The sequence below is a fragment of the Pseudomonas sp. PvP100 genome, assembly GCF_017833055.1.
In the GTDB taxonomy this organism is placed as follows: domain Bacteria; phylum Pseudomonadota; class Gammaproteobacteria; order Pseudomonadales; family Pseudomonadaceae; genus Aquipseudomonas; species Aquipseudomonas syringae.
Genome location: NZ_JAFIBO010000001.1, coordinates 4,270,179 through 4,326,024, shown reverse-complemented (window position 1 = coordinate 4,326,024; position 55,846 = coordinate 4,270,179). Strand labels below are relative to the sequence as shown.

Sequence of the window (55,846 nt, the reverse complement as noted above, 5' to 3'; positions counted from 1 at the left end):
GCGTCGGTATCTGCTGGGATCAGTGGTTCCCGGAGTGCGCGCGCAGCATGGCGTTGCAGGGCGCGGAAATTCTGTTCTACCCGACTGCCATCGGCAGCGAGCCGCACGACAAGACCATCAGCTCGCGCGACCATTGGCAGCGCGTGCAGCAAGGTCACGCCGGTGCGAACCTGATGCCGCTGATCGCCAGCAACCGCATCGGCAACGAAGGGCAGGACGGCTACGACATCACCTTCTACGGCTCGTCGTTCATCGCCAACCAGTTCGGTGAAAAAGTCGCCGAGCTCAACGAAACCGAAGAAGGCGTGCTGGTTCACAGCTTCGACCTGGACGAGCTGGAGCACATCCGCAGTGCCTGGGGCACGTTCCGTGATCGCCGTCCGAACCTGTACGGCGCGGTGAAGACCCTCGACGGTTCGCTGGAGTCCTGATCGCCATGACCACGCTCAATAGCACGCCACGCGCCGACGGTTTTCATATGCCGGCCGAATGGGCACCGCAAACCCAAGTCTGGATGGTCTGGCCCGAGCGCCCGGACAACTGGCGCCTGGGTGGCAAGCCCGCGCAGGCTGCTCACGTCGCCATCGCCAAGGCCATCGCCCGCTTTGAGCCGGTCACGGTGGCGGTGTCCGCTGCACAATACGACAACGCCCGTGCGCGGCTGGACATGCCGAACATCCGCGTTGTGGAAATGAGCAGCAACGACGCCTGGGTGCGCGACAGCGGGCCGACCTTCGTCATCAACGACCGTGGCGAAGTGCGTGGCGTGAACTGGGAATTCAATGCCTGGGGCGGCTTCGATGGCGGCCTTTATGCGCCGTGGAACCTCGATTCCCAGCTGGGCAGCAAGGTACTCGAAATCGAGCGCTGCCCGCGTTATGTCACCGAAGGCTTCGTGCTCGAAGGCGGCTCGATCCATGTGGATGGCGAGGGCACGCTGATCACCACCGAAGAGTGCCTGCTCAATCGCAACCGCAATCCGCATCTGACCCGCGAACAGATCGAAACGATCCTCGGCGATTACCTGGCTGTGGATAAAGTCATCTGGTTGCCGGACGGCCTGTTCAACGACGAAACCGACGGGCATGTGGATAACTTCTGCTGCTACATCCGTCCGGGCGAGGTGTTACTGGCCTGGACCGATGATCCCGAAGACCCCAACTACTCACGCTGCCACGCGGCATTGAGTATTTTGGAAAACACCCTGGATGCCAAGGGTCGTGCGTTTATCGTGCATAAAATGCCGATTCCGGGCCCATTGTTCGCAACAGAAGAAGAATGCGCAGGCGTAGATCAGGTGCATGGCAGCCAGGAGCGCAATCCTTCGGTGCGTCTGGCCGGGTCGTATGTGAACTTTCTGATCGTCAACGGCGGCATCATTGCGCCGAGTTTCGACGATCCGATGGACGGAAAGGCCCGCGAGATCCTGCAAAAGCTGTTTCCGGAGCATGAGGTCGTAATGGCACCGGGCCGTGAGTTGCTGCTGGGTGGGGGCAATATCCACTGCCTGACACAGCAACAGCCAGCGCCTCACAACCGCTAGTGCTTAGTAACTAGTTGTATCTAACGACTGGATAGTTGGTCCCGTTTTTGCTGTATTAAGCCCATCATCAGATGGGCTTTTTTATGCGTTACGTTATAACTAAGTTCATCAGATTTATCGGCAGTTTTCCTAAATTCCACTGGCGAAACTCCGTTTCCTTAGCTTGACTGTCACATGGCACCAGTAGATTTAGCCCCTCACGAATCAAGAGGTTTTGGTTATGAATGCAGGTATGAACCAACAGCGAGTTCGTGGTTTTTCTGCTTCGCTCAGTAATGAGGCACGCCAGCGAGTGGCGGATTGGTTGAGGACGACCAGGCCCGTGAAAGCCAGACCGGACGTACGCGCCATGCTGCTGAAGCGCTATCCGGCAGGCCTGTTCAACGATGCCGAATTCGAAGCGTTGGCGCGTGTGCTGACAGATTAAGCAATACACCAGACCTGGCCCCGACCATCCACACGTTTGACACCCCCAGGCACCCGAACTAGGATTCGCGCCCCACTGCCTGTGGCTCCACTCCCTGTACGTGCTTCGTAGTCCGCTGCGATGACCTCGTGCGGCTCTCCACCGCCTGATCAGAGGCGGGAAGCCAGGACGGCCATTGGCCGCCGCCACAGCGCATGTCATTTGCAGAACAAGGAAGACAAGATGCTTAACACACGTATGGGTATGCTCGCTTTGGGCATCATCAGCGCCGGTCAGGCCGTGGCTCAGGGCCAAGCCGATTCGAAGGGCTTCGTTGAAGACAGCAGCCTGAACGTCAACCTGCGTAACGCCTACATCAATCGCGACTACAAAAACGACCGTGAAGACAAATCCGAATGGGGCCAGGCCTTCATGGGTACCTTCGCGTCCGGTTTCACTCAGGGCACGGTTGGCGTGGGCGTCGACGCCTTTGCGCTGTACGGTATTCGCCTCGATGGCGGAAAGGGCCGCAGTGGCAATGGCGGCATCGACTTCTTCAAGCAGGGCGACAGCGGCGCGGCTGCCGATGACCTGTCTCGTGCCGGCGCTGCGGTAAAAGCACGCTTCTCGAATACCGTCATCAAGTACGGCGATCAGATGCCGCAATTGCCGGTGCTGAACTACGACAACTCCCGTCTGTTGCCGGAAAGCTACACCGGCACCCTGATCACCTCCAAAGAGATTGATGGGCTGGAAGTGGTCGCCGGGCGTTTCACCCAGGAAGCGCGCAAGAGCGCCGAAGGTCGCGACAGTGGTGACTTGAAAAGCATCAACGTCTACGGCGCCAGCTACAAATTCACCGATGAGTTCAGCGCCGCTTTCTACGCCTCCGACAACGAAGACGTGTTCAAGAAGCAGTACCTGCACCTGAACTACGTCTTCGCCCTGCCGCAAGACCAGTCGCTGACCTTCGACTTCAACGGCTACAAGACCCGACTGGATAAAGACTTCACTGCCAGCGACGCACGTGACAACAAAATCTGGAGCCTGGCCGCGACCTGGGCTGTGGGCATCCACTCCTTCACCCTGGCGCATCAGCGCAGCACCGGTGACATGGGTTACGCCTACGGAGGCTATCGCAACGACGGTGGTTTTGGTGATGGCGGTAACACCATCTACCTCGCCAACTCCTATTGGTCCGACTTCAACGGCAAGGACGAACGCTCGTGGCAGGCGGCTTATGGCGTGGACCTGTCCGGGCTGGTCCTGCCTGGCCTGAGCTACAAGGCTGCCTACGTACGCGGCGACAACATCGACGATGGCACCGCAGGCAGTGGCGACGGTACTGAGCGCGAGATATTCAGCCAGCTGACCTACGTGGTCCAGAGCGGGCCGGCCAAAGACCTATCGATCCGCCTGCGAAACTCGTTCCTGCGGGTCTCAGACGACGCACAGGCCTACAACAGCGAAGGCAACGAGACACGTATCTTCGTGGACTACCCGATCAACGTTTTCTGATCTGAGTGCGGCGGCCTGGCAAAGGCCGTCGCCCGACTCAGTCCGCGACCAACTGAACAAACACTGCGAACCCGCCGAGGAATACCCAGAAAAAGCTGAACAGCCAAGGACTGCGCTTGGAGAACAGCAAGGACTTTTTCGGCCCGGTTTCGCTGGATTCCCAATCGCTGAACAATGGCGAATCGTCATAGGTCAGCCCGATGACCGGCTCGCTGAGCAGCAGTTGCGCCTGTTTGTGATGCCAGTGCTGGATGATGTCGCACGCCGCCCGAATACCCGGCCAGGCGAACAGCGTACTGAGCAGCCCCAGCAAAGCCAGCATCGGCGGCACCACCAGCGTGAACATCGCGCCCCAGGCCGTGTTCATGTTGGCCATCGACGACGCGTAAGCGATCACCAGAAATGACTGCGCCGACAAATAGGCGTTGGTGCGGTTGGAAAGATTGGTGGTTTCGTAATGGATTTCGCGTCGATAAAAGTCCAGCCGTTCCTTGGGCGAGCCAAACAATTTGACCTGCTGCTCATCCACGACTTTCGCGGGTGTTTCATCCGTTATGATTCTGGGCACTGGTGTTACCGATGTATAAAAGGTGCTGGATAGACCCACACCTGCCTTCAGCAGTTCGACTTAAATCCCCGGCATACGGGACCGTTCATCCAGTGAGCACGTTTCGACGAACAGGGACATCGTCATGACCATTACCCCCACGCTGCACGCCGAACGTCTGCTGCTGACGCCACTGCAGCTCGAGGATGCGCCTGCGGTTCAGCAACGCTTTCCGCTATGGGACATCGTGCGCTACCTGAACAACCGCGTCCCGTGGCCTTATCCACAGGACGGTGCGCTGCGCTACATCCAGGACGTCGCACTGCCCGCCATAGCAAACGGCACCGAATGGCACTGGATGATCCGCCTGCAGAGCTCGCCCCACAACATCATCGGCAGCATCACCCTGATGACCCACCCCGGCAACAACCGCGGCTTCTGGCTGCACCCGGACTGGCAAGGCCGCGGCTACATGAAAGAGGCCTGCCGCGTGATCAATCGACAGTGGTTCGACGTGATGGGCATGCCCCTGATGCAAGTGCCCAAAGCCGCCCCCAATGAAGCCTCGCGGCGCATCTCGATCAGCGAAGGCATGCGCAAAGTGAGCACGCAGGAGGGGGAGTTTGTAGGCGGACGGTTCGAGGTGGAAATTTGGGAGATGACGCGGGAGGAGTGGTTGGCGCGAGCGCTGCAAGCAGGCACTTCGAACGTCTGACGCAGAGGCCGACCGGGCGTTATCTTGTTGCCAAAGATCACCAGCCCAAGTGATATTGCCCGATAAACAGGGAGCGACCCGAATGCCGTTGACCCGCAACACCGAGCCCGACATCACCCTGGTAACGGTCCAGCCCGAAGACTTCGAAACCTTGGTGGCCATACGTATCGAAGCCATGCGCGAAAGCCTCGAGCGCGTTGGCCGGTTCGATCCGGTGCGCGCCCGAGAGCGTTTTCGTGAAGGGTTTTCTGCGTCATGCACACACTACATTCAGGTTGCCGGCAGCAAGGTCGGCTTTGTGGTCGTCAAACCGAGCAGCGACGGCCTGCTGCTGGATCACTTGTATATCAAGCCGGCTGTTCAAGGGCAGGGCATTGGTGCTGCCGTGCTTCGGCAAGTGTTCGCACAAGCGGACGCAACCGCATCCACAGTACGAGTGGGCGCCCTGAAAGAAAGCGACTCCAACCGCTTCTACGCTCGCCACGGGTTTCAGCTCGTTGAGAGCGGCGAGTTCGACAACTACTACCTCCGCCCGCAACGTTTGCCGATGTGCTGACGGGTTGGGATCAACCCGCAGAGGCAGCTTTCTCCGCCGCACGTGCAGCGAGCATGGCCGCCTCCGATTCCTGGGTGTGCAGCTCACCTTTGTACGCCAACTGATTGAAGAACATGCCGTCGATCTGATCTTTCGATGGCGTCGACGTCTTGGGAATAAACAGCGCGCCCAAGTCCAGAGAATTGGCGAAGTTCTCCTTGTTCAGGTTGTAGCGACCCAGATAACTGCCGCTCCAGGGCGAATCGGCGTCGACCAGATCAATGGCCGTCTCCCGATAGGTAGCCGCAGCGGCTTTCAGCCCGCTGGACGCATTCAACAATGTATTGAGTTGCTTGGTATCCGCCTCGCTCAACTCACCGGAACTGTTGATCGCCTTCAGATTACCGTCCGCCTCGATCGTGAAGCCGAACTTCTTGCTCGCCAGGTCCGGATACACCGACGCCAGCGTCGACGTGAACGCTTCATACGACGTCTTCAGCGCCTCCGTCGAGTTACTGTGCTGCGCCGCCATCTTCGGGAAATCAGGCGACTGCGAGCGGCCTATCCAGGTATCAACCGCTTCCATCGGCTCAGTGGTCGCAGGCACTTCGGTACTCGGGTGATAAACGACAGCGGGTGTACTGGCAGCAGCGTTCTTAAACGCTTCTTTCTGCGCATCGGTGAGCGGCTGCGGGGTGAGCGTGATGCCGGAATTGGGCAGGGTGATGGTGGGAGACGTGTTGTTGCCGGGGGTTAGTGAGATAACCATTTCATCGATCCATGATTGCGGGGTTGTATGGAGGGTATCGACGGAGGTGGGGGGAGCTTGAGGCGGATTGGGGGCGCGAAGGTTTTCAGGTTGTTTCGGTGCCTATGCGTTCGTGAGTCTTTTCCATGTAAGAAGCAGCTATCCTTAGCACTCTGCTGTGCTTAACGATTTTGTACGATATACCTGAGCTCGACATATGGATTGATATGGAGTCTGTGGAGCAATCTTGACGGCGGGAATCATTGATCTCACTCACTTCGGGGCGAGTGGAAATACCATGGAAGTCTTTATACGATGGATTTGAGGAAGTGAGATGCGGGTGATTAGAAGTATTTTGAAAGCGCTTGCTGTATTAGCGGTTGCTTGCTTTCTGGCACGAGTTGCGATTGTCAGCGGGCTGGTTAAATTCTTATTAGAAACCTCGGTGGGTGATGCAATGTATATGAAATTGCACCATGTTCTTAATGTTAATGGCCTCGAAGAGGCCGAGGATATGATAGTTGGTGTGGTGCTCATTGTTTCTTTGTTGTTGATTTCTATGCTGGCCTGGTTGCTGTCGAAATTCATGGCGCGGAAGCCTCGGTCAGAGGTTTAGCCGACGCTCGTATGCCTGCTTCAACTTTTTAGGTTGTCTGAGTTAATCAGAGTGGACAATAATCTTTGTAATACACCTCCGATTGTCACCTCAATTGGACTCACTGAGCGCCCACTGTACATCGACGAGGGAAACCCATGCAGTTGACCAATGAAACCATGGCCAAACACACCTTCCTGAAAGGTATGTATCAGGACGAGTATTTCCCTGATGCCGTTGTGAAAATGTGCGAAAACGTGCTGGTCAACCTGTGTCACGAAATCGAGCAGCAAAAGCCTTCTGACCTCGACGCGCTGTATGCCCTGACTCACAAAGCGACAGAGCAAATCAACGAGCTGGAGGAGGTGTTCGAAGAGAACGGCAGTGAGATCGAAACCGTCGCCCGCGAAACCATTGCCGATGATTTCGTACGGATAGCAGACGCTTATGGTTTCACCGACGCGGACATTGAGGAGCTGATTGCGCCGCGTGAGTGGTAATCAACCGCCTGTGTGCCCCCTGATGCTGACGGGTTTTGCCAGATGGGGGCGTACGCTTGAATGGGCCAGCCTCTACCCCTCACGCGAGTCTCTGATTAATGAAGCAGGTCAGACTAATTCGTCACGGACAAAGCGCTGCCAACGCAGGCGAAGCCAGTGTGGATCACGCGACTATTCCTCTCACGTTGAAGGGGGTAGAGCAAGCGCAGTCAGTGGCCCGATCATTCACTCATGCGCCGGATTTGATTGTCGCCTCGCCGTTTTCCCGAGCGCAGGCAACCGCCATGGCGACCGCAGCTACTTTTCCCGCCACCCCGCTTGAAACTTGGCCCATCCAGGAGTTTACCTACCTCGAACCCGCGCGATGTGCCAACACGACCGTTGCTCAGAGGCGGGATTGGGTTGAAGCCTATTGGTCCAGGTCAGACCCGGCGTTTACGGATGGAGCAGGCGCCGAATCTTTTTCAGGATTTATGGCAAGAGCGCAGGCCTTCCTGACCCGACTTGCAGAGCATCCTGCCCAAGACATCGCAGTGTTTTCGCATGGGCAATTCATCAATGCCGTCGCCTGGCTGATCGAGCGCAAGCCTAAAGACATTTGTGGCCAAGCGATGGCGGGCTGGCGTGATTACGAAATCAAGAACCATGTGCCCAATGGTGGTGGCTACATATTGTTCAGGCATGTGGGCGCTGAGTCAGCCGAACAAATATGGTTGTTGGGGGAGCGTACATTCACACAAGCGTGTGGTGGCGAGTGCTAGGCGATGGAATATAGGTTTTGTGCCTGCTGGACGTCAGAAGGCCGGGTTCTGGTCTACCTTGCTAGGTGTGCCTGGCGTCAGGCGCACGCACACCTATTGAAAAGGAACAGCACGCATGAGTAATGGAATGGCATTTTTCGACGAGCACGGCGAGCCGGCGATTACTGTGGCGTTTACTACCCTGCAAGCCCTGGCACCACTGACGTCCGATCCGGCCGCGACTCTGGCGGCTCTGGGCATCACTGATCCGGCCGTCGAGGTGGCCTTAGTCAAGCTTGCGCAGTTGGCAGGTGCGAAACCCTAAGCAGTCTCTCGCTATAACCGCAGAATTCTATGGTGAAACTTTCTCGGACACGAAAGTGAGGAGGTGCTAATAGATGCGGAAATTCTCTGATGCGCGCGGGCATCCATGAAGAAGCACTGCATGTCATGCTTGAGGGCGGTGCGTTGCGTGAGTTTCTGGTCAGTCGTCACGATGAAAAGTGGATCGTGGCCATTCGCCTGCGCACTTGGGCCACCCTTACGGCGGCGCCTTGCCAAAACGTTTCATGTCGAACTCTGACGTCTCGGCTATGTGCGTGAGGCATTGACCAGAGGCACGCTGAGGTCATATATGTCCATTATGGCCCCGTCCCGGTGGCCGCTGGTCTCTTGCTTGTCCGCTCGCTTGCCGGCTGTGTCGGTAATACCCCCGACGCTTGAGGTCATGCAGTCCAAACCACTGCTCTGCGTTAGGGTGTCGTTCTCGATAGCCGAGTTGATGAACCTCTGCCATGCAGCAGTGTACAGGCTGGATTTGCGCAGTGGACCACCGTGGCTGGCCATGATGATGTATCGCCGATCGGGACGCATCTGCACCACCGTTGATTTGCTGGCCCGCACTTTCGCCCGGTAGGCCTTTGCCCTGTCCCAAGCGGCGCGCAGACGTTGCGTCCAGCGGACAATGTTGTCCCGGCTACCTTTGCGCCGGTGGTCACAACCTTTTCAGCCTGTTCAAGAGCATCGGTCAGGGTGATGGTCCCAATGCTCCGCAGACGGCACAGGTACAAGGGCAGCCAGAGCGCAATGGTCACGGCCATACAAGAGCGTATCAATTAACTAGGGCGAGCGGATCACGAACGTGGCGTTGGCCGGCACGCAGATGGCTATCAAATGGACGACGCAGTCAAGTGCAGCGTAGAGCGGCAATTCCCTGAACTCACTGGCGGCTATCACTTGCCGCGCTTCTCGGTCGACCTGCAGGTTATGGGCCCCGATGGCGAGCTCGACACGACGTTGCCGGTACTGGCGGTGTGCCGCTGCCCATGCCAGTGGGTGGCGATGAGATGGGTTTCTTTGTCTTTCCGGAGGAGGGCACCAGCGTGGCGGTGTGCTTCGCTTATGGCCTGCCGCACAAGCCCTACATCCAGACCATCCTGCCGCACGGCCTGACACTGCGGAAGGTTCCAAAAGGCGACCAGATGTGGCAGCACAGCGACGCCGTGCAGCAGCGCGTCGACGCGGACGGTAACTGGCTGCGCAAGACCGACGGCAAAATCCAGGACCAGGCGATCGAGCGCGAGGTCGACGCCATGACGAACACCGAAAGCTTCCAGAGCCACACCAGGACGGTGGACGATCATTCGACCGAGTCAGTGGGTGGCGTGAAGAAGATCGAGGCTCTGGGAGCGCTCAAGCTGCTGTCAGGCGGATCCGCGAGCCTGGCGGCAGTGGACGACTTGCACCAGGCGACCGGGCGCGATCTGAACCTGGCGGTCGGCCAAAAGCACAACGCCACGGTGGGTGGCGACATGCAGGAGAGGATCCAAGGTCTGCGCAAAAGTGTGGCCGTTATCAGTCAAAGCATGGTCGCGCCGAAAATCCATGTCGGATCCGAAGGGGTGAATATTTTCCGGGTGCTATGTGACACGCTCGATCTGGTCCAGCAGTTGGCCACTGAGGTAGCCTCGCATAACCATGCTTCGTCGCCTGTGCCCAACCAGGCAGCAGCCTTCGTCACCGAGGCTGCAAAAGCGGGTCTGTTATCGGCAGAGTTAAGGGCAGTGACTCTGTGAAGGTTAGCACTTTAGTCGTGAGGATTATTATCTCTGACTATTCAGTGGCGATGTAGAGCCTTCTGTTATTAGATAGCCGAAGTGGCTCGATGAATTCGTAATGAGTTAGAACTTATTACGCCTCAATGTCTGAGCTTTTTCTCATTAGTCGATAAAATAAAAAACCCGCATGAAAGCGGGTTTTTTAGAGGGGCGACGGCTAGGCGAGATGACCTCGCCCTTATTTTATGTAGCAGAAGGACTGTGGTGCAGCTCCGCTGGGAACCAGAGACTTCAGGCTCAGCGGCGTTTCATATCGGCGAACTTCACTTACTTTTATGGCGTGGGCCAACTTTCTTCCGTCAAAATATTCGTTAAAGAATTTCTTTGTGATGCCTGAGAATTTTGATGTCAGTGACCAAATTTCTTTAGGGTCATCTGATAGGACTTCATCGAAGTCAAATTCTCCTATGATTTTTCCGATAGGCATGGTCGCGTAGATAACCACTGTCCTTACTTCGGGATTCTTGAAAACCGATTTTCTAAACTCAAATCGTTTTTCACCTTGCAAAATTTTTTCCGCATATTCAGGCTTAATTGATAATAATACTTTCATCCATCTGGCCCGCCTGTGCGATTGAATTAAACTGATTCCGAGTAAGTGGCATGAATCCCCAGTAGGCATTCGCATCCAGACCGTGTTGCTCGATCATCTCGCCACGAGTTACTCGGCGTTTGAAAGCAGCATTATACGTAAAGCGGAAGACGTGAGGAAAGTTTTTACGGATCCAAAAACGATCAAGCTCTTCATCAGTAAAAACACTATACGGCTGGCAATACCTCATGAACTCCTCTCGTGAAGTGAAGGAGCGGATCGACCTGTACTCTTCAACGACACCCACGGATGTCGCCACAGACCGGTAGTGAGCCGGGCCAGCATTATCGGTAGTCCTATAAATTACAAGGATATCACCAGGTCGCAAATTCTCCAGACCGTTCATCGCCGCAAGATAAACTTTGTGAATGCTATTGGCATGCGAAATGTCTTCAATTATGTCAGAGTCTTCATTCTTCAAAATCGAATCTGGAAGCAGTCGCGTGTGCCATTGAGGATTAATAGAAAGTAGGTAGAAGTTCTGGTTTTGCATGTTGGCTAGCGGATATGATTTCAAAAGTGAGTCCTGAAGTTTACTCAAGTCTTTTACTAATACAAGCTCTGTTCCATTTTGAGTGTGCTTTTCCGCAGCCTTGCCGAATCCATATTTGGCAAATAAAGAAATGAGGATTTCATGGTTTGGGAATACCGTAACGTAAATCTCGCTTACTTTGTGGTGGAGCGCATGGTCGAATATCTTCTTTATGAAACGCTCGCCTAGTTTGGTGCCGCGAGCATTAATTTTCATGGTGCCTACTTTCAGGCGTTTCTTATTAGGCAGTTTAGGTGTGACATCATCAATTGTGCCTTCTTCAGCTTTCAGATATAGAAAGCCGTTAACGTTATTGTGTTCGTCTTCGAATACGTAAGCTTTATCGTCCGCTTTTCTTGCAAACCACTCGGAAAACTCTTTGTAGTCGCCGATTAGCGAGGCAAAAAACGGGTCCTGTAGATTTACGTGCTTAAACTTTTTTTGTACGAGTTCCATCGTCGTAGCCCTGGTATTAATATGTTGAAAATATAGTGTTTAGGTGGTTGTCAAATTCTTGCTGTGAAGGTTTGTGTAAGGTTGTAAGTTGTAAGTTCAAAAGTTCGCTTACGAAAATAGCTCTTTCTTTCTCTAAACGCTGAAATTTTTCTATATCGCCAGCTGAAGTATTGGAGTCTCTAGATAGAAGACGTTCCCGTACCGTTTCAGCGTCTGCCTCAATTAAGAGTACTGCTGAAAGGCTTAGGTCCTTAAACGTGTCCTGATGGACTGCAATCAGCCCACCGTCTGAATTTTTCAGAACAAAGTGGCCGTCAAGCAGTAGTTTTTTTGAATCAGCGGTGACTCGCTCGACCGCGGCGGCCAAGGCTATTTGGTTTGAGTCGATGTCGGAAACTAGTTTATTAGATTCCCAATTTGCTGACCGTCGCTCTTCTTTTATCAGAGCACTGGCACTTGAGTGCCTAATGCCAGCGTTTGCGGCGAATCGTTCACACAGGTATGTCTTCCCCACTCCATGTACACCCGCGACAAATACGACCATATTTGATCTCCCCATCCATGTGGTTTCTGCCAGTACGCCAGTCAACTCAGATAATGTCAATTGGGCATCAGTCTAGCTTTGTATCCAAAAGCGTTCGCTACATAAAAAAACTGCTGAAAAAGCACTTATCCCCCTCCCGCCGACGGGCTTCGCGTACGTTTTTTTGCAAATCTTAGAGGTGTGCAAACAAGGCTGTAACCGCCGCAGTCCGGGGGCTTTCGGCGAAGATCGCAAGCTGTACTGAATGCAAGGATTTGACAACCAATGCAGCACTGGACGTGCACGGGAGAACGATGTGGCGAAGTGTCTCTGTTCGCTCAGATCCCTGGCCCCGCTGAGTCAAAAAAATAAAAAGGAAGATTATGGCGTATTTTTAATTCTGAATCGGCGAGATGTGCGACTGTTTCGAGCTAGCGTTTCAAAAGCTGCTAAGGCCGCAGCCCCTTCTAAGCTGGGCTGAGAGGCTGTGTTCCTAGGTGGCGGGTTTTGCACAAAATCACATCGGTGGGTGCACAATTCGAGCATGATCAAATACTGTTTATCCATACAGTAAAAGGTCTGTTTTATGTCTTCACCCATCATCCCTTGGATGGGTGGAAAGCGTCGTCTTGCTGATCGCCTGATTCCGCTGTTCCCGCCGCACGAATGCTACGTCGAGGTCTTCGCGGGAGGTGCCGCACTCTACTTCATGAGGCCGCAAGGTGCGCCTGTGGAGGTCCTCAATGACATCAACGGTGACCTGGTGACTTTGTACCGGGTAGTGCAAAATCACCTCGAAGAGTTTGTGCGCCAATTCAAATGGGCGCTCAGTTCACGCCAGATCTTCGAGTGGCAAAAAATGACCCGGCCTGACACGCTCACGGACATACAGCGAGCAGCGCGTTTTTTCTATCTGCAGCATCACGCATTCGCCGGCAAGGTCTCTGGACAATCGTTCGGCACGACAACTACTGCACCGGCAATCAACCTTCTGCGTATCGAAGAGAATCTATCCGCAGCCTGACAGCGGCTGTCTGGTACGTACGTCGAAAATCTTCCCTGGCTGGACTGTGCTGAGCGATACGACCGCAGCCATACGTTCCACTACATGGATCCGCCTTACTGGCAGACCGCAGGATATGGAGTGGACTTTGCGTTTGAGAACTACGAGCGAATGGCTGAATTTATGCGTCGGTGCAAAGGGAAGGTGATGGTCAGTGTCAATAACCATCCTGATATCCGTGAGGTGTTCAAGGGCTTCCATTTAGAGAGCCTCACTATCCGCTATAGCAATACAAACCAGCGGACCGGGAAAACTGATGTAAGTGACGAGCTAGTCATTACAAACTGGGAACCGTCCCTGCTTGGAAGGTTGTTCTGAAGACTCAATATTATGATTTAGTCTTGGCGTCTCAGACGCCAAGCTTCGAGAAAGAGTTACTTTGATTAGCGCCTAACTTGTTACGCACATAATCGTAGTTCTTTGAATGCTAACCAAAGTTAGTCCCGAGAGGGCTTGCTTTCCGTGACCGCTTTGATAACCAATTCAATCGGAGTGGAGACGGATGTCTCTGGCACACCGTTCGACTGAGTTGCACGAAATAAAGCTTCTAGAACAAGTTTTCTGTCGGAATCCGCGTGCATTTTTCCTTCGTGTGATAAAGCTAGGTACGTTTTGGTCATTACAAGTCGTTCGGCAGACTCATGCTTCAGATAAGAATGAGTGTTGAACTGGCGAAGGCTCAACCTGATAAAGATTGACAGGAGTGCTATAAGCAGTGCGGCACCAGTTAAGTCGGCAATGTGGGAAACAATTGGCGAAAACTCGGGATTCTGAGTGTCTTTTTGATTGACAGTTGTATCTACCTTTACTGCTGGGGGGGTAGAGTCATTAGTAGCTTGAGTTTTCGCTACCTTAGCGTCGTCGTTACCTACAGTTTCCGCACTGTTCAAGCGAGATATAGAAGTGATTCCTCCCATGTGGTAGTAAAAAACAGGCGCGCTAAAGGTAAGCGCCGTCGTAAATACAACTGCGCATAGCCATATTACCGCTGTTTTACTGTGTCGGATCATTTCATCGTTCCAGTACTGAACTGATGCTTTTAGGTCGATCTGAGCATGGTAGGTATTTTGGGCAGTTATCAAGTCTTCGCGCGCAATCTGTAATGAGTTCTGGGATTGCTTAACGCTTTCATGCCCTGACTTTGCGGTTTTGTTAAGTAGTGCTCGGTACAGCTGTGCGCGTCGCTTATTTTTAAGTAAAGCAGTGCGAGTTTGCTCTACTTGCTCAGTGCGCGCAGATTCCATCGCTAAAAGCGCAGTTTCTAGTTTTGAGGATGCATTGTTAATCGCTTCTTCATGAGCACGTCTGAATTTAGTGATCTCGTCTTCTCGCGCTTCATTGCGTCGCCGGGTGGTAATTTTACTAGCATTAATTGATTCGAAATAAAGGTGTAGTGCTAGACTCCGTTCATAATGAAAGTCTTCATTTCTAAAGAATATATCCAAAGAGGGGTAGGATTTTAAGTTATCTGCAAGTTCTGGATGGCATACGAGTAAGAACATGAAGCCTACAATTGCTCCGTGTGCCTTTTTTATTTCTAATGCAACCCTCCCAAGCTCCCCGTCGGAGGATATGTAAGAGTTCATAATATAATGGCGAGTAGTTGAACTGTCTGAGTTGAATTCTTGTACAGCCTTCTCTAAAGGGTTGGTTATGAGTCTTAAGAAATACTCTCCGGTCGCGTAAGGAGCAGCCAGGTCTTTAATCCAATCCCAAGAAAGAAATTCGCGATCTATAAATTGGTGAAATTCATCTGATGTTTGAAAATTATAAGCCTGATCGAGCGTCCTAACACTTAGGGTCCTAAGAATGTTTACCATTGTTCAATCCATGTTTTCTAGTGGCTTCCACGTTATAGATGGATAGTGGCATTATGGAACTGAAATTGGAAGCACGTAGACGCACTTGGGAGGCGCAAGCTAGCTAAGGTTGCAGTCCCTTCGATCAGACGATGTCACCGCAGCCAACAGGTAAGCGAAGGTGTTTATGATAATGATCGTTAGGGCAGCCCAGCGAAACGTGACTGGTGTACGGGAATTCGTTCTGATTAATGGGTTGGGGTCAAAAAAATAGCGATATGAGCGATACGCACATGAATTTGGGCTGAAGGCCACGGTTTTACTGGACTCTGCGTATTACATCGGAAGGTAATATGAAGCGATATGAAAGGTAATATTTCCCTGAAACCCCCGGATTCATTGGGTTTTAGGAAATGAAAATATAGCTTTAGTAAAAGGTAATAATATCGCTTTCGTATCGCTTAAATATTACCTTTGCTCGAAAACGCTGGAAGCCACGGTTTACAAGGGCTGCAGCCATTTTTCGCGAGTCATATTACTAATATTATCTTTTTCTGACCCCCCTCGAATTTTGAGAGAGGGACCCCTTACCGAGCGGTTGGCCAGCGTCTCACGCTACTGTTCATGAGCGTGTGTAGCTGCAGTCGGATCTCGACGTGGGAGCACGTAAGGCAGGCTCGACCGGTGGCCTTGTTACGTGGCTTATTACGTCTGGGGGAAAAAACAAGGGCCTGCATCGCTGCAAGCCCTTGATTTATATGGTGCCGGCACCAGGAGTCGAACCCGGGACCTACTGATTACAAGTCAGTTGCTCTACCAACTGAGCTATACCGGCGTAATGGGCTGCGAGTATATAGAGTCTGATGCGCTTGTAAAGCCTAGCTGTCTGATTCAGTTGAAAAAAATCGACCATTGGCGCCTCGGGTCGGATGCGGGCGGGTGGTGGTGCAGGACGTGTCCTTCGGTTTTGACAGATTGGTCTGCGTGGTAGGGCGGATGGCGTTGAATTCGGGGGTTGATTTTGCCTTTGGTGCGCACAGCTAGTGCCTGACAGAACGCTGGATTTTTCACCTGGTCGCGCAAACCAATGGGTCCAGCGTTGATGGCGATTTGGCGTATGAACAGGCACCCATCCGACCCCGCCATTTTTGGGCAGTTGCGGGGCAGGAGGGCTTTGCATAGGCTTGTTCTCAACGGCCCAGGCTACTGAGTCAGCAGCACGGGTCGTTAGCTTTTCAGCCATGCAGATAAAGGACTATCTGATGAGTGATGCGATGGATCGTAACCGGGTTTGGGGTTTTGTTTGCCGCAGGCTGGTCATTCGCTGAAGAGTTGTTGAAGGATATTTGCAGGTGCGCCTGGCCTGTTGGCTTTGCGCAGGGTGGGGCTGAGGATGGCTGTCTGAATCGCATGAATGTGCGTCTGGATGCCGACGAAGGCTTCATCGATGTTTCAAGAAATGCCCGGATCCTCTGGATTCGGGCATTTTCTTGTGGGCTGGTTGCTGTTGCGTCGGATTTGCACTGGAGCTACCGGCTTTTTGGCCGATACAGCTGTATCGAAAATGGCAGTCAGCCATGGACAGCAAGTGCAATGCAGAGAACGCCTACGCATTACGAGCTGCTGAGTGTCGCTCGCGATGCCTCTCCTGAGCAGATCAAGAAGGCTTATCGCAAGCTGGCGCAGAAGCTGCACCCGGACAGGAATCCAGATCCTTACGCCTCGGAGATGATGGGCGTCGTCAACGCGTCTCACGATGTGCTGGCTGACCCTTCGCGGCGTGCGGCTTATGACGCGCAGCTCGCTGCCAATGAGCACAAGGCGCGTATGGACGCTGCGCGCCGCAAGCAGGCGCATGCAGCGCGTGGGCAGGCGGTGCATGTGTATGCGGCCACTTCTGCAGCCACTGCTAATGCGCCATCTCAGGCGGCTCGTTCCGGGCCGGCGCCCAAGTCTTCTTCCTATGCTTCTGGATCCCCTTCCCGTGACAGGCGTCGTCGCAGTGCGTGGCGTTGGGCGCTGTTGTTTGTGGTGTTCTGCGCGGGTGGCGCGTGGATGGGTTACGACCCGGGTGCAGGCAAGTCGTTTGTGCCGTCCGAGCCCGCACCGGTTGCGCAGACGTGGGTCAAGCCCGCGCCTGTCATGCCTGCCGCGCCGGTCGAGGAGCCTGTAGCGAGCCCAGCCAAGCCGGTGGATGCTGCGGCGTCCGAGTGTGGCGTGCCGGCGCTAGATCCGATGGGCGCGCCGTGGCCGGACAAGGCGGGCTATGTGAAGGACATGCCGGTGCTCAAGGACAATGGCTGGTCGCAGATCACTGTGGATAACTCGGCTGGCGAGTCGGCGGTGTATGCCAAGGTCACGGATGCGGTAGGGCGCAGGGCGTTTCGGCATGCGTTTGTGCCGGCCGGGGCGGTGTTTACGTTCGCCAAGATGGACCCGGGGCTGTACCTGCTCAAGTACAAGATGATGAGTACGGGCTGCGCCTTTGCCTCGGGCAGGATTTTGCTGGAGGAGACGCCGATGGGCAGTCAGATCAAGTCCAGTGCCTACAAGCTGACGTTGCGCAAGCTGCAGAACCGCAGTGTGCCGTTTGCGCGGTTGAAGGATGATCAGTTTTAGTAGTGAGTCATGACAGGAATGCGGCGCTGCGTATTCAGTCTTCGCGAACAAGTTCGCTCCTACGGCCTTCGGCCAGAATCAAAGCGTCGTACTGTGAACTCACCTTTTGCAACGCTTTCAGGCGCGTTTTTGCAGGCACCGTCTCTTTCTTTTGAAGGACATTTCCGAGAGAATCCCCGACCGCTTGCGCCCCTCTGTCTGGGCTTCTACTCTCCGCCCCGTCGCTGCCCATCAGCGATCGGGTTTAGTCGCCCGGATTTGAGTTAAGGCGTATCGCGTCGCTGTTTTGTTCAGGTCTTCTTCCTGCACTCTATGGCGGCTGTGCGTGAGGGCACCTTCGGGTGCGCCGGTCTTAGCTCCCGGTCGACTAACCTTCGCACAGCTGCCACCTCACTCGTTTAGTCGCGACCCAGTGGCAGTTCCATTGAGGAGAGAGCTAAGCATGGTCAAAGTAACCCCCGATCCGCCCAACAAACAATCCAGCAGCGCACCGGTCTTCGACAAGGCTGTGGTCAAGCGCGCCATGGAGTGTTACCTGCCAATCTCCCGACCGGCCAAGGAACCCCACGACAGCAAGTTCGACTTCATCAGCCTGGAAGCCACCCTGGTGCACGCGCTGGATTTCCTGCGCTGCGCATCGGCCACCGCTCACGAACTCGGCGATGAACTGACCGGTTCGCAACGCGATCTGGCGTTCGCCTCCATGCACATGCTGGAAATGGCCAAAGTCATGGTCGAGCGCTCGCTGGAGTGTGTCGAAGAGGTCTGAAATCTTTCCGTCGGACAGCTCGTGCACAAGCGCCTGCATGTGCACGATTGAGCCATGCAAAACGCTTGCGCCAGAGCCTTTACCAAATCTTTATGCACAATTTGCTGATAAAGATTTGCGCAGCCGGGTAATTATGTGCAGTCGGGTGCCTTGAGCCGCAAGGCATTGTTTTTGCGGGTTACGGGAAGGATTGCGGAAAAAAATAAGGGGCTTCAGTAACTGGCGCGCCAAGCTTTAACGCACTCATCCACATTTTCATCAACAGACTTATCCACAGGTTGCTCAATCGATTTAGGTCACGATTTTCGAGCCAGAATCAGCAGGTTGCGCGGTGTAATCCGGCTGTCACAGAAAGTGCCAACGCTCACGCTGTAACCCTGCTCACGCACATACATCGCCCTGTCCAGCACCAGCCACATCTCCAGCGGACGCCGAAACAGATCGCGGACCAGTTCCAGGTTGCGCACTTCGGCCAGTCTCTTCCAGCCAGCGGCTTCCAGAGCAGCCCAGTCCTGCTGACCCGGCGCAGGCAGATGCTTGAGTTTTGCCAGATGGTTGCAGTAGTCCGCGTAGGACGCATCCAGCCAGGATGTCGGCAGCGAGGGTGTGGGCAAGTAGTCATCGATGCCGCGCAGGCGGCGCTGCAGCAGGTCGAAGCCCAGGCGGCGGGCCATCGAGATGTCGCGTTGACGGCGTACGCGTGCGCCAGCCGTCACGGTTTCACTGAGCGGCAGACCCAGCTCGTCTCGCGACAGCTTCAAGCCGGACGCCTTGCCATCGCTGGATAGCGCCTGATAAAGGTCGTGCCGGGTGCGGTTATAGCAGCACGGTGCAATCGCCATACGCCGACAGCCCGTCTGGCTGGCCAGCTCCATCAACTGAATGTGCAGGTCGCCGCAGGCATGCAGCGCCACAGGCGTATGTTCGGGTTGCAGGTAACGCCACGTGTCGTCGGCCATGACGTCCTGCTGCACATGTCTGGCGTCGATGCCTTGCCGCGTGCTCAGGGCCAGGCCTGCTTCGATCAGCGCCGGGTCGTGCTCCAGACAGGTCAGACGCTGGCCGGGCCCGGTCAGGCGGCGCCCCAGATGGCCTTTGCCGGCGCACCAGTCCAGCCAGTGAGTTGTGCTGTCACGCATGTCCAGATGGCTGGCGAAGGCTTCGATTTGCTGCCACTTGCGCCCTGGCACATCGACGCTCATGCGCGCCTCGACCGGCTGCAGAGCGTGCACGGGCAGTTCGACGACGTGGCTCAGCGCGACGGCTTCGGCGGCCAGTTGCTTGAACGGGAAGGGCGCGTCGAGGTGTTCCGGGTGGTTGTGCGCGGCCTCGCCCTGTTCCAGCGTGCGTTGCCGCAGCCAGTGCGCGAGGTCCGGGTATTTGTCTTCCCACGGCAGGGCCAGGTGCGTGAACGGCTTGGGCCGCCACAAGGCCTGATGCGCGAACAGGAAGCTGTCCAGCGCACCGAAGTGGCTGTCGAGGTGTTCATCCTGCAAGGGAGGTTCAGAGGGCATGGTGGCGGCCTCGTGGGGCAAGGTGCTGGCTGGATCGACGCCAGCACCTTTCATATCAGCGACCCTGGCTGGCGTCTACACGCAATAGTTTTTCCAGCAGCCGGAAGCCCTGCACCAGCACGAAGGTCATGACCAGGTAGAACATGCCGGCGGCGAAGAAGATTTCCACCGGCAGGTAGGTGCGGGCGATGATCGTGCGCGCCATGCCGGTCAGTTCCAGCAGGGTGACGGTGCTGGCCAGCGCACTGGCCTTGAGCATCAGGATCACTTCGTTGCTGTAGGCCGGCAGGCCGATGCGTGCTGCGCGTGGCAGGACGATGTAGAACAGCGCCTTCCATTTCGACATGCCCAGCGCCCGTGCCGCTTCGACCTCGCCTGGCGGCACCGCCTGCATGGCGCCACGCAGGATCTCGGCGATGTAGGCGGCGGTGTGCAGAGTCATGGTCACCACGGCACACCAGAACGGGTCGCGCAGGTACGGCCACAACGCACTCTGGCGTACCGACTCGAACTGCGCCAGCCCGTAATAGACCAGAAACAGTTGCACCAGCAGCGGTGTGCCGCGAAAGAAAAAGATGTAGGCGTAGGGCAGGGCGCGCACCGGCCAGTGACGCGATGCGCGGGCGATGCCCATCGGGATGGCAAGGATCAGCCCGGCGATGACAGCAATCGCCACCAGCTCCAGGGTCAGGGTCGCGCCCTGCGCCAGGCGGGGCAGCCACTTGATGATGACTTCCCAGTTCATGACGCGCTCCTCAGAAAGCCGCGACTGGCGCGTTTTTCAAGGAAGTACATGCCGGCCATGGCCAGCACGGTCAGGCCCAGATACATGAAGGCCGCGACCATGTAGAAGGTGAACGCTTGCTTGGTGAAGCCCACGGCGATCTGCGCGTGGCGCATGATTTCTTCCAGGCCGATCACCGAGACCAGCGCGGTGTCTTTCATCAGAATCATGAACAGGTTGCCCAGGCCGGGCAGGGCGATGCGCCACATCTGCGGCAGGACCAGTTTGAAGAGGATGCGCGAGCGTGACATGCCCAGCGCCAGCCCGGCTTCACGATGGCCTTTGGGGATGGCCAGAATCGCGCCGCGAAACACTTCGGTCGCGTAGGCACCAAAGCAAATGCCCAGGGCGATGACCCCGGCAGCAAAGGCGCTCAGGGCCAGGTCGGGAATGTCGAACAGTTTGCCCAGGGCACGCATGCCGTTGACGGTGCCGAAGTAAATCAGCAGCACCCAAAGCAGTTCTGGAATGCCGCGCACCAGGGTCGAGTAGGTACTGCCCAGCCATTGCAGCGGCTTGTAGGGCGAGGTCTTGGCCAAGGCGCCGAGCAGTCCGAGTATCAGCCCCAGGCACAGGGCCGAGAGTGCAAGCTGGACCGTCATCAGCGCGCCAGCCGCAAGGGCCGGGCCGAATCCGTGGAGATCAATGTTCATGGGCAGGCTTTGTCAGGGCCGGTCGCCGCGCTTCAACAGGAAGCAGCGGCGACGCGGTCGGTGAATCAGAGGATGCTGAAAGGGAAATACTTGTCGTTGATCTTCTTGTAGGTGCCGTCAGCGATGATTTCTTTCAGGGCAACGTTCAGGCGTTCGCGCAAGGCATCGTCACCCTTGCGCACGGCGATGCCGATCTTGTCGTTTTCCACGACAGGCTCGCCCTTGAACTCGAAGTTCTGACCTGCTTCGCTTTTCAGCCACTCGAAGCTGACGTATTTGTCGGCCAGCATGGCGTCGACGCGACCGGAGGACAGGTCGAGGAAGGCGTTTTCCTGAGTGTCATAGAGTTTGGGGTCCATGATCCCGAGCTTGTCTTCCAGCCAGGTGGCGGCCAGTGTCGAGCGTTGTGCACCCACCGACTTGCCGGCAAGGCTCTCTTTGGCCTTTTCAATGCTCGATACGTCAATCGAGGAGGTTTTCGGCGCGATGAATTGCAGCTTGTTCGAGTAATACGGGTTGGTGAAATCGACCACCTGCTGGCGCTCTTCGGTGATCGACAGCGACGAGATCAGGAAGTCGAACTTGCTGGCCATCAACGCCGGGATGATGCCGTCCCAGTCGGACGTCACCGCTTCGCACTCGACCTTCATCTTGGCGCACAGGGCCTGGCCGATTTCATAGTCGAAGCCCACCACCTGGCCACTCGCGTCCTTGTTGTTGAACGGCGGGTAAGCACCTTCGATGCCCATTTTCATTTTTTCAGCAAAGGCACTGCCGCTGAAGGCAAGAGTGGCCGCTGCGATCAGCAAGATCTTTTTGTACGACTGCATGGGTGTTGCTCCGTTAGCGGTGACTCGACATGAATTGTTTGCACCTTGCCGACAGCGGGTTTTCGAATACTTGCTGCGGTGTGCCCTGTTCTTCGACCATTCCCTGATGCAAAAACACCACTTCACTTGATACCTGACGTGCAAAATTCATTTCGTGGGTCACCAGCAGCATGGTCCGGCCTTCTTCAGCCAGTGCGCGGATGACGCCGAGTACTTCCTGAACCATCTCCGGGTCGAGGGCCGAGGTCGGCTCGTCGAACAGGATAACCTTTGGTTGCATGGCCAGCGTACGCGCAATGGCGGCGCGTTGCTGCTGTCCGCCGGAAAGTTGTGCGGGGTAGGCATGGCGCTTGTCGGCGATACCTACCTTGGCCAGCAACTCTTCAGCCACCGCAATGGCCTCTGCCTTGCTCTGACCCAGGACGCGACGCGGGGCTTCGATGATGTTATCGAGCACGCTCATGTGCGGCCACAGGTTGAAATTCTGGAACACGAAGCCGATCTGGCTGCGCAGGCGATTGATCTGCCGGTTATCGGCGGCAATCAGGTCGCCGTTGCGCGCAGCCTTGAGCTTCAACTCTTCGCCGGCCACCAGGATCTGGCCCTGATGCGGGTTCTCCAGCAGGTTGATGCAGCGCAGCAGAGTGGACTTGCCGGAACCGGAGGAGCCGAGGATCGATATGACGTCGCCGTCACGAGCCGTCAGCGAGATGCCTTTGAGCACCTCCAGCTGATCGTAGCGCTTGTGCAGGTTGCGGATTTCCAGGGCGGGCGTGGCCTCGGCCATGTGGGGTCCTCATTGAAGTGTGCGCGCTGGCTGCCAGCGAACGCCAAGCTAGCACAGCGTTTAAAGGACAACCATCGACGTATTGTGTCCAGCGTGGAGGCGCTCGACGGGTTGTCTCATCCGGGCAGCGGACGGTCGCAAGAAGGCAAGCACGGTGCCCTGTAAAACGGGGACGTGCGCGAAAAAGGCGCGATGTTGCCAGCTTTGGCCGGGTGTTGGAAGTAGCATTTGCTGAGCGGCGGTCTGATTTCTGCACCATGTTCGCGCTTAGAAGAAGGTTTGGGGCATTTTTGGTGCGTGCATAGAGACGAATCTGAGGCGTTTGGTAACAAATCCTACAGACTGCGTATAAAAGCCATCGTCTTGCATGCTTCACGGGTCAAGCCACAGGCCTCGTATTCTCTAAGCGACGTCGTTTTCGAAATATTTTGGCGCAATTCTTGCGTCAAATATAAAGAACGGCACCGTAGGTTTCTTTTTACGTAACGCTCCGGTGTGCCTCGCTCGTCTTGCACAGGTGGTTTTATGAGCAGTACCGCTAACTCTTCCGAGCTCGAACAAGGGCTGAAACCTCGACACATTACGATGCTGTCGATTGCTGGCGTGATTGGCGCCGGGTTGTTCGTCGGCTCCGGCCACGCGATTGCCGAAGCCGGGCCTGCCGTGCTGCTGGCGTATGCCGCTGCGGGTACGCTGGTGGTGCTGGTGATGCGTATGCTGGCCGAAATGGCCGTTGCCTCGCCGGACACTGGTTCGTTTTCAACCTATGCCGATCGCGCTATCGGTCACTGGGCCGGGTTCACCATCGGCTGGCTGTACTGGTGGTTCTGGGTGCTGGTCATCCCGCTGGAGGCCAACGCTGCTGCAACCATCCTCCACGCCTGGTTCCCCGACATCGCGATCTGGATGTTCACGCTGGTCATCACTTTGCTGCTGACCGCGACCAACCTGTTCAGCGTGAAGAACTACGGTGAATTCGAGTTCTGGTTTGCGCTGATCAAGGTCGTGGCGATTATCGCCTTCGTGGTGCTAGGTGTTGCGGCGATCTTCGGTCTGCTACCCACCAGCAACGTCAGCGGTGTCAGCCATCTGTTCGACTCCGGCGGCTTCCTGCCAAACGGTATGGGCGCGGTGCTGGCAGCAATGCTGACCACCATGTTCTCGTTCATGGGCACCGAGATCGTAACCATCGCAGCGGCCGAGTCCAAGAACCCCGGCAAGCAGATCACCAAGGCCACCAACTCGGTGATCTGGCGGATCTTCCTGTTCTATCTGGTTTCGATCTTCATCGTTGTGTCGCTGGTGCCGTGGAACGACCCGCGCCTGGCCGAAGTGGGCTCGTATCAGACCGTGCTCGATGCAATGGGCATTCCGAACGCCAAGCTGATCGTCGACCTGGTGGTCCTGGTCGCTGTGACCAGTTGCCTGAACTCGGCCCTGTACACCGCTTCGCGCATGCTGTTCTCGCTGGGCAAGCGCGGCGATGCTCCGGCGCTGTCCAAACGCACCAGCAAGGGCGGTACGCCTCACTGGGCGGTGATCATGTCGACTGCGGCGGCTTTCCTGACCGTGTTCGCCAACTACATCGCGCCTGCGGCTGTGTTTGATTTCCTGCTCGCCAGCTCCGGTGCCATCGCACTGCTGGTGTACCTGGTAATCGCAGTGTCGCAACTGCGTATGCGCCAGAAGCGCATTGCTGCGCGCGAGGCCATCGACTTCAAGATGTGGTTGTTCCCATGGCTGACCTGGGCCGTGATCGCGTTCATCGTCGCGGTGCTGACCATCATGCTGCTGCAGGAAGAGCATCGCCTCGAAATCATCGCCACCGGCGTGCTCAGCCTGTTGGTGATCAGCGCTGGCCTGATCGTATCGCGTCGCCGCAAGGCCGGTCGCGTAGGCGCTGCTGCGCTGGGTTGATCGCGCCCTTGGGCGGATGACGTTCGTGCCAATGCCACGCATTGGCACGAGCTTCCATCAGCGTGCGGCTCTGGTGTCTCTCTTCATCAGCAGGTCGGACGCCAGCGTGTAATCCTTCTGGAAGGCAGGGCTTTCGATCCACTCGATTGCGCTGTCTTCGTCTTCATCGTGGTACATGGCGCGGTACACGATCAGCAGGCCCATCATGAAGTCCGTGGCCGGGTCTTCGTCCTCTTCGGAAATCACCAGTGCCAGCACCGGGTACTGCAGGAAGACGACGCACAGCGCGAGCTGGCTGATGGCCTCCGCTTGCTTCATGGCCGTGAACAGGTCGTCGTAGTCGGCCGGGTCAAAACCGTTCTCGACAATGTCGCTGAAGTCGAAGGTATTGAGGTCGAGCTCGACGTCGTCGAACGGCTGGTTGACCAGCGCCGAGGCAAACACCGGATGAACCAGGCTGGTTGCAGCCTTGCCCGAGCGGTTCTGCTTGGCCTTGATCTTTGCGCGCTTGGCACGTTTTTGCTGCTTGTCTGGCGAGGCCATGAGCGGTCCTTTGGCTGGCGTGGGGTGCAATGGGCGCTATTGAAGCGCAGACGGGCCCGATAACCAAGGTTTGTGCAGTAATCAGCGGTCGATAAAAAACCCGCAACGTGCGGGTTTTTGATTTGCGGGGTATTACCGGCGCGTCACCGCTTACCCGGCTTTGCGAACGCTTCGGCTTCATCCATGCGGTTGGCGAACATGCTGACGGCTTCGACCGCATCGCTTGCGCCATCGCGGATCTGCACGATGACCTGCCCGGCCTGGTCTGCCAGCGTCACACCGCGAATGGCTCCTTCCTGCGTTGCGTCCATGCTCGCCACGGCTTCGCGTGTTTCGGCGAGGATCTTGCCAATCATTTCGGCAATTTCGGTGGTCGAGCCGCTGGTACGTCCCGCCAGTTGCCTGACTTCGTCGGCCACCACGGCAAACCCGCGGCCCTGATCGCCCGCCCGTGCCGCTTCGATGGCTGCGTTGAGCGCCAGCAGGTTGGTCTGATCGGCAATGCCACGAATTGTGTTGACGATGGCGGTGATCTGCTCGGAGCGATCGCCCAACTGACTCACCAGCTTCGCCGATGCACCGATGTTTTCAGAGATCTGACGCATCTCCCGCGCCGTGTCCTGAATGACCAGGGTTCCCTGTTCGGCCACTTTCTCGGTTTCTGCGGAGATATGGTAAGCGCGCGACGCACCATGCGCGTCCGCTTCCTGTTTTTCGACGCGCTGGGTAATGTCGCTGGCGAACTTGACGATTTTGTAGAGTTTGCCATCGACATCAAAAACCGGGTTATAGGTTGCTTCCAGCCAGACGACCCGGCCATGTTTGCCGATACGTTTGAACTGGTCACCGATGAACTCGCCGTGGTTCAGTTTGCGCCAGAACTCGGCGTATTCCGGGCTGTTGACCAGTGTCGGCTCACAGAACGATCGATGGTGCTTACCCTTGATCTCGGTCAGCGCATAACCCATGACGTTCAGGAAGTTGTTGTTGGCGGTTATCACATTGCCGTTGGGTTCGAATTCGCAGATAGCCATCGCCCGGTCGACAGCGGCGAGCTTGCTGTTGGTTTCGTTCTCCAGCATCACGCGTGCGGTGACGTCCAGAGCGTACTTGACCACCTTGACTACGTTGCCCTGCGCATCGATTACCGGGTTGTAGCTGGCTTCGAGCCAGACGCTGTGGCCATTCTTGCCGACGCGCTTGAAGGTGCCCGAGATAAATTTCCCGGCCTTCAGGGACGCCCATAGGTCTGCGTACTCGCGGCTGCGGAGTATCTCCGGTTCGCAAAAGTCGCGATGCGTCTTGGTTGTCAGTTCTTCGGCCCGATAGCCCATCGCCGCGAGGAAGTTATCGTTGGCCCGCAGGATCTTGCCATCGAGGCTCAGTTCGACCACCGCCATCGATTTTTCCAGCGCGCTTGTCAGTCCGTTGAGTCCATCTACCTGGGCCTTCATGGCCGTCAGCTCAGCTTTGTTCTTATTTCCGAACATAACGTGCCCCTTGGTGTATTTGCGGACTTACTGTGATGAGGCTATCGACACCAGAACCTGTGGCGTTAATGCATGAGTGCAATAATCCTATAAATAAAGCAAGTGATTTTTTGGCGTCAGAAATTTTGCGATTTTTTACCGAGAGCGGCGCGTCGGGAGTGGATATCGAATCTGCTTGAAAGGGCTTTGCCCGCCAAATTCCGGACAAAGAAAAGCCCGCGATGGGGGAGCGGGCTTAAGGATTCACACTTGGGAGCAGCTCTACAATGACGCGGCCGCTGTGAAAACTTTGTGAAGAGTTTTCACTGTTTTACTTTTTTTCAGGCTGAATGGTATTGGTCACTTCGGACGTCGGCACGAAGGTCTTCGACTCTTCGGCAGCCGCTTCCTTGGACTCGGCTTTATCCTTGGCCGCTTCGGTGTTCTCTTTGGCCGCTTCGTTCACTTTGTCCTGAGCAGACTCCATCTTCTCCTGGGATTTCTCCTGATGCGCCTGAGCGTCCTGTGCCTTCTGTTCGGATTTGCTGTCGCAGGCAGCCAGACCCAGAGTGGCGGCGAGGATGAGGGCGGAGGCGGTTAACTTGAGCACGGAATTTTCCTTGTGGAAGCAAATGTATGGCTTCGAGGGTTGACGGGGGGAGTTAGTTCAATGGGATGGGGGTACTCATGGGGCGCTCTTGCCCGCGCTTCTGCGTCAGCTCTATGGTTTGTGGTGGCTATGAATTTTCCAGTCTCAAACGCACGGAGAGGCTAATTTCGCTCGTGCGGCCTTCAACCCATGATCAAGGCTTTTCCAGTGGCTCAGGTATGAACCCCTGATCCCTGAGAGACTTGATTACTCCTCGGATCAGATAGTTGTTTGAAAATCCGATGGTGTACTGCCTGGCACCCGCGCTGAGGGGCAAAAGCATTCCTTGATCCACTAGCTTTCTAATCAGGTAAGTTCTTTGATTGCTTGACTGTCGAGGCAGCACTTTTGCTACATCTGCAGACTTTACGATCTTCAGCTTGATTGCGGCAGACAGCACTGACTCTTCTGTTTCTGTGATCCATTCTCTTTCACGTGCGAACGCCACAGCCGGGACAAGGATGCATTTGGTCAGATACGCATAGTCTGTGAGGCGGTCGACCTTCTCAACCTCATCACGAATACCCTCCAGTACGTATGTGCACCACGCCTCAAGCCCTTCTTTTGTTCCTTTGTCGGCCGTAGCAAGCATGGCGTAATAACGCTCACGATCATTGCAGAACACGGCCGTAGGATTCAGGACGCGGCCACCTGCGGTGGCGTATCGCCTTCAAGCCTAAGGCGACGTAGATGCTCCAGTTCGCTCAGCACATCAACGAGATCTGAGTCGAAGGACGGATTCAAAAGCTCAAGGTCGTGGTGAGTAAACATAGGCATGTGAGAAATATCTCAGTCGATCTGAAAGATTATCTTGAAAAAAGGTCCGCTAGGCGCCGTACTTTAAGTGCTTAGCATGGCATGCAGAAAAAATTATCTTGAATTCAGCTTTGCGCTAAGTGAAAAGAGAAGGCTGGTTAAGTGGAACGTCACCTCGGAGGGTGGAGGCGGGCGCTTTAGCGTGTGGTGAGAATAGGTTTCCAGATCGAACGGGATCTACCCACATGCCTTTGGACTTACAAGGGGGGCGTTTGGAAACCCCGGACAGCAAAAAGCCCGCACGAGGCGGGCTTTTTGTGTGCTTTCAGGTGTGCTTGGCATCACCTGAAAACGGAAGGTGGTGCCCAGAGACGGAATCGAACCGCCGACACGGGGATTTTCAATCCCCTGCTCTACCGACTGAGCTATCTGGGCAACGGGGCGCATTAGACGTGTTTTTCAGGAGGTCGTCAAGCGTGTTTTTTAAAAAATTTGAATTATTACCGACGCTTACGACCTTCACTGCGTGAAACGCTTTATTTTTCGGGGGGAACGTAGCCTTCGGCCTGGGCGTATTCTTCGCCCGAGAGAAACTTGTCCATCTCGGTCTGGAGGAATTTGCGGTCTTCGGCGTTCATCATGTTCAGGCGGCGTTCGTTGATCAGCAGGGTCTGGTGTTTCTGCCAATCGGCCCAGGCTTTCTGCGAGACGTGGTTGAAGATGTCTTCGCCCTTGGCACCCGGATACGGGGCGCGTTCCAGGCCGGGCAGTTTTTCTTTGTATTTGCGGCACATTACGGTGCGGGTCATGACGACTCTCCTGCGTTCAATACGTCGGCTGCGCGTTTGAGCAGCTTTTTCACCGGGGCAGCAAGGCCCAGGCGTGGCGGGGTGGCGAGGTTATACCAGAGCCAGTCGGCCTCGGCCACGTGATCGGCGGACTCGCGGACCTTGACCAGCCAGGGTTCGATGCTCAACTGGAAGTGGCTGAAGGTGTGGATAAGTCCCGGCAGTTCATGGTGCTCGCCCAGTTGCAGCGCGTGTTGCGTGGCCAGGTGCTGAAGGTCATCGAAGTCATCCAGTTCCGGCAGGCTCCACAGGCCGCCCCACAAGCCGCTGGAAGGGCGGCGATAAAGCAGGATCGCGCCGTCTTCGTTGGCGAGCATCGGCATGAGCGTGCGTTTCTGCGGCACGGTCTTGCGCGGCTTGGGGATCGGGTAGCGCGTTTCCAGGCCCAGCATGTGCGCCTCACAACTGCGCTCCAGCGGGCAGAGCAGGCAGCTGGGTTTGCTGCGGGTGCAGAGTGTGGCCCCCAGGTCCATCATCGCCTGGGTGTAGTTGTTGACCCGGCTGTGCGGCGTGAAGCGTTCAGCGGTGGCCCACAGCTGTTTGGCCACCTTCGGTTCGCCAGGGTAGCCCTCTTGCGCGGTGAAGCGCGCCAGCACGCGTTTGACGTTGCCATCGAGGATTGGCGCGCGAATGCCCATGCTCAGGCTGGCAATCGCGCCTGCGGTGGACAGGCCGATGCCGGGCAGCAGGATGAGTTTTTCGACATCGCGGGGAAACTCGCCGCCATGATCGGCGACGACGATTTTTGCCGTTTTCTGCAGGTTGCGGGCGCGGGTGTAGTAACCCAGCCCGGTCCATAGGTGCAGCACTTCGTCCTCGGGCGCTTCGGCCAGCGCCTGCACGCTCGGCAGGGCCTCCATGAAGCGGTCGAAATAGCTCAGAACGGTGCTGACCTGGGTCTGCTGCAGCATGATTTCCGATACCCAGACCCGGTACGGCGTGATGTCTTGTTGCCAGGGCAGGTCATGTCGGCCATGACGGTCGTACCAGTCCAGCACGGCGCTGGAGAATTGTTCGGGTTGCATGGCCTGGAGGGCTCTCGTCGAGATGTGAGTCGGGATATTAAATGGAGCGCCGCGAGGGCGCTCCTGAGCAGTTCACGTTGCCCTAGCGTTTGAACAGTCCCTTGAGGGCGTCCTTGAGCTCGGGGCTGACCTTGTCACCGAGTTTGTCGTTCAGCTTGTCCTCAAGCTTCTCGCTGATCCGGTCGCCCGCCAGTTTCGCAGCGATCTGGCCGACGCCTTCCTTGTCCAGACGGCAGGCCTTGGCGCCCAGTTCCAGCGGGCCACGGCACTGCACCGGCCACTCGATGCCGACAAAGCGCGGGTTGATCTCGCAGGCCGGGTCGGGCATGTCGCTCTTGTCGCCTTCGACGATGATGCCAACGCGGTAGTTCATGCCCAGAACGCGCAGGTCGACGTCGCCGTTACCGTTGACAGCCATGCCCGGCGTACGGACCTTGAGGTCCGGGTTGCTGGCGACGCCATTGCGTATCACCAGATTGCCGTTGAGCTGCTGGAAAGGAGTGTCCTTGGCGCGCGGTTCGCCGCTAAGCGTCTTGCGGTTGAGGATCGAAATACCCTTGCACAGTTGCTGCTCCAGGTTGGCATTGACCAGTACGCCGTTATTGAGCGCAAAGCTGGCGGTGCCGTTCAGGCTGTCGATCAGGGCTTTTTCGCTGTTGCCTGTGCCGGTCAGGTTGCTGTCGAGGTTCAGCAGGCCACGCACCGGAGGTGTCTGGCCCTGGCTTTCCAGAATGCGTTCGACCGGTACCTTGGCAATGCGCGTCTGCACCGTGGCCACTGGCGTGTCCGGACGCGCGTCCAGATTGCCCTTGACCTCGAAGTTGCCGTTGTACAGATCGCCACTCAGCGTATCGACCTTGATAAGACCAGCATTGGCCTGGGTCTTGAGCGCTGCGTTGTCGATAGGCAGTTTGTTCAGGGTCAATTTGCCGAAGCTCAGATCAGCCTCGACATCCAGCGCACGCAAGCGCTCCAGCGGCAGCAGCCTGGCAGTGCTCCAGGCGGCCTTGGTGGGTTGTTCGGGGAGCGGCGAGTCGCCCGCAGCGGCGGCGGCTTCACCGGACTGTACCTCGGATTTGCGCGCGGCCTTGGCACCTTTGCTTTCTTCGCTTTCAGCCGGACGGTAGCGGTCGGCGTCGAAGGTATCGCCCTTGAGCTGGACACGCAGCGCCTGTTTGGCGAAGTCGTCCACCGCGATGCGACCCGTGAAGGTGCTGTCGTCGACTTTCAGGTTGAGGTTTTCCAGCGCAAGGCTGGTAGGCGTACCCGCCAGGCGCGTGACCATTTCAACCTTGCTCAGCGCGCCCTCTGACATGGCCGGCAACGGCTGGCCGATGTTCTCGAAGAACGCGCGCAGATCAAGCTGGGCAATGGACAGGCCGCCGCTGATCTGCGGCGTTTTGTCCAGATCGCGGGCACGCAGTTCGCCGAGTGCACGCAACTGGTTGGCCGAGACTTTGAGGCTGTTCCATTCAGCGATGTTGGCGGCCAGGTCGACCAGCAACTGGCCCTGCGCCGAGAAGGTCACGGTCTTGCCTTGCAGCGGCTCGCCGGCGACTTCACCGGACAGGCGCATGTCTTCGAACTGATAACGCTTGAGCACGCGATCCATGCGCAATGCGCCGACCAGCTCGGTCTTGGCGCGCACAACGGGCTGGTTGGTGCTCAGGAACGCCGTCAGTTTGATCGGGATATCGGACGCCTCACGAATCGGCCCGGTACTCAGCTGAATGCTCTCGGCCATGAAGGTCCGGCCTTTTCGGGCATCGCTGTAATCCACGCGGGCGTTGTTGACGGTCAGGCTGTCGATATCCAGGCGAATTGGCTGGGATGGGCGATCCGCTTTGGGTGCGTCCGCAGCCGGGGCTGGCGTTGTCTCGCCAGGTGCTTCAGTGCTTGCCACGACAGGCTTGCCGATGTCTTCCCAGTTGCCATGACCGTTTTCATCGCGGTGCAGGGTCAGGTTCAGGCCTTCGACGCGAATGTCGCTCATCTGTACCTGGCGACGAAGCAGTGGCAGGACGCGAACGGACAGGCCAAGCATCTGCACATCGGCGAACGGCTGATCGGGAGCGGTCAGGGTGGCGACATGGGCGTCGTGCAATTCCAGGCCGAGCCAGGGAAACAGGCTCCAGCCGATATCGCCATTGAGCGTCAGCTCGACGTTGGCCTTGTCGCGTGCCAGCTGGCGAATCTCGTCTTTGTAGTCGTTGGGATCAAACAGGTGGGTCAGGGCAAAGCCGAGAGCCACGATGATCAGCAACAACCCGAGAATAAACAGCCCCAGGATTTTGCCGAACGCTTTCATGGGCGAGTCCTTGTGTCGATGTTCAAAAATAGCCCACGAGTATACCGCTCTGACGAGCCGACCGGGCTGCGGATACCGTTATTGCTATCTAGCCTCCGGTTCGGGACGCTGGCACCGTGCGCCACTACGTTTGGGAACCGATGAAAAGTGCGAGTGGTCTTGTCGCGATATATCTTCCGAATCTTCGCAAGCCGGCCGAACACCACGCAGGTGCCGGTCCAACTAAGCTCAAGACAGGTTTTCGTGAGTGCTTAATTGGTTGTATCTATGGCTCGATAGAGCACGTGGATTAACTTGCGAAAATAGACAATAAAAAGCATATGACGAGATGCTTATTTGCCATCAGAGAGTGATAGTCTCCGTTTTTGCTGGGTCGGGTGCGTCTTTTTGTCACGTATCTGAATAACCTGCCGATAAAACAGACATGGCCGCTCGGCACTGAGTCTGTGGCGGACCAGCGGACCATCTGCGAGCTTCACACATTGGGGTAATTATAATGAGCACAAGCACAGCCTTGGGCGGCGATGCCGTTCAGCCTGCGTTCTTGTCCAAAGAGCGCATTATCGCCAAGCCAGGTTTCAACCGTTGGCTTGTTCCACCTGCAGCATTGGCCATCCATCTTTGTATCGGTATGGCTTACGGCTTCTCGGTATTCTGGTTGCCGCTGTCGAAGGCTATCGGTGTTACGGCACCTGTCGCTTGCACACCGGACATGGGTTTTTTCGCGCAGATGTTCGCGTCGACCTGTGACTGGCAGATCTCCATGCTGGGCTGGATCTACACACTGTTTTTCATCTTCCTGGGTTGCTCGGCTGCCATTTGGGGTGGCTGGCTGGAGCACGCAGGTCCACGCAAGGCGGGTGTGGTTTCGGCCCTCTGCTGGTGCGGTGGCTTGCTGATTTCCGCACTGGGCATTTATACGCACCAGATCTGGCTGATGTGGCTGGGCTCGGGCGTAATCGGCGGTATTGGTCTGGGGTTGGGCTATATCTCCCCGGTATCGACCCTGATCAAGTGGTTCCCGGACAAGCGCGGCATGGCGACCGGGATGGCGATCATGGGCTTTGGCGGCGGCGCGATGGTGGGTGCACCGCTGGCTACGGCTCTGATGGGTCACTTCGCTTCGGCTGAAAGCGTGGGCGTATGGCAGAGCTTCGTGGTGATGGCGGTGATTTACTTCATCTTCATGATCGGCGGTGCACTGGGCTATCGCGTTCCGCCAACCGGCTGGAAGCCTGAGGGCTGGACCGCTCCGGCTGCCAAGGCCAAGAACTCGATGATCACCAACCGTCACGTGCACGTCAGCGTGGCCTGGAAGACACCGCAGTTCCGTCTGGTCTGGCTGGTGCTGTGCCTAAACGTATCGGCCGGTATCGGCATCCTGGGCATGGCTTCGCCGCTGCTGCAGGAAGTCTTCGCTGGCAAACTGCTGGGCGTCGACCTGACCTTCAGCCAGCTCAATGCCGACCAGCTGAAAGCCATTGCTGCGATCGCAGCCGGCTTCACGGGTCTGTTGAGTCTGTTCAACATCGGCGGTCGTTTCTTCTGGGCTTCGTGCTCGGACTTCATCGGTCGCAAGGCAACTTACTTCGTATTCTTCGCACTGGGCTTCCTGCTTTATGCGTCGGTTCCGACCCTGAGCCATATGGGTAGCATCGCGTTGTTCGTGGCCGCGTTCTGTATCGTGCTGTCGATGTACGGTGGCGGTTTTGCGACGGTTCCGGCTTATCTGGCTGACCTGTTCGGTACACAGATGGTCGGTGCGATCCACGGTCGTCTGCTGACTGCTTGGGCTGCGGCCGGTGTGCTGGGTCCGGTATTGGTCAACTACCTGCGTGAGTACCAACTCGCCCACGGTGTTGCACGTGCCGACGCCTACGACATCACCCTGTACATCCTGTCGGGTCTGCTGGTGCTGGGCTTTATCTGTAACCTGCTGATTCGCCCGGTTGCCGACAAGTACTTCATGACCGACGCCGAACTGGCGGCTGAACAAGCCATCGGTCACGACAAGGGTGCCAACGCCACGACTTCGCTGGAGTGGAAAGCATCCGCAGGCAGCAAGCCATTGGTCATCGCGGCCTGGCTGGCCGTAGGCATCCCGCTGGCATGGGGCGTCTGGATTACCCTGCAAAAAACCGCAGTGCTGTTCCACTAAAAGCCTGCCGGTAACAGAAAAGCGCTTGCACCTCGGTGCAGGCGCTTTTTTTTGCCTGGGTTTTGGTGCGCTGCGCTTTTGATCATCGCGTCCGGATTTTATTCGTCGCGATAGTCATATTCAGTTGACCCTATGTACTCGATGCACTGCCCGTTCCGGTGCATACGCTGCTACATTAGTCAGCCCTGATTTTATTGCCCGAAGGAGTTGTTTGCATGCTAGCCCACGTGGAGTCATACGCCGGTGATCCGATCCTTTCGCTGATGGAGACCTTTGGCAAGGACTCGCGGGCGGACAAGGTCAATCTGAGCATCGGCCTGTATTACGACGCACAGGGCCGCATCCCGCAGTTGGCATGCGTAGCAACGGCGCAACAGCAACTGGCCGAAGGCGAACAGGCAGCGTCTGTGTACTTGCCGATGGAAGGCCTGGCAGCGTATCGGCAGGCGGTGCAAACCCTGTTGTTCGGTGCCGATCACCCGCTGGTTCAGGCAGGCCGCGTCGCCACCATTCAAACCGTGGGCGGCTCGGGCGCGCTGAAGATAGGTGCCGACTTCCTCAAGTATGCGTTTCCGGACTCACAGGTCTGGGTCAGTGACCCGACCTGGGAAAACCATAACGCGCTGTTCGGCGGGGCGGGCTTCAAGGTCAACGCGTACCCGTACTTCGATGCCCAGACCGGCGGCGTCAGGTTCGAGGCCATGCTCGACACGGTACAGGGGCTGCCGGCGCAGAGCATTCTCCTGCTGCACCCGTGCTGCCATAACCCGACCGGTGCCGATCTGACGGTGGCGCAATGGGACCGCCTGATCGACGTGATCAAGGATCGTCAGCTCATCGCCTTCCTGGATATCGCCTATCAGGGCTTCGGCAAAGGCATCGACGAAGACGTCTATGCAATCCGGGCGATGGCCAACGCAGGTATCACAACGCTGGTCAGCAACTCATTCTCGAAAATCTTCTCGCTGTATGGCGAGCGGGTAGGCGGGCTGTCGGTGGTCTGTGAAGACGCGGCGTCCGCGGCCAACGTGTTCGGCCAGCTCAAGGCGACCGTGCGCCGCAACTACTCCAGCCCGCCTGCGCATGGTGCCTTCCTGGTCTCGAAAGTGCTCAACACGCCGCACTTGCGCGAGCAGTGGCTGGGTGAAGTCGAGGCCATGCGCCTGCGTATCATCGACATGCGCACGCGTCTGGTCGAGGTGCTGGCGCAGAAGGTCTCCGGCCACGATTTCAGCTTTATCCTCAGGCAGAACGGGATGTTCAGCTACACCGGTCTGACCCCGCAGCAGGTCGACGAACTGAAAGATGTTCACGGCATTTACATGCTGCGCAGTGGCCGGGTGTGCATGGCAGGTTTGAATGAAGGGAATATCGACAAGGTATGTGACGCAATCGCGAGCCTCTTCGCCCGTTAAATACCCTGCTGGTCGTCTGTTTGCTTCATGGCGGGCGCTTCTGGGCCTATAATGCTCGCCTTTTTTTCGCCCAATGATTTTGCGGAGCTGGTGATGGCCGAACGTAAGGCGTACGTCGAGCGCAATACTCTGGAAACCCAGATCAAAGCCTCGATCAACCTGGATGGTACCGGAAAGGCCCGATTCGATATCGGCGTGCCTTTCCTTGAGCACATGCTCGACCAGATCGCCCGGCACGGGCTGATCGATCTGGACATCGAATGCAAGGGCGACCTGGCAATCGACGATCACCACACGGTGGAAGACGTCGGTATCACCGTGGGCCAGGCGTTAAGCCAGGCGATCGGCGACAAGAAGGGCATTCGACGTTACGGCCACGCCTACGTGCCGCTCGACGAAGCGCTGTCGCGCGTGGTCATCGACTTCTCCGGGCGTCCGGGCCTGCAGATGCATGTGCCGTATACCCGCGCCACCGTAGGCGGCTTCGATGTGGACCTGTTTCAGGAGTTCTTCCAGGGCTTCGTCAACCACGCGAACGTGACGCTGCACATCGACAACCTGCGTGGCACCAACACTCACCACCAGATCGAGACCGTGTTCAAGGCTTTCGGTCGTGCGCTGCGCATGGCGGTCGAGCTGGATGAGCGTATGGCCGGGCAGATGCCATCCACCAAGGGTGTGCTCTGATGCAGACAGTTGCGGTCATCGATTACGGCATGGGCAACCTGCACTCTGTCGCCAAGGCGCTGGAGCATGTGGGCGCAGGCCGTGTGCTGATTACCAGTGACGCCAAGGTGATTCGCGAAGCCGACCGCATCGTCTTTCCGGGTGTGGGCGCGATTCGCGACTGCATGGCCGAGATTCGCCGTCTGGGCTTTGATTCGCTGGTTCAGGAAGTGAGCCAGGATCGCCCGTTTCTGGGGATCTGCGTCGGCATGCAGGCGTTGCTCGACAGCAGCGAAGAGAACGGCGGCGTGGACTGCATCGGCATGTTTCCCGGCCAGGTAAAGTTCTTCGGCAAGGACCTGCATGAGGAAGGCGAGCACCTGAAAGTGCCGCACATGGGCTGGAACCAGGTCGCTCAGGCGGTGGATCATCCGCTGTGGCATGACATTCCGGACCAGGCGCGTTTCTACTTCGTGCACAGTTTCTATATCGATGCTGCCAATCAGCGTCAGGTGGTCGGGCGTGGCCATTACGGCCTCGATTTCGCCGCCGCGCTGGCCGACGGTTCGCGTTTTGCCGTGCAATTTCACCCTGAAAAGAGCCACACCCACGGCCTGCAGTTGCTGCAGAACTTCGCCGCCTGGGATGGTCGCTGGTAAGCACATGAGCAAAGCCAAGGGCAAGCCGCCGATCCTGACCCTCTCGCCCGAGCACGAGCAACAGGCGATAGACAAGCTCAAGCGCCTGTTCGCAGAGCGTTTCGAGCTGGATCTGGGCTCGTTCGAAGTGGCTGAAGTCCTCGAGCTGTTCACGCGCGAGATTGCCCCGCATTACTACAATCGCGCCATTTTCGATGTTCAGCAGCAGCTCAAGGAGCGCTTCGAGAGTATCGAAAGTGACTTGTGGGCACTCGAAAAGAATTAGATAAAGCAGCTTCAAGCGTTGAGCTTCAAGCCGCAAGAATCAGTGAGTACGCATACTTGCAGCTAACCGCTTGCAGCTTGCCGCTCTTTCAGACCAAGGAATAAGCATGCTGATTATCCCCGCTATCGATCTCAAGGACGGTGCTTGCGTCCGTCTGCGTCAGGGCCGGATGGAAGATTCCACGGTGTTCTCCGATGATCCGGTGGCCATGGCCGCCAAGTGGGTCGAGGGTGGCTGCCGTCGTCTGCATCTGGTCGATCTGAACGGTGCGTTCGAAGGTCAGCCGGTCAACGGTGATGTGGTCACGGCCATCGCTCGACGCTACCCGAACCTGCCGATCCAGATCGGCGGCGGCATCCGTTCGCTGGAAACCATCGAGCATTACGTCAAGGCGGGCGTGAGCTACGTCATCATCGGCACCAAGGCCGTCAAGGAGCCCGAGTTCGTGGCCGAAGCCTGCCGTGCGTTCCCCGGGAAGGTGATTGTCGGTCTGGATGCCAAGGACGGTTTTGTCGCCACCGACGGCTGGGCTGAAGTCAGCTCGGTGCAGGTCATCGATCTGGCCAAGCGTTTCGAGGCCGATGGCGTGTCGGCCATTGTCTACACCGACATCGCCAAAGACGGCATGATGCAGGGCTGCAACATCCCGTTCACCGCGGCATTGGCGGCTGCCACGCGGATCCCGGTGATCGCTTCGGGTGGCATCCATAACCTGGGCGACATCCAGGCGCTGCTGAATGCGAAGGCTCCGGGCATCATCGGCGCAATCACCGGCCGTGCGATTTACGAAGGCACACTGGATGTGGCCGAAGCTCAGGCGCTTTGCGACCGCGAACAACGCTGAACAGCTGGAGATTGACCCTGTGGCCCTAGCCAAACGCATTATCCCTTGCCTGGACGTCGACAACGGTCGAGTGGTAAAGGGCGTCAAGTTCGAAAACATCCGCGACGCAGGCGATCCGGTGGAAATCGCTCGTCGTTACGATGAGCAGGGTGCCGACGAAATTACATTCCTCGACATCACCGCCAGTGTCGATGGCCGTGACACCACGCTGCATACCGTCGAGCGCATGGCCAGTCAGGTGTTCATCCCGCTGACCGTTGGCGGCGGCGTGCGTACCGTGCAGGACATCCGCAACCTGCTCAATGCCGGTGCCGACAAAGTCTCGATCAACACGGCCGCGGTGTTCAACCCCGAGTTCGTCGGTGAAGCCGCCGCGCGTTTCGGGTCGCAGTGCATCGTGGTCGCTATCGATGCCAAGAAGGTCTCCGGTCCGGGCGAAACCCCGCGCTGGGAAATCTTCACCCACGGCGGGCGTAAACCCACCGGGCTGGACGCGGTGCTCTGGGCGAAAAAGATGGAAGACCTGGGCGCTGGCGAAATCCTGCTGACCAGCATGGACCAGGACGGCATGAAGAACGGCTTCGACCTGGGCGTCACGCGCGCCATCAGCGATGCGCTGGGTATTCCGGTGATTGCTTCGGGTGGCGTCGGCAACCTCGAGCACTTGGCTGCCGGCGTCATCGAGGGCCATGCCAGCGCTGTGTTGGCGGCGAGTATTTTCCACTTTGGCGAATACACGGTCCCCGAGGCCAAGGCTTACATGGCCAGCCGCGGGATTGTCGTGCGCTAAGTCACTGCGCATAAAGGCGGGCGCCGCTTGTTTCAGGCCAAGGGTTTGAAACAGCCGGCGCTCGCTTTGTTTCAGCCCTGTGGAATTCGACTATTGCCTGTAAGCGACATCGCCGGACAGCGTGCTAGACAGTGCGCCGGGTTCACGGCACTCTGCATGCGTCGTTCACGATCGAGTGCCGGAACATGTTCAAACGCCTATTGCTTGCACTGATCGGGGTCGGTGTCTTGTCGAGTGAGGGTGTCCGGGCCAGCGAGTCGACGCCTTATTCCATGGTGTTGCTGACCGAGAACTTCCCGCCGTTCAACATGGCGGTCGACGGCAAGAATTTCGCCCAGGAAAACAACATCGACGGTAGCGCCGCCGAGGTGGTGCGCGAGATGTTCAAGCGCGCGAATATCGGCTACAGCATGACGCTGCGCTTTCCGTGGGACCGGGTCTACAAACTGGCCCTGGAAAAGCCCGGTTACGGCGTGTTTTCCACGACCCGCCTGCCCGAACGTGAAAACCTCTTCAAATGGGTCGGCCCGATAGGTTCCTACGACTGGATCATGTTGGCGCGCGGCGACAGCCCGATCACCTTGACGTCGCTGGGACAGGCCAGGGATTACCGGATCGGCGCCTACAAGGGCGATGCCATTGGCGAGCGTCTGAAAGCCATGGGCTTGAACCCGATTCTGATGTTGCGTGACCGCGATAACGTGAAAAAACTCGCCAACGGCCAGATCGACCTGTGGGCAGTAGGCGATCCAGTGGGCCGCTATCTGGCGAAACTGGAAGGCGTGACGGGCCTCAAGACGGCGCTGCGGTTCAACAGCGCCGAACTTTACCTGGCAGTCAACAAGAGCACGCCTGACGAGATCGTCAGACGCCTGCAAAAAGCCCTCGATCAGATGCGCGCCGAAGGCTGGGTCGATGCCGCCAAGGCGCACTATCAGTAGCCGCTCAACCTGCTGTGGGCGACGGGATGATGTCTTCGCGCAAGGCGGATGGCTGGCCGTTGATGTCGTGGGCGTAGGTGCAGATCTTCAACGGCAACGACTTCGCGCGTAATAACAGATTGCGAAACTGCGGCTTGAAACCGTCAGAGGCTGAGCAGTCGGTGGTGTCCGGCTTGCCCATTTTGGCCGTGTAGTAGTCGATCAGCCGGTGCTCGTGCGACCAGATGACCGATGTCGCGCCAGATCGGTTCTTGCCGATCTCCATTTGCGGTGCCGGGGTGGGGCCTGCCGGTTGCAGCTCTATCGCAAGCGTCAGTGCGTTGCGCATCAGGCCGATACTGGGGAGTTGTTCCGCCGATGACACACCGATCATGCACAGCCAGTTGATGCCGATCTGTTTGTCCACAGGGGCATCGATGGCCGCGTCCTGCGAGCTGATGGTATGGCTGTAACCCACCGGGTCTTCGCACTGCAGGGCCGAATAGACCTTCTTGTAGCGATACAAGGGCGTGTCGACCATGAAGCGCAAGTCCCAGGATGGATAGACATTCCTGCCCTCGGCATCCAGTTGCACCCGGGCATGCTGTGCGGGCTGCCTGCCCAGCGTTTCGAAATCGACCGAGAAGGCTGGAAACAGATCGCAGACTGCCGGGTCCGTACTCAGCGTGCCGCTGACAAAACACTTCTTCAACAGCGTGACCGGGTTGCCATAGTTGCTGTCGGCGACCATGGGCGGAAAGCCGGGTATTTCATCACTGAGGTCTTCGATCGGGGTATCTGAAGATGCCTGGTTGGTGAGGTGCATGACCGCATAGAGCTCGCCGTTGTCACGGGTCAGCAGCGGACTGCCGGACGCGCCCGTACCGACATCCCGGCACTGATTGCGTACGGTGTGACGCCAGACCCAAGGCTGCTCCATGATCACTTCCGACGTCTGGTGAACACAGGCCGCCATGCGCAGATGCCCGGTATCCTTGTCGAGCGGTGCGCCCACCCACAAAATGTCGCGACCCTGTTCGGGCATCTCCCTGGCGAGCCTGATCGGCTGAATACCGTCGTTGACGAGCGTTTCAAGCGTGGGCTGCAGCTCTACGATCGCCAGGTCTACGCCCTGCATGCTGCTCCAGCTGACGCGCTTCAATGGATAGCTGCGCGCTTTGCTGTCGGTAAAGAAATTGAACTGCACGCTGCCTTCGACTTCGCCATCGGTGATGATCACGCCATTCTGACGATTGATACAGTGGCCGCTGGTGAGTACGTAGGCGGGCGCGTCAGACGGGCTGTCGACGCTTCGGCTATCGATCAGCGTCGCCGTACAGTTTGACCCTGACCTGCTGTCGATACGGCCTATGCCGTTCCAGTGGTCGCGTGAGCCGTCGGCGTTGAGCAGGGCTGTCGAAGGTGCGAGAGCCATTAGCCCTTCGCCCAGGTCTTCAGGTGTGGCGTGGATGGAAAAAGGCAGCAGTGCGGCAATGCAGCACGCAACCGTCATCATGGTCGGTTTCATCATCAATCCCTGATAAATGTGTCTGGGCCCCCGTCATTGGGGGCACCTTCCTTTAAGCCGGAATTGACACGTTTATCAAGGCAGAAGCGGTGGTGGACACGGAAAGTAGATTTGTCGGACTTAGCGTATGGAAAGTGCTGACGCGCAAGAGGCGCGATCAGCGATATACCCCATTCTTGCCATGCGCCGCACTCGCCTGATTGCCGCGTTCGCTGATCATGCTGCGCAGGTCGATCCATTCGACGCCTTGCGCTTTGAGGTTGGGCAGTTCGCGTTCCAGGACGTCCAGCGTGACAGGGTAGGGGTGGCCGATAACCACGGCCGAGCCATATTTGCGGGCGATTTTTATCGCGGTCTGCAATTGGCGGGTGATGGCTTCTGCAGTGCGTTCGTCGTCCAGGAACACGTCACGCGAGACGCTGGCCAGCCCGATACGCTGTGCCTCGGCGGCTGCCACGGTTTTCGCACTGGTGCGGCTGTCGACGAAAAACAGGTGACGGCGCTGTAGCTCGGCCATCAGCCAGGTCATGGCGACCGGCTCGGCGGTCATCCGGCTGCCCATGTGGTTGTTGATACCGGCTGCATACGGCACTTTCAGCAGGGCAGCATTGAGACGGCTTTCCAGCTCGGGCAGTGGCAGTTCGGGGTGCCAGGCGTAAGGACCAGTCGCGGGGTCCATGGGCATGTGCAGCATGACCGTTTTGCCTGCGCGATGAGCTTGGCGGGCAAACTCGGTGGCATGCGGGGTGTCGGGCATGATCGCCAGGGTGACCGGGCCGGGAAGCGCCAGTGTGCGGCTGTCGCGATCCTGGTTCTGGCCCAGGTCGTCGATGATCAGGCTCAGGTAAGCCTTGGGCGGTTTGCCGCTGTTCTCGGCTGGCGCTGCATGAGCAACGTCAGTGATCGAGAGGGTCAGCAGTAGCAGAGCCAGAAAGCGCATCCGTCAGTTGCCGCGGGTGATGCTCAGCCCTTTGAGCAGGCTGAGTGCCTGGCTGAGCTGGAAGTCGTCATCCTGCGGACGCGCCTTGGCGGCTGCGCCACTCTTGACGGTCGGTTTGTCTGCGCCGCCGTTGCCATTGCCCAGGTGACCCATCAGGTCGGCTTCCTTGTAGTTCTCGCCGTCCGCTTCGTTGGTGACCTTGGCCCGGCGTACCACGATGTCCGGGTTGATGCCTTGGGCCTGGATCGAGCGGCCGTTCGGCGTGTAATACAACGCGGTGGTGATCTTCAGGGCGCGATCGTTGTTCAGCGGCAGGACAGTCTGCACCGAGCCTTTGCCGAAGGTGTCAGTGCCCATCAGGATGCCGCGCTTCTGGTCTTGCAGGGCGCCGGCAACGATTTCCGATGCCGAGGCGCTGCCGCCGTTGATCAGCACTACCAGTGGCACGCCTTCGCTAGCGTCCGCCGGGTCTGCCGAGAAACGCAGTTCGGAGTTGGCGATGCGGCCTTTGGTGTAGACGATCAGACCCTTGGTGAGGAAGTGATCCGCCACCTGCACCGCCGATTGCAGCACGCCGCCCGGGTTGTTGCGCAGGTCGAGAATCAGGCCACTCATCTTCTTGCCGTTGTCCTTGCGGAATTTGGCCAGCGCCTTGCCGACTTCGTCACCGGTCTTGACCTGGAACTGGGTGATGCGGATATAGCCGTAGCCATTTTCCAGCATCTGCGCCTTGACGCTCTTGACCTGAATGGTTGCCCGCGCCAGGATCACGTCAAACGGGGTGCCGCCATCGCGAACCAGCGTCAGGGTGATCTTTTCGCCGATCTTGCCGCGCATCTTGTCGACCGCTTCCTGCATGTTCTGGCCCTGAGTCGGCGTGCCGTTGATCTTTACGATCAGGTCGCCTGCCTCGATGCCAGCCTTGGACGCCGGTGTGTCGTCGATGGGCGAGACCACCTTGACCAAACCGTCCTCGACGCCGACTTCGATGCCCAGCCCACCGAACTCGCCGCTGGTGCTTTCCTGCAGCTCCTGGAAATCTTCCGGGCCGAGGTAGGCAGAGTGCGGATCAAGGTTGCTGAGCATGCCTTTGATGGCGTTCTCCAGCAGGGTCTTGTCGTCGACCGGCTCCACGTAGGCCGCCTTGACCCGGTCCATGACCTCGGCAAAGGTGCGCAACTCGTCGAGCGGCAGCGGTGGCTTTGCGGTGGCATTGGTTTTGGCGGGCGAGACTGCTGCAGGCGTGGCTGGCGCGGTCTTTTCGGCAGCTTGCGCCAGAGGCGCGCCGATAACGATGGCAATTGCCAGGGCCAGCGAGGTGAGGCGGGACAAATGCAGCATGTCTAACGAACTCCTACAAATATTGACGCCGACTTATCCTTGAGTGCGGCACCATTGGGCCGGATCGCTGGGGCGACCCTGCTGACGAATAGCAAAGTACAACGCTGCCGTGTCCTGACCGCCACTATTGCCGACCGTGGAAATCGCTTCACCGGCTTTTACAATGTCACCTGCCGACTTGAGCAGGCTCTGGTTATGCCCGTAAAGGGTCAGATAACCGTTGCCATGGTCGAGAATGACCAGAAGCCCGGCACCGCGCAACCAGTCGGCGAACACCACTCGTCCGCCATGCACGGCACGTACCTGGCTTCCGGCTGCGGCGCTGATCATGACGCCGTCCCATTTGGTACGTTCGTCATCACCGCGGGCTTCACCGAAACGCGCAAGCAGTCGACCATCGATAGGCCATGGAAGTTTTCCCTTGGCCTGTGCAAAAGGTCCGCCATAGGAAACACCGGCACTGGAAACGACTGCGCCGGGGGCTTTGACCGGGCGACGCGGTGCCGGTTCATCATCGCTTTTGCTACTGCTGTTGCTGCTGTTATTGCGGGCGACGGCTTCAGCTTCGCGCTGACGCTTCTCTTCCGCCTCGCGGGCGGCAACCAGCGCCTTCTGGCGAGCTTCTTCGGCTTCCCGTGCCTGGCGGGCCAGGGTTTCTTCGATGGTTTTGAGGACTTTGGCCAGATCGGCCTGATCCTGCTGACGGGCCTGCATTTTCTGATCGCGGGCCTTGTAGTCCTGATTCAGCTTGGCCAGCGCCTGCTGACGTTCCTGGCGAACCTTGGCCAGTTCTTCGCTCTGGCTGTCCAGACTGCTTTTCTGCACCAGCAGTTGGGCCTGTTGCAGGTCGATGTCTTTTTCGACATTGGCCAGCTGGCGCAGGGTTTCATTGAAGTTGCGTAGCTGCTCCAGGCGCGCCTGGCTCAGGTAATCGTAATACGTGAGGGTTCGTGCGAACTTCTCGGGGTGTTGCTGGTTGAGCAATAGCTTGAGGTACTCCTGGCGGCCACTCTGGTAAGCGGCGCGGGCCTGGATGGCGATCAGGCGTTGCTGTTCAACGCGGGCGCTGTTCAGTTTCTTTTTTTCACTGTCGAGCTTTTGCAGCTCGGTTTCGGTCTTTTTTAGTTCCTTTTGCAGGACCTCGACCTGCTTTTCCAACTTGCCCATTTCGGTTTCAGTGGTGCGCAGATCTTTCTGGACGCCTGCACGTTCTTCCTGAAGCTTGCCCAGGACTTTTTGCAGCTCCGCCACATCCTGACGCGCAGCATCTATCTGTTTTTGGGTTTGCACACGCTCGTCTTCGGCAAACGCCGGATTGAGCAGGCAGATCAGAGCAAGGGCAATCAAGGCGCGAAGCATGTGGGTGGGCGATACCGAGGAATTGTGAGAAAAAATGTCAGGCCTAGTATGCCCGCCATGCGCTGCAAAAAAAACGCCTCGCAGCCACTGCTTTGAGGCCTGAAACATAAAAAACCGGCCTTGCCTAATGGCTAAAGGCCGGTTTTTACCGGGTTACTCGGTCACGAGGATCGAGTGGCCGGTCATTTCCTGCGGTTTCTCCATGCCCAGCAGATGCAGCATGGTCGGCGCGACATCGGCCAGAACGCCGCCTTGGCGAACTTTCAGCTGACGTTTGCCAACATAAACGAACGGCACCGGCTCGGAGGTGTGCGCAGTATGCGCCTGTCCGGTGGCGTCGTCGGTCATCTGTTCGACGTTGCCGTGGTCGGCGGTAATCAGCGCCTCACCACCAACTTTCTCCAGCGCCTCGGTGATGCGCCCGACACACACGTCCAGGCATTCCACAGCCTTGATCGCGGCTTCCATGATCCCGCTGTGGCCAACCATGTCGCCGTTGGCGTAGTTGACGACGATCACGTCATAACGCTGATGTTCGATGGCATCGACAATCTTGTCGGTCACTTCCGGTGCGCTCATCTCAGGCTGAAGGTCGTAGGTGGCGACTTTCGGCGACGGGATCAGAATGCGCTCTTCACCCGGGAACGGTTCTTCACGCCCGCCGGAGAAAAAGAACGTAACGTGGGCGTATTTCTCGGTTTCGGCGATGCGCAGCTGGGTTTTGCCGTTGTCCGCCAGATACTCGCCCAGCACGTTTTTCAGGCTGCCCGCAGCAAAAGCGGACGGCGCAGGAATGCTGGCCGCGTACTGGGTCAGCATCACGTAGTTGACCTTCGGCTGACGGGCGCGCTCGAAGTCCTTGAAATCGTCTTCGACGAACACACGGGTCAGTTCACGGGCGCGGTCGGCGCGGAAGTTCATGAACACCACCGCGTCGCCATCTTCCACGCGGGCGGCTTCGCCGATGCGGGTGGCTTTGACGAACTCGTCGTTCTCGTCGCGTGCGTAGGCGGCTTCGAGCCCGGCAACGGCGCTGTCTGCGTGGAAATCGGCGGTGCTGTCGACGATCAGGTTATAGGCAGACGAAACCCGGTCCCAGCGGTTGTCACGGTCCATGGCGAAGTAACGGCCGACGATCGTGGCGGTACGGCCTTTGCCCAGGCGGGCGAAGGTTGCGTCCATCAGTTCAAGGGATTTCTTCGCGCTGCGCGGTGGCGTGTCGCGACCGTCGAGGAAGGCGTGCAGGTAGATTTTTTCTGCGCCGCGTTTGACCGCCAGTTCCGCCATCGCCACCAGATGGTCCTGGTGGCTGTGCACGCCGCCATCGGAGAGCAGGCCCATGATGTGCACGGCCTTGCCGGCGCTGACAGCTTTATCCACAGCGGCGCAGATGGTCGGGTTCTCGAAGAACTCGCCATCGCGAATCGCTTTGGTCACCCGAGTGAAGTCCTGATACACCACGCGCCCGGCACCCAGGTTCATGTGCCCGACCTCGGAGTTGCCCATCTGCCCGTCCGGCAGACCGACATCCATGCCCGACCCGGAAATCAGGCCATTGGGCATGGTTTGGTAGAGGCGATCCATGACCGGCATCTTCGCGGCCAGAATGGCATTGCCCTTGTGGCTTTCGCTGTGTCCGAAGCCATCCAGGATGATAAGAACCAGAGGTTTTGGCGTGGCAGTCATAGAACCCACTCGATGCTGATTGGATAAAGAGATGAACAAAGTACAAGGGAACGGCATTTTAAGGACAAGTTCAAACGGCGTCACCGCCGTACGGACTTTGGCCGACCTTGGCTGCTGTGTATACTGGCCGACATTTTAACGCCCTGGAACCTACTGATGGTTGCTCACCTGCTTGAATTCGCCACTAACCACTATTTGATCACCGGTGCCTTCGTCATTTTGCTGGGACTGCTGATTGCTTACGAAATGAGCAAGGGCGGCGCCAGCCTGAGCACTCGCGAGCTGACCGCGCTGGTCAACAGCGATCAGGGTGTGGTCATCGACGTGCGCTCGAAAAAGGATTACACCGCAGGGCACATCGTCGGCTCCCTGAATTTCCCGCAGGACAAGGTACTGACCCGTACCGCCGAACTGGAGAAATACAAGGACAAGACGTTGATCATAGTCGATGCAATGGGGCAGCATGCCGGCACCACCGCCCGCGAGCTGCTCAAGTCCGGCTTCAAGGCGGCCAAGCTGTCCGGCGGCATTTCCAGCTGGCGCGGCGATAACCTTCCTCTGGTGAAGTGAACATGGCTCAAGTCATCGTCTATTCCAGCGACTACTGCCCGTATTGCATACGTGCCAAACAGCTTCTGCAGAGCAAAAGCGTGGCCTTCGAGGAAATCCGGGTCGACGGCAAGCCGCAGCTGCGTGCCGAAATGACCAAGAAGGCCGGTCGTACTTCCGTACCGCAAATCTGGATCGGCTCGACCCACGTGGGCGGCTGCGATGACCTGTTTGCTCTGGAGCGTGCCGGCAAGCTCGATGCGCTGCTGGCCTGATACCCCTTAATCTTTCAGCCTAATCTGACAAGGATCCGAGATGACCGATCAACCGAACAACGACGCCGTTGCCAACGAAGAAAACGGCCCACAATTCTCCCTGCAGCGTATCTACGTTCGCGACCTGTCGTTCGAAGCGCCAAAAAGCCCGGCGATCTTCCGCCAGGAGTGGACGCCGACCGTCAGCCTGGACCTCAATACCCGTCAGAAGCAGCTGGAAGGCGATTTCTACGAAGTCGTACTGACCCTGTCCGTGACCGTCAACAATGGCGACGAAGTTGCCTTCATCGTTGAAGTGCAACAAGCCGGTATCTTCCTGATCAAGGGCCTGGACGACGGCGCAATGAGCCACACCCTCGGTGCGTTCTGCCCGAACATCCTGTTCCCTTACGCTCGTGAAGCCATCGACAACCTGGTCGTACGTGGCTCGTTCCCTGCGCTGATGCTGGCTCCGGTGAACTTCGACGCCCTGTACGCGCAAGAACTGCAGCGCATGCAGGAAGCTGGCGAAACGCCGACTGTTCAGTAAGCGTTACCGCTGCAAACAAAAAGCGCCTTTCGGGGCGCTTTTTTGTGCATGGCCGCTCGGTCTAGGCAAACCCGTGTTGACGCCATGCTTCATAGACAGCCACGGCCACCGTGTTGGACAGGTTCAAGCTACGGCAGCCTTCACGCATGGGCAGCCGCAGACGATGCTCGCTGCTCAGCGAGTCGAGAATATCGGCGGGCAGGCCACGGCTCTCCGGGCCGAACAGAAAGGCATCGCCTGGCTCAAAGCTCGCATCATGAAAAGGCCGAGAGCCTTTGGTGGTGAAGGCAAACAACCTCGGGTTGCCTATCTTCTCCAGACAGCTTGCCAGGTCAGCATGTGTCTGCAGCGTGGCATACTCGTGATAATCGAGCCCGGCACGGCGCAAGCGCTTGTCGTCCAGCTCGAAACCCAAGGGTTCGATCAAATGCAGGGTGCAGCCACTGTTGGCGCATAGCCTGATGACATTGCCGGTATTCGGCGGAATTTCTGGTTGAAAAAGGATGACGTGAAACATGCACGGCTCCGAACGAAAGGACGTGATGCATTCTACCCTTGAAGAGGACCCGAGGCCGAAGCTATGGCCGCGTGTTCTTGGTTCCATGGCGATTGTCGGGTTTACCGTGGGCACCATTATCGGCCGCCTGCAGCAGCCTGATCCGGTCGAGCTGGAGCAGATCGAAGAATTGCCTGCCGGTCTGGCGCTCTGGTTCAACGAAGAACCGAAGTATCGCGGCGCGACAGTCGATGGTGCAGTGGTAGTCAACGTCGATGCGTCAGGACAGCCGTGGACGGGCCAACTGAGGTTCGACAATCGGGTTGCGCGCTGGAAGGTGGAACGAGGAGAGAAGGGGTTGGTGCTGACGCTCCTGGCAGCCCGTCCGCTTCACGGCGACTGGCGCACTGAGAAGGTGGACGGGCGCTGGAGACTGGAGGTCAGTCTCCGGGAGGAATAAAAGAGGGGAATCCCCGGCCTGCCTGTACCAAGGTCCCCAAAACTGGTGATGTAATACCTATTGCAGGGGGCGTGCCAGTTTTCAAATCGTTTCAGAAAAAACGTGTTCGCGTGAGAAGCGGATCCTCACTACGTGAGGCCATGCTTTATTCCTGCAACTCATAACTCTTTGAATTATAAATATTTATACATGTTGCTCGTGTGCCGGAAGTGATTTGGCTATAGAGCGGAGTTGTAGTGCCGCGTCGTTCATCCTTGATAACGCAGTACACGTTCCAGCCTTCCGGTTTTCCAGAAGCGCACTCAATTTGCGCACCACTAGCGTGCAGAAACCCATACTGATGCACTCGTCCATCCGAACTCGATGATGGATCGGTGCCCCTCACGTGCACAAATGAGCCGTTTGCGCATTGGCCAATCGGCTGGCTGCCATGGTGCCCGACACCAGAATTGCCTTTTTGTTCACATGGACTACAGTGAAGGACGGCTCTGAAGTCCGAAAAACGCTTGAAAATGGCCCAAAAAAGCAAAGTGAAAAAAAATTTTTGTGCTTGAACACGGTGCGCCGTCAAAGTGATGACAACTGTCACATTAACTGACTAATCTCCCCGAAGTTCCCGTAATACAAGGCTTTCGCCAGTTTTGCATCAGCACTCTGCTGGCGGGGATCGAGGCCGGTGAAGGTGCGTTTTTCCGGTCGGGGGCACGAAAACGATAGATCTGACGAACGGTACCAAAATAAGTTTTGGGAAATGGGTAGTCAGGTCGATACACTCCGTGACGTCTTTGCTGACACGAGTTGTGACAAATGACTGGATGTTCTCAAGATTCCAGCAACGGTTTCTTCAGCGCATAAAAGCATTGCACCGACGTGTTGGCATCGACCAAAGCGGTCTAGTCAAAAGTCAGGGCGAACAGAATCCATTGATCTCGGATCGGGACTGTCGCCTATCGCTAATCCGTGGGTCAGGGCCAAGCCCGGCACCATGGATATAAAAAATTAGATTCACGAGGAGCGTAGTAATGAAGAAGTCCACCCTGGCTTTGGCCGTCACCGTTGGTGTATTGGCTCAGCAGGCCAGCGCAGCTGGTTTCCTGGAAGACAGTAAAGCGTCCGTCAGTTCTCGTACCCTGTATTTTGACAACGATTTCCGCGAAGGCACTACCCACAACAACCGTGAGACGGCCACTGGCCTGAAATTCGACTACCTGTCGGGCTTCACTCAGGGTACTGTCGGTTTTGGTCTGGACGTCCAGGGATTGGTCGGTGTTCACCTTGATGGCGGCCGTGGCAACCACGGTCCTGCAGCGAACGGCGGCATTCTGCCTACCGACAGCGACGGTTCTGCTGTCAGCGAGTGGAGCCGTCTGGGCGCCAACGGCAAGGTACGCTTCTCGAAAACCGAGCTGAAAGTCGGTAACGCATTGGCACCTAACCTGCCAATTCTGGTCAGCAACGATGGTCGTCTTCTGCCTCAGGCTTTCCAGGGCGGCATCCTGACTTCCAAGGATCTGGACAACGTCACCTTCACTGCCGGTCAGCTGAACAAATCCATCGGCCGTGCTTCGAGCAACTGGACTGACCTGTCCATTGCCGGCGCTTCCGAGACTGCCGATCAGTTCCGCTTCGCCGGTGCTGACTGGAAAGTCACCAAAGACCTGACCCTGCAGTACTACTACGCAAATCTGGAAGACTTCTACAAGCAACACTTCCTCGGTTTGGTGCACGTTTACCAAATCGACGCCAACCAGTCCTTCAAGACTGACCTGCGTTATTTCAACAGCAGCTCTGACGGCAAGAACAGCGACGCAGCAACCGGCTACCGTTTCAACAACAACAACGGTTATGCCAAGAACGCTGGCGAAGTGGATAACTCCACCTGGTCCGCCATGTTCACCTACGCCCTGGGCGGCCATGCGTTCATGGTTGGCCATCAGCAGATTGGCGATGACGGCGGCATGGTTTTCCTGAACCAGGGCAACGTCACCAAGAACGGCACCAGCACTTCGAGTCTTGAAGGCAACGGCGGTTCGAGCTTCTACCTGTTCACTGACTCGATGATCAACGGCTTCAACCGCGCGGGTGAAAACACCACGTTCGGTCAGTACTCGTATGACTTCGCCAAGGTGGGTGTTCCAGGCCTGAAAGCAGCCATCGCTTACCTGCACGCAGACGACATTCGTGATCGCACTACCGGTAAAGAAGAATACTCCGAGTGGGAAACCGACATGCGTGTTGACTACGTGATCCAGAGCGGTCCGATGAAAGGTTTCGGCACCACCCTGCGTCACGGTACTTACCGTGCCGATGGCGACCTGAACAACTCGACCAACACCGACCAAACCCGTCTGATCTTCAACTACACCTACAACTTCATGTAAGTGTATTGAGGTTTGAAGGAACCCCGCCCCGTGCGGGGTTTCTTTTGCCTGTTTTTTGATATTCCTGACAGGTCTATTGGGCGCATTATTTATTCTTTTTAACTTCTCTCGACAGGGCGCACAGTAGTGCTATACCAAGGCTTACCCGATACAGACAAGGAGCAACACCATGACACTGCGACTTGGCGACATCGCCCCTGATTTCGAACAGGAATCCAGTGAGGGGCGTATACGTTTTCATGAATGGCTCGGTGACAGCTGGGGTGTGTTGTTTTCTCATCCGGCTGACTTCACGCCGGTGTGCACCACAGAGCTGGGCTTCACTGCCAAACTGAAAGACGAGTTCGCCAAGCGCGGCGTGAAAGCCATTGCGCTCTCGGTGGACCCAGTTGATTCGCACATCAAGTGGATCGACGACATCAACACCACGCAAAACACCCTGGTCAACTTCCCGATTCTTGCCGACGCTGATCGCAAAGTTTCCGACCTGTACGACCTGATTCACCCCAATGCCAACGACACGCTGACTGTGCGCTCGCTGTTCGTGATCGATCCGAACAAGAAGGTGCGTCTGACGATTACCTATCCGGCCAGCACCGGGCGTAACTTCCACGAGATTCTGCGCGTCATCGACTCCCTGCAATTGACCGACAACTACAAGGTTGCCACGCCCGCCAACTGGGTGGACGGCGATGACGTAGTGATCGTGCCGTCGATCAAGGATGAAGCCGAGATCAAACAACGCTTTCCCAAGGGCTATAAAGCGGTCACGCCTTATCTGCGCCTGACACCACAGCCAAACCGCTGATTTCCGATCTACCAAGCGTGGGGTTATTCGGGCCGATCTATCGGCCCTTTTTTATTCCTTCCTCACAGCCGCCTGCTGCGTCGCTTCGTCAATTGCGGAAGCGGAGCATGGGCACGATAGTCGAGATTATCGTTCCTCACGCTCCAGCGTAGGAATGCATGTCGTGACGCTCTGCGTCACAGGTCCGGAGGGGGCAGGCAACGGCATTTTCTTTATATTCATTTATGGAATAACTAAATGAATAAATAAGATTTATAGATATAAAAAAGGGCTGTTAATGTCGTGCCTATTCCCACCTTGCTCGTTCCTCAGCGGTCGAGCAGGGGACCACCCCAAATAGGTAAAGGAGCGCATATGCGCACTGTCATTTTGCGTCGAAGCCTTGTCGCGCTGTTTGCTGCTGCGGTCGCTCTTGGTGCGGTCACTCAGGCTCAGGCGGAAGATCTGCGCATTGGTTACCAGAAGTACGGCACGCTGGTGCTGCTCAAGGCCAAGGGCTCGCTGGAAAAACGCCTGGCCGAGCAGGGCGTTAAAGTCCAGTGGACCGAGTTCCCCGGTGGCCCTCAGTTGCTTGAAGGCCTGAACGTCGGTTCTATCGACTTCGGCGTAACAGGCGAAACGCCGCCGGTCTTCGCTCAGGCCGCGGGCGCGGACCTGCTGTATGTGGCCTACGAGCCGCCAGCACCGACCAGTGAAGCCATCCTGGTTCCCAAAGACTCCCCGATTACTTCGGTCAAAGACCTGAAGGGCAAGAAAGTCGTCCTCAATAAGGGCTCGAACGTCCATTACCTGCTGGTCAAGGCGCTGGAAGATGCGGGTCTGAAATACACCGATATCCAGACCGTCTTCCTGCCTCCGGCCGATGCGCGTGCCGCTTTCGAGCGCGGCAGCGTGGATGCCTGGGTCATCTGGGACCCGTACCAGGCCGCTGCTGAAAAGCAATTGCAGGCGCGAACCCTGAAAGACGGCACCGGCATTGTCGACAACCATCAGTTCTATCTTGCCACCAAGCCGTACGCGCAGAAAAACCCCAAGGTGATTCAGGCACTGGTCGAAGAGGTCCGAGCGGTGGGCGAGTGGTCCAAGGCCAACCCCGATGAAGTGACCCAACAGGTCGCGCCGTTGCTGGGGCTGCCGGCCGACATCACCCTGACTTCCGTGAAGCGGCAGGGCTACGGCGCGCAGTTCCTTACCCCGCCGGTGGTGGCGGCACAGCAGAAAATCGCTGACACCTTCTACCAGCTCAAGCTGATTCCGAAGCCGCTCAGCATTGCTGATGTGGTCTGGACACCTCCTGCTGCTGTTGCTCAAGCACAGTGATCGTCAGGCCCTTCGAGGAGACAACTCCATGAGCCTCAGTGCTTCGCAACGCATCATTCACCGACTGGCGCCCTGGGCACTTCCAGTCCTGTTGTTGGCAGTCTGGCAGCTGTCAGTCAGCGCCGGCTGGTTATCCACACGCATTCTGCCCGCACCCAGCGCGGTCATCGAAGCGGGCATAAACCTGGTCGCCAGCGGCGAAATCTGGACGCATCTGGCGATCAGCGGCTGGCGCGCCGGGATCGGGTTTGCCATTGGCGGCGGCATCGGTCTGGCGCTGGGCTTCATCACCGGCCTGAGCAAATGGGGTGAGCGTCTGCTGGACAGCTCGGTGCAGATGATTCGCAACGTGCCGCACCTGGCGCTGATTCCGCTGGTCATCCTGTGGTTCGGCATCGACGAGACCGCCAAGATATTCCTGGTCGCACTGGGCACTCTGTTCCCGATTTACCTGAACACCTACCACGGCATCCGCAACATCGATCCGGCGCTGGTAGAAATGTCCCGCAGCTACGGCCTGTCAGGTTTCAGCCTGTTCCGTCATGTGATCCTGCCGGGTGCCATGCCTTCGATTCTGGTCGGCGTGCGCTTTGCGCTGGGCTTCATGTGGCTGACGCTGATCGTCGCGGAAACCATTTCCGCCAGCTCCGGTATCGGCTACCTGGCGATGAATGCACGGGAATTTCTGCAGACCGACGTCGTGGTGCTGGCCATTGTGTTGTACGCCGTACTCGGCAAGCTGGCCGATCTGGCGGCGCGGGGCCTGGAACGTGTCTGCCTGCGCTGGCACCCGGCCTATCAAGTGAGCAAAGGCGGTGCCGCATGACCAGTCTGAAACAGCAACCTCCACACTTGCTGCGTGGCATCCCGCTGGCGGTACGCAAGCTGAAAAAAGCGTTCGGCGCCCGCGAAGTGCTCAAGGACATCGACCTGCACATCCCTGCGGGTCAGTTCGTCGCCATCGTCGGCCGCAGCGGTTGCGGCAAAAGCACCCTGTTGCGCCTGCTCGCCGGCCTCGACAAACCGACGCAGGGCCAGCTACTTGCAGGCTCTGCGCCATTGGACGATGCCCGCGAAGACACGCGATTGATGTTTCAGGAAGCGCGCTTGCTGCCCTGGAAAAAGATCATCGACAACGTCGGCCTTGGCCTAAGCGGCGACTGGCGGGCGCAGGCCCTTGAAGCGCTTGAGGCCGTCGGCCTTGCCGAGCGCGCCAATGAATGGCCTGCCGCATTGTCCGGTGGCCAGAAGCAGCGCGTTGCCCTGGCTCGCGCGCTGATTCACAAGCCGCGCCTGCTGTTGCTCGATGAGCCGTTGGGCGCGCTGGATGCCCTGACCCGGATCGAAATGCAGCAACTGATCGAAAAACTGTGGGGCCAGTATGGTTTCACGGTGTTGCTGGTAACCCACGACGTCAGCGAGGCCGTGGCCATTGCCGACCGGGTGATCCTGATCGAAGAAGGGCAGATCGGTCTCGATCTGCTGGTCGACCTGCCACGCCCGCGTGTTCGTGGTTCGCATCGCCTCGCAGCGCTGGAGGCCGAAGTGCTCAACCGCGTGCTGGCCCTGCCGGGTTCGCCGCCTGACCCGGAGCCGTTTTCGCCACTGCCCACGCAATTGCGCTGGGCAAATTAACCCTGATCCCCAAAGGAAGACATGCCATGACTATCAAAGCCATTAACGTTCGCAACCAGTTCAAAGGCACCATCAAGGAAATCGTCCACGGCGACGTACTGTCGGAAATCGATGTACAGACCGCATCGGGCGTCGTGACCTCGGTCATCACCACCCGCTCGGTCAAGGAGCTGGAGCTGGTCGTCGGCAGCGAAGTCATCGCCTTCGTGAAGTCCACTGAAGTCTCCATCGCCAAGCTGTAAACGATGGGCAAAAAACACCCCGGACGGTCCTGACCCTCCGGGTTTTTTTGCTTTTTACCTAGCAGTTATGCGAGGTAGGCGACGTATCGGTTTTGCTGGATGCTGACGGCTGGTTCTATGTGAAACAACTGCCATGACCTCCCCCGACCAGACAGTGCTGTGCACGTATCGCTACGACCC

The 55,846-nt window shown here is 57.4% G+C and carries 53 protein-coding genes, 2 tRNA genes and 4 pseudogenes (1 of these 59 running past the window's edge); 32 read left to right on the top strand and 27 right to left on the bottom strand.

Features of this window, described 5'->3' with window-relative positions; translation table 11 throughout:
- The 3 genes from aguB to JOE39_RS18585 form a co-directional block, all read left to right on the top strand.
- A protein-coding gene (gene aguB / locus JOE39_RS18600; protein ID WP_210078488.1) for an N-carbamoylputrescine amidase crosses the window boundary here: on the top strand, window positions 1–431 show its final stretch. 448 nt of this gene lie to the left of the window's left edge; 431 of the gene's 879 nt are visible here — the last part of the coding sequence; its start codon lies beyond the left edge, outside the window; its stop codon occupies window positions 429–431.
- 5 nt (window positions 432–436) lie between these two features.
- On the top strand, window positions 437–1,543 hold the full coding sequence (aguA, locus tag JOE39_RS18595) for an agmatine deiminase (protein WP_003394293.1): 1,107 nt from the start codon (window positions 437–439) through the stop codon (window positions 1,541–1,543).
- A gap of 649 nt (window positions 1,544–2,192) precedes the next feature.
- Entirely contained in the window at window positions 2,193–3,467 is a 1,275-nt protein-coding gene (locus JOE39_RS18585; protein WP_210078489.1) for an OprD family porin, read from the top strand.
- A gap of 37 nt (window positions 3,468–3,504) precedes the next feature.
- On the opposite strand, the gene JOE39_RS18580 is transcribed toward JOE39_RS18585, so the two are convergent.
- Window positions 3,505–4,035: a hypothetical protein gene (locus tag JOE39_RS18580; protein WP_003427268.1), complete on the bottom strand. Its 531-nt coding sequence runs from the start codon at window positions 4,033–4,035 to the stop codon at window positions 3,505–3,507.
- 124 nt (window positions 4,036–4,159) lie between these two features.
- On the opposite strand from JOE39_RS18580, the gene JOE39_RS18575 reads away from it, so the two are divergent.
- Window positions 4,160–4,729 (top strand): GNAT family N-acetyltransferase, encoded by a 570-nt coding sequence (locus JOE39_RS18575; protein WP_210078491.1) that lies wholly within the window; start codon window positions 4,160–4,162, stop codon window positions 4,727–4,729.
- 82 nt (window positions 4,730–4,811) lie between these two features.
- Window positions 4,812–5,285: a GNAT family N-acetyltransferase gene (locus JOE39_RS18570; protein ID WP_210078493.1), complete on the top strand. Its 474-nt coding sequence runs from the start codon at window positions 4,812–4,814 to the stop codon at window positions 5,283–5,285.
- Between the two features lie 10 nt (window positions 5,286–5,295).
- Here JOE39_RS18570 and JOE39_RS18565 read toward each other — a convergent pair whose 3' ends face one another.
- Window positions 5,296–6,033 (bottom strand): hypothetical protein, encoded by a 738-nt coding sequence (locus JOE39_RS18565; RefSeq protein WP_017278317.1) that lies wholly within the window; start codon window positions 6,031–6,033, stop codon window positions 5,296–5,298.
- Window positions 6,034–6,346: 313 nt separating this feature from the next.
- On the opposite strand from JOE39_RS18565, the gene JOE39_RS18560 reads away from it, so the two are divergent.
- The 4 genes from JOE39_RS18560 to JOE39_RS18545 all read left to right on the top strand — a co-directional run bounded on the left by JOE39_RS18560 (window position 6,347) and on the right by JOE39_RS18545 (window position 8,172).
- Entirely contained in the window at window positions 6,347–6,628 is a 282-nt protein-coding gene (locus tag JOE39_RS18560) for a hypothetical protein (protein WP_210078495.1), read from the top strand.
- A gap of 137 nt (window positions 6,629–6,765) precedes the next feature.
- Window positions 6,766–7,107: a DUF5713 family protein gene (locus tag JOE39_RS18555; protein ID WP_210078497.1), complete on the top strand. Its 342-nt coding sequence runs from the start codon at window positions 6,766–6,768 to the stop codon at window positions 7,105–7,107.
- A gap of 98 nt (window positions 7,108–7,205) precedes the next feature.
- The gene (locus JOE39_RS18550) at window positions 7,206–7,868 is read left to right on the top strand and encodes a histidine phosphatase family protein (RefSeq protein ID WP_210078499.1); all 663 of its coding nucleotides are present in this window, start codon (window positions 7,206–7,208) and stop codon (window positions 7,866–7,868) included.
- A gap of 115 nt (window positions 7,869–7,983) precedes the next feature.
- A complete protein-coding gene (locus tag JOE39_RS18545) occupies window positions 7,984–8,172 on the top strand; it encodes a hypothetical protein (protein WP_210078501.1) in 189 nt (62 codons plus the stop codon).
- Between the two features lie 266 nt (window positions 8,173–8,438).
- Here JOE39_RS18545 and JOE39_RS26390 read toward each other — a convergent pair.
- Window positions 8,439–8,935, bottom strand: a pseudogene (locus tag JOE39_RS26390) (integrase); the annotation flags it as partial.
- An 85-nt stretch (window positions 8,936–9,020) separates the two neighbouring features.
- Here JOE39_RS26390 and JOE39_RS18540 point away from each other — a divergent pair.
- A pseudogene (locus JOE39_RS18540) lies at window positions 9,021–9,922 on the top strand (hypothetical protein).
- Between the two features lie 220 nt (window positions 9,923–10,142).
- Here the strand turns inward: JOE39_RS18540 and JOE39_RS18535 are convergent.
- From JOE39_RS18535 to JOE39_RS18525, 3 genes are read right to left on the bottom strand one after another with little or no spacing between them, the layout of a single operon-like run.
- Window positions 10,143–10,517, bottom strand: coding sequence for an ASCH domain-containing protein (locus tag JOE39_RS18535; protein WP_210078503.1), 375 nt, complete (start codon window positions 10,515–10,517; stop codon window positions 10,143–10,145).
- The gene (locus JOE39_RS18530; protein WP_210078505.1) at window positions 10,495–11,544 is read right to left on the bottom strand and encodes an N-acetyltransferase; all 1,050 of its coding nucleotides are present in this window, start codon (window positions 11,542–11,544) and stop codon (window positions 10,495–10,497) included. The genes JOE39_RS18535 and JOE39_RS18530 overlap by 23 nt, the downstream gene beginning before the upstream one ends.
- Window positions 11,545–11,560: 16 nt before the next feature.
- Entirely contained in the window at window positions 11,561–12,088 is a 528-nt protein-coding gene (locus JOE39_RS18525) for an ATP-binding protein (RefSeq protein WP_210078507.1), read from the bottom strand.
- Between the two features lie 565 nt (window positions 12,089–12,653).
- Here JOE39_RS18525 and JOE39_RS18520 point away from each other — a divergent pair.
- Window positions 12,654–13,448, top strand: a pseudogene (locus tag JOE39_RS18520) (DNA adenine methylase).
- 119 nt (window positions 13,449–13,567) lie between these two features.
- Here JOE39_RS18520 and JOE39_RS18515 read toward each other — a convergent pair.
- The gene (locus JOE39_RS18515) at window positions 13,568–14,950 is read right to left on the bottom strand and encodes a hypothetical protein (protein ID WP_210078508.1); all 1,383 of its coding nucleotides are present in this window, start codon (window positions 14,948–14,950) and stop codon (window positions 13,568–13,570) included.
- A 738-nt stretch (window positions 14,951–15,688) separates the two neighbouring features.
- Window positions 15,689–15,764: transfer RNA gene (locus tag JOE39_RS18510), tRNA-Thr, on the bottom strand.
- A 758-nt stretch (window positions 15,765–16,522) separates the two neighbouring features.
- On the opposite strand from JOE39_RS18510, the gene JOE39_RS18505 reads away from it, so the two are divergent.
- A complete protein-coding gene (locus JOE39_RS18505; RefSeq protein WP_210078509.1) occupies window positions 16,523–17,548 on the top strand; it encodes a J domain-containing protein in 1,026 nt (341 codons plus the stop codon).
- Between the two features lie 442 nt (window positions 17,549–17,990).
- Complete coding sequence (locus JOE39_RS18500; protein ID WP_003318323.1) at window positions 17,991–18,317, top strand: hypothetical protein; 327 nt, start codon at window positions 17,991–17,993, stop codon at window positions 18,315–18,317.
- A 296-nt stretch (window positions 18,318–18,613) separates the two neighbouring features.
- Here the strand turns inward: JOE39_RS18500 and JOE39_RS18495 are convergent, their stop codons facing one another.
- From JOE39_RS18495 to JOE39_RS18475, 5 genes are all read right to left on the bottom strand, one after another.
- Window positions 18,614–19,885, bottom strand: coding sequence for a methyltransferase (locus tag JOE39_RS18495; RefSeq protein WP_210078510.1), 1,272 nt, complete (start codon window positions 19,883–19,885; stop codon window positions 18,614–18,616).
- 1 nt (window position 19,886) lies between these two features.
- A complete protein-coding gene (locus JOE39_RS18490) occupies window positions 19,887–20,576 on the bottom strand; it encodes an ABC transporter permease (RefSeq protein ID WP_003318320.1) in 690 nt (229 codons plus the stop codon).
- Window positions 20,573–21,268, bottom strand: coding sequence for an ABC transporter permease (locus JOE39_RS18485; RefSeq protein WP_003318319.1), 696 nt, complete (start codon window positions 21,266–21,268; stop codon window positions 20,573–20,575). Before JOE39_RS18485 ends, JOE39_RS18490 begins: the two co-directional genes overlap by 4 nt.
- Window positions 21,269–21,333: 65 nt before the next feature.
- Window positions 21,334–22,098, bottom strand: coding sequence for an ABC transporter substrate-binding protein (locus JOE39_RS18480; RefSeq protein ID WP_003318318.1), 765 nt, complete (start codon window positions 22,096–22,098; stop codon window positions 21,334–21,336).
- Window positions 22,099–22,111: 13 nt separating this feature from the next.
- Entirely contained in the window at window positions 22,112–22,885 is a 774-nt protein-coding gene (locus JOE39_RS18475; protein WP_003318317.1) for an ABC transporter ATP-binding protein, read from the bottom strand.
- Window positions 22,886–23,410: 525 nt separating this feature from the next.
- Here JOE39_RS18475 and gabP point away from each other — a divergent pair.
- Complete coding sequence (gene gabP, locus JOE39_RS18470; protein WP_016569264.1) at window positions 23,411–24,802, top strand: GABA permease; 1,392 nt, start codon at window positions 23,411–23,413, stop codon at window positions 24,800–24,802.
- Window positions 24,803–24,859: 57 nt separating this feature from the next.
- On the opposite strand, the gene JOE39_RS18465 is transcribed toward gabP, so the two are convergent.
- The 8 genes and pseudogenes from JOE39_RS18465 to JOE39_RS18430 form a co-directional block, all read right to left on the bottom strand.
- Complete coding sequence (locus tag JOE39_RS18465) at window positions 24,860–25,345, bottom strand: hypothetical protein (RefSeq protein WP_003342242.1); 486 nt, start codon at window positions 25,343–25,345, stop codon at window positions 24,860–24,862.
- A 143-nt stretch (window positions 25,346–25,488) separates the two neighbouring features.
- Window positions 25,489–26,835 carry a PAS domain-containing methyl-accepting chemotaxis protein gene (locus JOE39_RS26485; protein ID WP_096133500.1) on the bottom strand — a complete coding sequence of 449 codons (1,347 nt, stop codon included), beginning with the start codon at window positions 26,833–26,835 and terminating at the stop codon, window positions 25,489–25,491.
- 310 nt (window positions 26,836–27,145) lie between these two features.
- Window positions 27,146–27,424: a lipoprotein gene (locus JOE39_RS18455; protein ID WP_003318312.1), complete on the bottom strand. Its 279-nt coding sequence runs from the start codon at window positions 27,422–27,424 to the stop codon at window positions 27,146–27,148.
- A 193-nt stretch (window positions 27,425–27,617) separates the two neighbouring features.
- Window positions 27,618–28,240 (bottom strand): annotated as a pseudogene (locus tag JOE39_RS18450) (cell filamentation protein Fic).
- A gap of 338 nt (window positions 28,241–28,578) precedes the next feature.
- Window positions 28,579–28,654 (bottom strand) — tRNA-Phe (locus JOE39_RS18445).
- Between the two features lie 101 nt (window positions 28,655–28,755).
- Window positions 28,756–29,028 (bottom strand): oxidative damage protection protein, encoded by a 273-nt coding sequence (locus JOE39_RS18440; protein ID WP_024677940.1) that lies wholly within the window; start codon window positions 29,026–29,028, stop codon window positions 28,756–28,758.
- Complete coding sequence (mutY, locus tag JOE39_RS18435) at window positions 29,025–30,092, bottom strand: A/G-specific adenine glycosylase (RefSeq protein WP_004415441.1); 1,068 nt, start codon at window positions 30,090–30,092, stop codon at window positions 29,025–29,027. Before mutY ends, JOE39_RS18440 begins: the two co-directional genes overlap by 4 nt.
- A gap of 82 nt (window positions 30,093–30,174) precedes the next feature.
- Window positions 30,175–32,400 (bottom strand): AsmA family protein, encoded by a 2,226-nt coding sequence (locus JOE39_RS18430; protein ID WP_210078511.1) that lies wholly within the window; start codon window positions 32,398–32,400, stop codon window positions 30,175–30,177.
- A gap of 496 nt (window positions 32,401–32,896) precedes the next feature.
- On the opposite strand from JOE39_RS18430, the gene JOE39_RS18425 reads away from it, so the two are divergent.
- From JOE39_RS18425 to JOE39_RS18390, 8 genes are all read left to right on the top strand, one after another.
- Window positions 32,897–34,558 carry an OFA family MFS transporter gene (locus tag JOE39_RS18425; RefSeq protein WP_210078512.1) on the top strand — a complete coding sequence of 554 codons (1,662 nt, stop codon included), beginning with the start codon at window positions 32,897–32,899 and terminating at the stop codon, window positions 34,556–34,558.
- 215 nt (window positions 34,559–34,773) lie between these two features.
- On the top strand, window positions 34,774–35,973 hold the full coding sequence (locus JOE39_RS18420; protein WP_004415446.1) for an amino acid aminotransferase: 1,200 nt from the start codon (window positions 34,774–34,776) through the stop codon (window positions 35,971–35,973).
- 93 nt (window positions 35,974–36,066) lie between these two features.
- Window positions 36,067–36,660, top strand: a complete 594-nt coding sequence (gene hisB, locus JOE39_RS18415; protein WP_044310217.1) for an imidazoleglycerol-phosphate dehydratase HisB — start codon at window positions 36,067–36,069, stop codon at window positions 36,658–36,660.
- Window positions 36,660–37,298, top strand: coding sequence for an imidazole glycerol phosphate synthase subunit HisH (gene hisH / locus JOE39_RS18410; protein WP_003318304.1), 639 nt, complete (start codon window positions 36,660–36,662; stop codon window positions 37,296–37,298). The genes hisB and hisH overlap by 1 nt, the downstream gene beginning before the upstream one ends.
- Before the next feature lie 4 nt (window positions 37,299–37,302).
- Window positions 37,303–37,563, top strand: a complete 261-nt coding sequence (locus tag JOE39_RS18405) for a DUF2164 domain-containing protein (protein ID WP_003342219.1) — start codon at window positions 37,303–37,305, stop codon at window positions 37,561–37,563.
- A gap of 106 nt (window positions 37,564–37,669) precedes the next feature.
- Window positions 37,670–38,407: a 1-(5-phosphoribosyl)-5-[(5-phosphoribosylamino)methylideneamino]imidazole-4-carboxamide isomerase gene (hisA, locus tag JOE39_RS18400; protein WP_003372206.1), complete on the top strand. Its 738-nt coding sequence runs from the start codon at window positions 37,670–37,672 to the stop codon at window positions 38,405–38,407.
- A 19-nt stretch (window positions 38,408–38,426) separates the two neighbouring features.
- Window positions 38,427–39,197 carry an imidazole glycerol phosphate synthase subunit HisF gene (hisF, locus tag JOE39_RS18395; protein WP_002551458.1) on the top strand — a complete coding sequence of 257 codons (771 nt, stop codon included), beginning with the start codon at window positions 38,427–38,429 and terminating at the stop codon, window positions 39,195–39,197.
- 185 nt (window positions 39,198–39,382) lie between these two features.
- Window positions 39,383–40,138: an ABC transporter substrate-binding protein gene (locus JOE39_RS18390; protein ID WP_065093475.1), complete on the top strand. Its 756-nt coding sequence runs from the start codon at window positions 39,383–39,385 to the stop codon at window positions 40,136–40,138.
- Window positions 40,139–40,142: 4 nt separating this feature from the next.
- Here JOE39_RS18390 and JOE39_RS18385 read toward each other — a convergent pair whose 3' ends face one another.
- From JOE39_RS18385 to gpmI, 5 genes are all read right to left on the bottom strand, one after another.
- Entirely contained in the window at window positions 40,143–41,645 is a 1,503-nt protein-coding gene (locus JOE39_RS18385) for a serine protease (protein ID WP_210078669.1), read from the bottom strand.
- Between the two features lie 157 nt (window positions 41,646–41,802).
- Window positions 41,803–42,585 carry a divergent polysaccharide deacetylase family protein gene (locus tag JOE39_RS18380; RefSeq protein ID WP_210078513.1) on the bottom strand — a complete coding sequence of 261 codons (783 nt, stop codon included), beginning with the start codon at window positions 42,583–42,585 and terminating at the stop codon, window positions 41,803–41,805.
- 3 nt (window positions 42,586–42,588) lie between these two features.
- Window positions 42,589–43,926, bottom strand: a complete 1,338-nt coding sequence (locus tag JOE39_RS18375) for a S41 family peptidase (RefSeq protein WP_210078514.1) — start codon at window positions 43,924–43,926, stop codon at window positions 42,589–42,591.
- A gap of 33 nt (window positions 43,927–43,959) precedes the next feature.
- Window positions 43,960–45,285: a murein hydrolase activator EnvC gene (locus tag JOE39_RS18370; RefSeq protein ID WP_003427330.1), complete on the bottom strand. Its 1,326-nt coding sequence runs from the start codon at window positions 45,283–45,285 to the stop codon at window positions 43,960–43,962.
- Window positions 45,286–45,438: 153 nt separating this feature from the next.
- Window positions 45,439–46,971, bottom strand: a complete 1,533-nt coding sequence (gpmI, locus tag JOE39_RS18365; RefSeq protein WP_003427331.1) for a 2,3-bisphosphoglycerate-independent phosphoglycerate mutase — start codon at window positions 46,969–46,971, stop codon at window positions 45,439–45,441.
- A 156-nt stretch (window positions 46,972–47,127) separates the two neighbouring features.
- Here gpmI and JOE39_RS18360 point away from each other — a divergent pair, with 156 nt between their 5' ends.
- From JOE39_RS18360 to secB, 3 genes are read left to right on the top strand one after another with little or no spacing between them, the layout of a single operon-like run.
- On the top strand, window positions 47,128–47,541 hold the full coding sequence (locus JOE39_RS18360; protein WP_003318290.1) for a rhodanese-like domain-containing protein: 414 nt from the start codon (window positions 47,128–47,130) through the stop codon (window positions 47,539–47,541).
- A gap of 2 nt (window positions 47,542–47,543) precedes the next feature.
- Window positions 47,544–47,795, top strand: coding sequence for a glutaredoxin 3 (gene grxC, locus JOE39_RS18355; protein ID WP_002551467.1), 252 nt, complete (start codon window positions 47,544–47,546; stop codon window positions 47,793–47,795).
- A gap of 40 nt (window positions 47,796–47,835) precedes the next feature.
- Window positions 47,836–48,324: a protein-export chaperone SecB gene (secB, locus tag JOE39_RS18350; RefSeq protein ID WP_003372189.1), complete on the top strand. Its 489-nt coding sequence runs from the start codon at window positions 47,836–47,838 to the stop codon at window positions 48,322–48,324.
- Between the two features lie 61 nt (window positions 48,325–48,385).
- Here secB and trmL read toward each other — a convergent pair whose 3' ends face one another.
- A complete protein-coding gene (gene trmL / locus JOE39_RS18345) occupies window positions 48,386–48,841 on the bottom strand; it encodes a tRNA (uridine(34)/cytosine(34)/5-carboxymethylaminomethyluridine(34)-2'-O)-methyltransferase TrmL (protein ID WP_002551469.1) in 456 nt (151 codons plus the stop codon).
- Between trmL and JOE39_RS18340 the strand changes: the two genes are divergently transcribed.
- From JOE39_RS18340 to JOE39_RS18310, 7 genes are all read left to right on the top strand, one after another.
- Window positions 48,840–49,280, top strand: a complete 441-nt coding sequence (locus JOE39_RS18340; protein ID WP_116818083.1) for a hypothetical protein — start codon at window positions 48,840–48,842, stop codon at window positions 49,278–49,280. The two genes, trmL and JOE39_RS18340, sit on opposite strands and share 2 nt — an antisense overlap.
- Before the next feature lie 1,022 nt (window positions 49,281–50,302).
- Complete coding sequence (locus tag JOE39_RS18335) at window positions 50,303–51,661, top strand: OprD family porin (protein WP_003342199.1); 1,359 nt, start codon at window positions 50,303–50,305, stop codon at window positions 51,659–51,661.
- A 169-nt stretch (window positions 51,662–51,830) separates the two neighbouring features.
- Window positions 51,831–52,469 (top strand): peroxiredoxin, encoded by a 639-nt coding sequence (locus tag JOE39_RS18330; RefSeq protein ID WP_003318285.1) that lies wholly within the window; start codon window positions 51,831–51,833, stop codon window positions 52,467–52,469.
- Between the two features lie 354 nt (window positions 52,470–52,823).
- Entirely contained in the window at window positions 52,824–53,789 is a 966-nt protein-coding gene (locus JOE39_RS18325) for a sulfonate ABC transporter substrate-binding protein (protein ID WP_003342194.1), read from the top strand.
- A 28-nt stretch (window positions 53,790–53,817) separates the two neighbouring features.
- A complete protein-coding gene (ssuC, locus tag JOE39_RS18320) occupies window positions 53,818–54,615 on the top strand; it encodes an aliphatic sulfonate ABC transporter permease SsuC (RefSeq protein WP_003394402.1) in 798 nt (265 codons plus the stop codon).
- A complete protein-coding gene (gene ssuB / locus JOE39_RS18315) occupies window positions 54,612–55,424 on the top strand; it encodes an aliphatic sulfonates ABC transporter ATP-binding protein (protein ID WP_003427335.1) in 813 nt (270 codons plus the stop codon). Before ssuC ends, ssuB begins: the two co-directional genes overlap by 4 nt.
- Before the next feature lie 26 nt (window positions 55,425–55,450).
- Window positions 55,451–55,666: a TOBE domain-containing protein gene (locus JOE39_RS18310; RefSeq protein ID WP_002555770.1), complete on the top strand. Its 216-nt coding sequence runs from the start codon at window positions 55,451–55,453 to the stop codon at window positions 55,664–55,666.
- Window positions 55,667–55,846 lie beyond the last annotated feature (180 nt).

Excerpts from the sequence above, each read along its gene's own strand:
- aguA (WP_003394293.1), top strand. The coding sequence starts at position 437 with ATGACCACGCTCAATAGCACGCCACGCGCCGACGGTTTTCATATGCCG.
- JOE39_RS18585 (WP_210078489.1), top strand. The coding sequence starts at position 2,193 with ATGCTTAACACACGTATGGGTATGCTCGCTTTGGGCATCATCAGCGCC.
- JOE39_RS18575 (WP_210078491.1), top strand. The coding sequence starts at position 4,160 with ATGACCATTACCCCCACGCTGCACGCCGAACGTCTGCTGCTGACGCCA.
- JOE39_RS18570 (WP_210078493.1), top strand. The coding sequence starts at position 4,812 with ATGCCGTTGACCCGCAACACCGAGCCCGACATCACCCTGGTAACGGTC.
- JOE39_RS18565 (WP_017278317.1), bottom strand. The coding sequence starts at position 6,033 with ATGGTTATCTCACTAACCCCCGGCAACAACACGTCTCCCACCATCACC.
- JOE39_RS18560 (WP_210078495.1), top strand. The coding sequence starts at position 6,347 with ATGCGGGTGATTAGAAGTATTTTGAAAGCGCTTGCTGTATTAGCGGTT.
- JOE39_RS18555 (WP_210078497.1), top strand. The coding sequence starts at position 6,766 with ATGCAGTTGACCAATGAAACCATGGCCAAACACACCTTCCTGAAAGGT.
- JOE39_RS18550 (WP_210078499.1), top strand. The coding sequence starts at position 7,206 with ATGAAGCAGGTCAGACTAATTCGTCACGGACAAAGCGCTGCCAACGCA.
- JOE39_RS18545 (WP_210078501.1), top strand. The coding sequence starts at position 7,984 with ATGAGTAATGGAATGGCATTTTTCGACGAGCACGGCGAGCCGGCGATT.
- JOE39_RS18535 (WP_210078503.1), bottom strand. The coding sequence starts at position 10,517 with ATGAAAGTATTATTATCAATTAAGCCTGAATATGCGGAAAAAATTTTG.
- JOE39_RS18530 (WP_210078505.1), bottom strand. The coding sequence starts at position 11,544 with ATGGAACTCGTACAAAAAAAGTTTAAGCACGTAAATCTACAGGACCCG.
- JOE39_RS18525 (WP_210078507.1), bottom strand. The coding sequence starts at position 12,088 with ATGGTCGTATTTGTCGCGGGTGTACATGGAGTGGGGAAGACATACCTG.
- JOE39_RS18515 (WP_210078508.1), bottom strand. The coding sequence starts at position 14,950 with ATGGTAAACATTCTTAGGACCCTAAGTGTTAGGACGCTCGATCAGGCT.
- JOE39_RS18505 (WP_210078509.1), top strand. The coding sequence starts at position 16,523 with ATGCAGAGAACGCCTACGCATTACGAGCTGCTGAGTGTCGCTCGCGAT.
- JOE39_RS18500 (WP_003318323.1), top strand. The coding sequence starts at position 17,991 with ATGGTCAAAGTAACCCCCGATCCGCCCAACAAACAATCCAGCAGCGCA.
- JOE39_RS18495 (WP_210078510.1), bottom strand. The coding sequence starts at position 19,885 with ATGAAAGGTGCTGGCGTCGATCCAGCCAGCACCTTGCCCCACGAGGCC.
- JOE39_RS18490 (WP_003318320.1), bottom strand. The coding sequence starts at position 20,576 with ATGAACTGGGAAGTCATCATCAAGTGGCTGCCCCGCCTGGCGCAGGGC.
- JOE39_RS18485 (WP_003318319.1), bottom strand. The coding sequence starts at position 21,268 with ATGAACATTGATCTCCACGGATTCGGCCCGGCCCTTGCGGCTGGCGCG.
- JOE39_RS18480 (WP_003318318.1), bottom strand. The coding sequence starts at position 22,098 with ATGCAGTCGTACAAAAAGATCTTGCTGATCGCAGCGGCCACTCTTGCC.
- JOE39_RS18475 (WP_003318317.1), bottom strand. The coding sequence starts at position 22,885 with ATGGCCGAGGCCACGCCCGCCCTGGAAATCCGCAACCTGCACAAGCGC.
- gabP (WP_016569264.1), top strand. The coding sequence starts at position 23,411 with ATGAGCAGTACCGCTAACTCTTCCGAGCTCGAACAAGGGCTGAAACCT.
- JOE39_RS18465 (WP_003342242.1), bottom strand. The coding sequence starts at position 25,345 with ATGGCCTCGCCAGACAAGCAGCAAAAACGTGCCAAGCGCGCAAAGATC.
- JOE39_RS26485 (WP_096133500.1), bottom strand. The coding sequence starts at position 26,835 with ATGTTCGGAAATAAGAACAAAGCTGAGCTGACGGCCATGAAGGCCCAG.
- JOE39_RS18440 (WP_024677940.1), bottom strand. The coding sequence starts at position 29,028 with ATGACCCGCACCGTAATGTGCCGCAAATACAAAGAAAAACTGCCCGGC.
- mutY (WP_004415441.1), bottom strand. The coding sequence starts at position 30,092 with ATGCAACCCGAACAATTCTCCAGCGCCGTGCTGGACTGGTACGACCGT.
- JOE39_RS18430 (WP_210078511.1), bottom strand. The coding sequence starts at position 32,400 with ATGAAAGCGTTCGGCAAAATCCTGGGGCTGTTTATTCTCGGGTTGTTG.
- JOE39_RS18425 (WP_210078512.1), top strand. The coding sequence starts at position 32,897 with ATGAGCACAAGCACAGCCTTGGGCGGCGATGCCGTTCAGCCTGCGTTC.
- JOE39_RS18420 (WP_004415446.1), top strand. The coding sequence starts at position 34,774 with ATGCTAGCCCACGTGGAGTCATACGCCGGTGATCCGATCCTTTCGCTG.
- hisB (WP_044310217.1), top strand. The coding sequence starts at position 36,067 with ATGGCCGAACGTAAGGCGTACGTCGAGCGCAATACTCTGGAAACCCAG.
- hisH (WP_003318304.1), top strand. The coding sequence starts at position 36,660 with ATGCAGACAGTTGCGGTCATCGATTACGGCATGGGCAACCTGCACTCT.
- JOE39_RS18405 (WP_003342219.1), top strand. The coding sequence starts at position 37,303 with ATGAGCAAAGCCAAGGGCAAGCCGCCGATCCTGACCCTCTCGCCCGAG.
- hisA (WP_003372206.1), top strand. The coding sequence starts at position 37,670 with ATGCTGATTATCCCCGCTATCGATCTCAAGGACGGTGCTTGCGTCCGT.
- JOE39_RS18390 (WP_065093475.1), top strand. The coding sequence starts at position 39,383 with ATGTTCAAACGCCTATTGCTTGCACTGATCGGGGTCGGTGTCTTGTCG.
- JOE39_RS18385 (WP_210078669.1), bottom strand. The coding sequence starts at position 41,645 with ATGAAACCGACCATGATGACGGTTGCGTGCTGCATTGCCGCACTGCTG.
- JOE39_RS18380 (WP_210078513.1), bottom strand. The coding sequence starts at position 42,585 with ATGCGCTTTCTGGCTCTGCTACTGCTGACCCTCTCGATCACTGACGTT.
- JOE39_RS18375 (WP_210078514.1), bottom strand. The coding sequence starts at position 43,926 with ATGCTGCATTTGTCCCGCCTCACCTCGCTGGCCCTGGCAATTGCCATC.
- JOE39_RS18370 (WP_003427330.1), bottom strand. The coding sequence starts at position 45,285 with ATGCTTCGCGCCTTGATTGCCCTTGCTCTGATCTGCCTGCTCAATCCG.
- gpmI (WP_003427331.1), bottom strand. The coding sequence starts at position 46,971 with ATGACTGCCACGCCAAAACCTCTGGTTCTTATCATCCTGGATGGCTTC.
- JOE39_RS18360 (WP_003318290.1), top strand. The coding sequence starts at position 47,128 with ATGGTTGCTCACCTGCTTGAATTCGCCACTAACCACTATTTGATCACC.
- grxC (WP_002551467.1), top strand. The coding sequence starts at position 47,544 with ATGGCTCAAGTCATCGTCTATTCCAGCGACTACTGCCCGTATTGCATA.
- secB (WP_003372189.1), top strand. The coding sequence starts at position 47,836 with ATGACCGATCAACCGAACAACGACGCCGTTGCCAACGAAGAAAACGGC.
- JOE39_RS18340 (WP_116818083.1), top strand. The coding sequence starts at position 48,840 with ATGCACGGCTCCGAACGAAAGGACGTGATGCATTCTACCCTTGAAGAG.
- trmL (WP_002551469.1), bottom strand. The coding sequence starts at position 48,841 with ATGTTTCACGTCATCCTTTTTCAACCAGAAATTCCGCCGAATACCGGC.
- JOE39_RS18335 (WP_003342199.1), top strand. The coding sequence starts at position 50,303 with ATGAAGAAGTCCACCCTGGCTTTGGCCGTCACCGTTGGTGTATTGGCT.
- JOE39_RS18330 (WP_003318285.1), top strand. The coding sequence starts at position 51,831 with ATGACACTGCGACTTGGCGACATCGCCCCTGATTTCGAACAGGAATCC.
- JOE39_RS18325 (WP_003342194.1), top strand. The coding sequence starts at position 52,824 with ATGCGCACTGTCATTTTGCGTCGAAGCCTTGTCGCGCTGTTTGCTGCT.
- ssuC (WP_003394402.1), top strand. The coding sequence starts at position 53,818 with ATGAGCCTCAGTGCTTCGCAACGCATCATTCACCGACTGGCGCCCTGG.
- ssuB (WP_003427335.1), top strand. The coding sequence starts at position 54,612 with ATGACCAGTCTGAAACAGCAACCTCCACACTTGCTGCGTGGCATCCCG.
- JOE39_RS18310 (WP_002555770.1), top strand. The coding sequence starts at position 55,451 with ATGACTATCAAAGCCATTAACGTTCGCAACCAGTTCAAAGGCACCATC.